This window comes from Streptomyces sp. NRRL S-920 (genome assembly GCF_000717945.1).
GTDB lineage: Bacteria > Actinomycetota > Actinomycetes > Streptomycetales > Streptomycetaceae > Streptomyces > Streptomyces alboniger.
Genome location: NZ_JODF01000037.1, coordinates 1 through 57,671 on the forward strand (window position 1 = coordinate 1; position 57,671 = coordinate 57,671).

The window sequence follows — 57,671 nt, forward strand, 5'->3', positions numbered from 1 at the left end:
CGCACCGTTCGATCATGAACCGGATCCGGTGGGGGTTGTCGCATGTCGCGGTGACGGCCGAGGACCGGATGCTGTTGAGCACCACCGCCGGTTTCGACGCGTCGGTGCCGGAGTTGTTTGCTCTGTTGCAGGTGGGCGGGGCGGTGGTGGTGGCGCGGCCGGACGGGCGGCGGGATCCGGCGTATCTCGCGGAGTTGATCCGGCGGGAGGCGGTCACGGGCGCGTTCTTTGTGCCCTCGCTGTTGGAGGCGTTCGTGGCCGAGCCGGCGGCGGGGCAGTGCGACAGCCTGCGGTGGATCGAGGTCGCCGGTGAGGCGTTTCCTCCCGCGCTGGCCAACAGTGTCGTCGAGCTGCTGCCCGGGTGCGAGGTCCACAACCTCTACGGCCCCACCGAGGCAACGGTCGAGGTCACCGGTTCCCGGTATGTGCCGGGCGCGGACCGGCTGCCCATCGGCAGACCCATCTGGAACTGCCAGGTCTACGTCCTGGACGCGGCGCTGCGACCCGTCCCGCCCGGCGTCAACGGCGAGCTGTACCTGGCCGGTGCGTGCCTGGCGCGAGGGTACCTGGGACACCCCGAACTGACGGCGGACCGGTTCGTGGCCTGTCCCCACGGCGAGCCCGGCGGGCGCATGTACCGCACCGGGGACGTGGCGCGGTGGACCAAGGACGGCCAGGTCGAGTACATCGGGCGGACCGACTTCCAGGTCAAACTCCGCGGCCAGCGCATCGAGTTGAGCGAGATCGAACAGGTGCTGACCGGACCCGGGGCGCCGACCTCGACGCCGCCGAACTGCCCGCGTACGTACGGGAGAAGCTCCCGGACTACATGGCGCCGGCAGTGGTGGTCCCCCTGGCGGAACTCCCGCTGACCGCGGCCGGCAAACTCGACCGGAACGCGCTCCCCTCCGAGTACGAGACCCTCCCGGACAGCGGGGAGCCCCGCAACGCCCACGAGGAGAAGCTCTGCGCCCTCTTCGGCGAACTGCTGGGAGTGGAGAAGGTCGGCATCGACGACGACTTCTTCGTGCTCGGCGGGCACTCCCTCATGGCCACCCGGCTCAGCGCCCGCATCCGCAAGCAGTTCGGGGTCGACATGCCGGTGCGGACCATCGTCCGGTACCCCACCGTGGCCGAACTGGCCGCGCTCGTGCTCACCGGCGGCATCCCCGCCGAGGACGTCGATCCCTATGCGGTGGTGCTGCCATTGCACGACGACCCCGGGACCGGAAAGTCCCCGGTGTGGTTCGTGCACGGCGGTGGCGGCCTCGGCTGGGTGTTCTTCGCCTTCGCGCCGTACGTACGGGACCGGGCGGCCTACGCCCTCCAGTCCCGGGGGTGGAACGACACCGACCCGCTGGCCGGATCCGTTCAGGAAATGGTCGACGACTACCTGGCCCAGATACGCGCGACCCAGCCGGAGGGGCCCTACAACCTGATCGGCTGGTCCTTCGGCGGCCCGATCGTGCACGCCCTCGCGGAGGCCCTGGAGCGCGACGGGCACCAGGTCGCCCTCATGGCGGTCCTCGACGCCATGCCGTCGAGCGGCTTCAAGGAACTGTCCGGCATGGAGGAGAACGCCTTCCGCAAGGAAGTCGCGGAATTCCTCGGCGAGTTCATGAACACCGGAAACCTGGACCACCTGCTGGACACCATGGGGAAGGTGGGCGCCAACAACCGTGCCCTCATGAAGGACTACGACTCCCCGGTCTACGGCGGGGACATGCTCTACTTCCACGCGAAACTGGGCCGGGACTGGGGCTCGTACGCCCCCCACTGGAAACGGCACGTCCTCGGCTCGATCGAGGAATTCGACGTGGACGCCTCGCACGAGTACCTACACATGCCCAAGGCCGCCGGCCAGATCATGCGGGTCATCGCCGGCCGGCTCGACTGACGACGGGAGTGCTCGACGTGACGGAAAGTTCCGGAACGGCCGCCGCGGGCCAGCGCGGGACCGCGCTGGTGTGCGTGCCGTTCGCGGGGGCAGGGCCCTCGTTCTTCCACCCCTGGCGGGCCCTCGCCGGGCGCCGGTGGCACGTGGTCCCTGTCGAACTCCCCGGCAGGGAGCGCCGCATCCTGGAAGCGCCGCACCGGAACGTGTCCGAGGCGGCCGAGGACTGTCTCGCCGACGTCGTCACCGGCGTCGGCGACTGCGAACGGGTCGTCCTGTTCGGCCACAGCCTGGGAGCCGTACTCGCCTACGAGCTGGCCCATCTGCTGAAGGCCCGCCATGTCCCCGTCGAACGGCTGGTCGTCAGCGGTTCGCCGGGGCCGTGGACGCAGCGGGAGAGACGGGCGACGGGCCTGCCGCAGGACGAGTTCCTCGCCAGGGTCGAGGAGTTCGCGGGCTTCCGACACGAAGCCCTGGACCACCCCGAGATGCGCGAACTGATCCTTCCCACACTGCGGGCCGACTGCGAGATGCACGAGAACTACGTTCCGAGCAGCGACGAACTCCTGTCGATCCCGGTCTGCTCGCTGCGCGGAAGCTCCGACGGCCTCGTGGACGCCGACCAGGCGCAGGAGTGGCAGAAGGCGACCACGGGGGAGTTCGGCTACGCGGAGTTCCCGGGTGACCACATGTATCTGGTCGACAGGGCTGCGGAGATCCTCGAACTGATCGGGGCCCAAACCGCCGGCGGGCGCTGACCTCACCGCCCGCCCCACGAAAGGAAGTGGACGCATGACGGACTCCTGCCCGCACGCCCATGACAAGGGGGTGAGGGAAACGGACAAGCCGATCGTCAGCCTGCTGGCCCCCGAGTTCGAGGATGATCCCGTGGGGTCCCTGGCCCGCTTGCGGGAGCGCGCACCACTCGTACGCGTCGGATATCCCGGCGGGCAGCGGGTGTGGCTGATGACGCGCAGCGAGGAGATCAAGTCCGTGCTGAGCGACCCGCGCTTCGTCGTGGACGCCAGCAAGGTGCCCGGCCACGAAGGCCCCAGCATCACGGAACTGATGCTCTCCTCCCTCGACCTCTCGGACGAACTGCGCGACTCCTTCGGGGCGAATCTGGCCCTCGAGGACGGCAAGGACCACGCACGGCTGCGGCGCGTGCTCGCGCCGGCGTTCACCATGCGGCGCCTCAAGGCGCTGCGGCCGGGGATCGAGGAGATGTCCGCGGAACTGCTCGACGCGCTGGCCCGCAAGGGATCCGGTGATCTGCTCCACGAGTACGCCGCCCCCCTCACCAGCGGGGTCATCTGCGAACTCATCGGGATGGACAAGGCCGACCAGCCCCAGATCCGGAAGTGGATGGGCGAATACGCCAACGCCGACGCCGACTTCACCACCAGCCTCCAGGGCTTGTGCACGTACACCAAGGGGCTCATCGAGCGGCGCCGGGCCGAACCGGCGGACGACATGATCTCCACCCTGGTGAGCGCGGTGGACCAGGGCGGTGGCCTGCTCAGCGAGGCCGACATCACCTCCCTGGTGGTGAATCTGGTGAACGCCGGATATCACGCCATGAACGACTTCATCCTCAACGCGATCCTGCTGCTTCAGGACAACCCCGAACAACTGGCCCTGCTGCGTGCGCGACCCGAGCTTCTGCCCCACGCCATGGACGAACTGATGCGGGTGGTGCCCTCCATCCCGAACGCCGGCCCGCGGTACGCGACCGAGGACATGGAGGTCGGCGGCGTCCAGATCCGCAGGGGCGACGCCCTGACGGGCTCCCTCCACTCCGCCAACTTCGACCCGCGCCACTTCCCCCGGCCCGAACAGTGCGACGTGCGACGGGTCCCGAAACGGGGCGAGGGCCACCTCTCCTTCGGGTCGGGGCCCCACCGCTGCATCGGCGCGGCACTGTCCAACCTCGAGGGCGAGGTGGCCCTCGACCATCTGCTGCTCCGGCGTGACGGCCTGGAACTCGCCGTACGGCGCAGCGCGTTGCAGTACCGGGAGGTCATACCCGGCGGCGCCCGACTGCTCACCTCGTTCCCGGTGCGCCTGTAACGGTCACTTCGCCCCCGTACGACAACGTCGGCCTTCACGCCCCCGACCGGGGCGTGAAGGCCGACGTCGGCGCGGCGGGGGTCAGCTCTTGACGGTGCCTTCGCGCAGCCGGTCGATCATGTGCCGGGTGGACTCGATCGGGCTCTCCTCGGGAAGACTCCGGGCCGGGAGCGCCTCGTTGAGTGCGGCCACCTTCTGGTTCCACTCCTCCTGGCCGGCGAAGGGGATCGTCTCGCCCTTCTGATAGGCGGGAAACCTGCGGTAGCTGTTGAGGCCGGCGGTGTCCGTGCCGCGTACGAGCAGCGGATCGAGGTAGATCCCCTCGCTGTAGATGTGCGTGGCCGTCGAGATGTAACCGATGTCGAGTCCGCACCGCCGCTTGGCGGAGGTGTTCGCCTCCGAGCAGTGCAGCAGGTGCGGGTGGTGGATCGAGACGTCACCCGGCTGAAGTTCGATGTCGACGACTCCGCACTTGTCCGCCCACTCCCGCACCAGCTCCTCGTCGGAGGTGGAGAACAGCATGTTGGGCCTGTCGGTACGGGCCGACGGCTGGTGCAGCGGCAGTTGGTGGCTGCCGGGAATCATCCGCAGGCAGCCGTTCTCCGTGGTGCTCTCGTCGATGGCCAGCCACACCGTCAGCGCCTGCATCGGCTCGAGCGCCCAGTACGCGCCGTCCTGGTGCCACAGCACCGGCTGCCCGTCGTAGGGGGGCTTGCAGATGTAGTGGGCGGTGAAGCAGGCGAGGCCCGGGCCGAGGAAGAACTCCGCGATGTCCACCAGACGGCGGTCGGAGACCAGGCGGGCCCAGAAGGCGTCGTTGCGTATCAGGGGGTGGTGGAAGTGTTCGGGGCGCAGGTCGGGGTACTTCCGCGTCAGCCACTCGACGTGGGCCCGCGCCTCCTCCAGGACCTCCGGTGGCACCACGTCGCGGATGATCGAGAAGCCCTGTTCGTCGTACTCCGCCGCGGCCTTCTCCAAAACGCCTTCGCCAAGTCCAGTCATGCGCCAGCTCCTTCTTCTGTGCCAGGTGCTTGCCGTGCGAAACAATGTCGTGCGGCCGCCACGGCGCCCCGGCCCGCCGGCTTCTAGCGGCCTGCGCGGCGCACGAAAAGGGAACGGTGGACGCGGTGGGCCCGTGGGCTCATCACCACTCGAACGTCTCCCCTTGACGCCGCTTCTCGATGCAGTACGTGCGGAAAGCCTCGGCCTTCGCGACGACCTCGTCGTCCTTCGACCGCCGGGCCGCCTCCACGAACCAGTCGAAGACGGTGGCGGCGTGCGAGCGCCGCCGGAAGTGGAGGTCGGCGAAGCGGCGGAATCCCGACCGCATGTTCGCAGGGGTCAGGTCCCGGCAGGATTCCAGGAGTTCTTCGAGTTCGGCCGCCGTCGGTTCGGGCCGGTCGATGATGCGGATCGGCTCGGCCGGAGGAATGGCACCGCGGATCTCGACCGGCTCGTCCGCGCCCGCGAAGTCGAGGCAGAGAGACAGCCGGGCGATGTCGGAGGTACTGCCCGCCGAATGCGGGTCGGTGGTGTGTATTTTCCACACCTCGCCGCGCCTGAGGTGATAGACGGTCTCGTTCTCGGAATGCAGCGATTCCTCGGTCGTACGCAGCGGAATCTGCACCCGTGTGCCCGGCTCCTCGAACTCCAGGAAGTCGACGTGCGGAGCCATCGCGCCGTCACGAAGACTGAAGACGCGCACCCATTGCAGCCGGTCCAGGGAGAAGTGGTTGCTCACCACGGACATGATGTTCGGCAGCTGCCTGCCCAGCTCGGTGAGGGTGAGACGGTCACTGTGGGGCCGGAAGGCGATGTCGGACTTGACGCCGCTACCGTTGGCCAGAACATGGCACGACCACGCTCCGAAAGTGAGGGCGTCGTACTCGCCCTCGTATTCGTGGCGGTCCACCACGGACAGCTCGGAATCCAGGTCGTACGAGTTGATGGGCAGCACCGCGAGCCGTTGCGACTTCAGCAACGAAATCCCCTTCAACGGAATGATTGCTTACGCGCCCGCCAGCTGCCGGGCGTAGCTCTGAGCCGTCACGGTATTTCCGCGAAAGATTCCTTGGCAACGACATGGCCGCGCCCGCGTCCGGCGACGCGATAGGGCCCTCGCGCTCCGGGATCCGGTCGGTCCGGCCCATGACACCGGTGCGCCGGCCGGTGCAGGATCGGACGAGTCACACCTGTCCTGTCGGCGGGACAACCGACCCCCGGCAAGAGATCCGTGCTGCCCCGCTGGCGGGACAGCGCAAAAGGGAAGGCTGGCAATGGAATGGGGGCCGCAGGACCACCGGCGAGGTGGCCGGGACGAGGCGTCGAAATCACCGGCCGATCCTTCGGGCGCGTCGGAGGGCCTTGTTCAGGAGATCGCGCAGCTGTGGGGCGAATACCTCAACGGTGGCGAGATCGGAGCGGAGGACGACTTCTTCGCTCTCGGCGGCAATTCACTGATCGGAATCAAGATCATCGACCGGGTTTCCCAGGACTACGGCGTCCAACTGTCGGTGCGCGCCTTCTACCTGGCGCAGACGCCGGCCCGCGTTGCCGACCTTGTCGAGCAGGGAAGGGCGCACACGTGAGGTTGACGCCGGGCTCCTGTCCGGTCACCGGCCTCGACGGTGTGAACCTGTTCGACCTCGACCTCTACGAGACGGGCGACCCGCACCCGCTCTGGGACACGATGCGCGCCGAGGCGCCCCTGCACCACCAGCTCCTGCCCGACGGACGGGAGTTCTGGTCGGTGACCCGCTACGACGACGTCTGCCGTGTCCTTGGAGACCATCGTGAGTTCACCTCGGAGCGCGGCACCGTCGTCACCCACCTCGGGCAGGACGACGTGGCCGCCGGACTGCTGATGACGTCCACCGACCCGCCCCGACACACCCAGGTCCGCCGGGCGATCGGCAGCAGACTCACCGCACGTGCCGTGGCCTCCTGGGAGGAACGCATCCGGCGCGCGGTCGTCCGCTTCCTCGAACCGGCGCTCGCCGGGGACCCCTGGGACCTCGCCGAGCAGGCCCTGCGCCTCCCGGCGATCGTCACGGGCCCCCTGCTGGGGATACCGGAGCGGGACTGGGACGAACTCGTGCAGCTGACCGCGATGGTGACGGCCCCCTCGGACCCGCACTTCCGGCACGGAAGCGAAGCCGCGACGCTCGCCATCTCCCACCACGAGCTGCTCGCCTATGTCACCGACTGGGTCGGGCGACGGCGAGCGGCCGGAGGCGAGGACGGCAGCCTGCTCGACCACCTGATGAGCGTGCGGGCGGGCGATGCCCCGCTGACGGACGAGGAGATCGCCTACGACGGCTACAGCATCCTCCTCGGCGCCAACGTCACGACGCCGCACACCGTGGCGGGCACGGTACTCGCGCTCATCGGGCACCCCGAGCAGTTCGCGAAGGCGCAGGTCGACCCCTCACTGGTTCCCCAGCTGGTCGAGGAGGGACTGCGCTGGACCTCGCCCGCCTGCAACTTCATGCGGTACGCGACGGGGGAGACCCGGATCGGCGCGGGCACCGTCCCCGCGGGCGGCGCGGTCGTCGCCTGGATCGGGTCCGCGAACCGGGACGACGCCCACTTCCCCGACCCCCACCGGTTCGACGTCACACGGACCCCGAACCGCCACGTCGCCTTCGGGTTCGGGCCCCACTACTGCATCGGGGCGCCGCTCGCCCGGATGACCCTGCGGATCTTCTTCGAGGAACTGCTCGGCCGGTTCGCATCGATCGACCTCGCCGGCGAACCCCGGCACCTGCGGTCGTTTTTCATCGCGGGCATGACCCATCTCCCCATCGTCGCCCGGGAACGGACCACCGCATGACCCCTGGCCCCGCCACCGCCGCGTCACCGTGGTTCGCCCGGCCGCACTCCGCCGACCGGCTCGCCCGGATCTTCTGCTTCCCCTACTCCGGGAGCGGAGCCTCGGCCTTCAGCGCCTGGCCCGCGTCGATCGCCGACACCGAGATCTGCCCGCTCCAGTTACCCGGCCGTGAGAACCGGCTCGGCGAGCCCCACTACGGCACCTACGAGAAACTCGCGGCCGACTTGGCCGAGGCACTGCGGCCACGGCTCGACCGGCCATACGCGCTCTTCGGACACTGCGCGGGCGCGCTGCACGCGCTGGAGACCGCCGCCCTGCTCCCCGGACTCGGGCTGCCGCGGCCGGACTGTTTCGTCGTATCGGGCCAGGCGCCGCCGCACGACGGCCCCCGTGACCGGATGCTGAGCATGACCGAGGCAGAACTGCGCGACGAGCTGGAAGCGGTCGTCCGCAGCCGGGGCATCGACCCGCGGCCGGACATCGTCGACGTGGGGCTGGCCGTACTCAAGAAGGACCTCGCCGCCGCGCGGGCGTACCGGCGGACGGAACCGGTCCCGCTGGGCTGTCCCCTCGTCGTCCTGCACTGGCGCGACGACCCGGAAGTGAACCTCGACCAGCTCCAGGGCTGGCGGCAGTACTCGGACACCGTGCGGTTCCACGTCATCGACGGTGGCCACCACGACTTCATGAACGCCCCGCGCGCACTACAGGAGTTGGTGACCTGCTGGCGGTGAGTGCCGGGGAACAGGCATCAGCCGAAGAAGCCGGAAAGGGGCAGCATGAGGAGCACAGCCGCTGACATCGCGGTGGTCGGGATGGCGTGCCGTTTTCCCGGCGTGCGGAACCTGGAGGAGTTCTGGCGGCTCCTGCTCGACGGGAAGTCGACCGTCGGCGTCTTTCCCGAGCAGCGGGCCGTCGACGTGCGGCCCCCGTCCCACCCGGACGCGGCCACGGTGAACGCGGGTTCGTTCTTCGACTCCGTCGACCTGTTCGACGCGGACTTCTTCGGCATCCCGCCGGCGGAGGCCGTCGCCATGGACCCCGTCCAGCGACTGGGCCTCGAACTCGCCTGGGAGGCCGTCGAGGACGCCCGCGTGCCGGCGGCCGCGCTCGCGGGCCGCGGGGTCGACGTAATGGTCGCCGGCGCACCCTCCGGGTACGAACTGCTGCGCAAGCTGTCCGGCAGCGACCGGGACGACCACTACTCCGCGCTCGGATCGAGCGGAGCGCTGATCGCGAACCGGATCTCGCACCTGTTCGACATCCGCGGCATGAGCTTCTGCGCGGACTCCGGCCAGTCCTCCTCGCTCGTCGCCCTGGCGCTGGCCTGCGACCGCATCAGGAGCGGTGCGGTCGACATGGCGATCGCGGGCGGCGTGCACCTCATCGCCGACCCGGAATCCGGACTCGGCCTGGCGAACCTGGGAGTCCTCTCGCCCGACGGGCGCTGCTTCACCTTCGACGAACGGGCCAACGGGTTCGTCCGCGGGGAGGGCGGAGCCTTCGTCGTCCTCAAACGCCGTGACCTCGCGGTCGCCGATCACGACCGCATCCACGCCCTGGTGCGCGGCTGGGGCATCGGCAGCGGCGGCGCCGCCTTCCGGATGCCCGACCCCAGCCCCGAGGCACAGGCGGCGACCGTGCTGGCCGCACTGGAGAGCACCGACGTGCCGTTCGACGGAGTCGAATACGTCGAGGCCCATGGCACCGGCACCCGGCGCGGCGATCCCGCCGAGCTGTCCGGCCTGCGCACGGTGTCCCGGCGGACCGGCAGGAGCCGCCCCCTGGTGGTCGGTTCGGTGAAGACGAACGTCGGCCACCTGGAGCCCGCGGCGGGCATCGTCGGCCTGGTGAAGGCGGCGCTTTGCGTGGCGCACGGCCGGCTGGTCCCGAGCCTGAACCACCGGACGCCCCACCCCTCGGTCCCGGACTTCCACGAGGACTTCGAGGTACCGCGAGCGGCGCGGCCCTGGTCGAGCACGCCCGGCCGGCCGAGACGGGCCGGGGTGTCGTCCTTCGGCATGGGCGGCACCTACGCGCATGTGATCCTCGAACAGGCCCCGGAGGAGCAGGCGGCTCCCGGCGCCGCGCACGGTCGAGGGGCCGCCGCGGGCGCGGGAGTACTGCCGTGGGTGCTGTCGGCGCGGTCCGCGCCCGCGCTGCGGGAACAGGCGGCGCGGCTACGGGACCACCTGACCGCCCACACCGCCCTTTCCGCCGCCGACGTGGGACATTCGCTGCTGACCACACGGACACACTTCGCGCACCGCGCGGTGGTCCTGGGCGACGGCCGGGCCGAGTCCCTGGCCGCACTCGACGCCCTCGCGGCAGGCGGGGAAGCGGCGCGGTCGGTACGAGGGACGGTCGCGGAGCACACCGGTCCGGTCGTCTTCGTGTTCCCCGGGCAGGGATCCCAATGGGTGGGCATGGGACGGCAGTTGTACGCACAGTCCGAGGGATTCGCCCAGCGGATCGACGAGTGCGCCCGGGCGCTGGCGCCCTGGACGGACTGGTCGCTGATCGACGTCGTGACCGGCGCGGAACCGGCCGCCTCGCTGGACCGGGTGGACGTGGTGCAGCCGGCGCTGTTCGCCGTGATGGTGTCGCTGGCGCAGGTGTGGCGGTCGTTGGGCGTGGTGCCCGACGCGGTGGTGGGGCACTCGCAGGGCGAGATCGCCGCGGCGTGCGTATCGGGCGGCCTCACCCTCCAGGACGCGGCGAAGATCGTCGCCCTGCGCAGCAGGGCACTGACCGAACTGACCGGTCTCGGCGGGGGAATGAGCGCGGTGTCCGCGTCCGCCGACTGGGTGCGCGACCGACTGCCGCGGTGGTCCGGGAGGCTGTCCACGGCCGCGGTCAACGGGCCGGGCTCCGTGGTGATCTCCGGGGACGGCGCGGCCCTCGACGAGTTCGCGGCGATGGCCGCCGGTGAGGGGGTGCGGGTGCGCCGGGTCAAGGTGGACTACGCCTCCCACTCCCGCCACGTCGAGCGGGTCCGTGAGCGCCTGCTGGACGCCGTCGCGGACATCGCGCCGCGAAGCTCGTCCGTGGCGTTCCACTCCACGGTCACCGGGGCACCCCTCGACACTCGCGCGCTCGATGCCTCGTACTGGTACGAGAACCTGAGCCGCACCGTGCTCTTCGGCACCGTGGTGGAAGACCTGATGCGCGGCGGCGGTGTGTTCGTCGAGGTCGGCCCGCACCCGGTGCTCGAAGTGGCGGTGGCGCAGACGGCCGACTCGCTGGCGGTGAGCCCGCCGGTGGTGGGCACCCTGCACAAGGGCGACGGAGGGCTGCGTGACGTCCTGCTGTCGGCCGCGGAACTCCACGTGCGCGGCGTGCCGGTCGACTGGCAGCCGTTGTTCACCGCCCACCAGCCGCGCAGCATCGGACTTCCCACCTACGCGTTCCAGCGGCAGCGGTACTGGCTGACGGAGCCCGACACCGACGGCACGGCCACCGCGGCCACCGGTCTGGACTCCGAACGCGCCGTCCTGAGTCTGGTGAGCGCCGAGGCGGCGGCCGTACTGAGCCGGTCCGCGGATCTGCCGGACCGGGGCGTCCGGCCGGACCCGGACGTCTCCTTCAAGGACCTCGGCCTCGACTCGTCGATGGCCGTACGCCTTCGAAACCGCCTCGCCGCGGCGGTGGGCATGCGGCTGCCGGCCACCGTCGCGTTCTCCCATCCCACCGTGCGCAAGCTCAGCCGGCACCTCTTCTCCCTGCTCGCACCGGAGCCCGCCGATCCCCAGGCTCTCCCGCAAACGCCAACCCAATCCGGCGCCGAAGGCCACAGCGACGACGAACTGTTCGAACTGATCGACCGCGGATACGCCTAGGCCCGCGCAGCAGCACGTACTCGCCCGTCAGGTCCGTCCGTCAGATCGTTCAGGGAGGCATGAGTGGAGGACGTCGGCAAGCTCCGGTCCTACCTGCGACGCGCCGTCAGCGATGCGCAGGCTCTGCGGGAACGGGTGCGCGAGCTGGAGGAATCCGCTCACGAGCCCGTCGCGATCGTGGGCGTGGCGTGCCGCTTCCCCGGGGGCGCGACATCCCCCGAAGGACTCTGGACCGTGGTGTCCGACGAGGTGGACGCCCTCGGGGACTTCCCAGGGGATCGCGGATGGGACGTGGCGAAGATCCACGACCCGGACCCCTTGGCGCGCGGCAAGTCCTACCTCCGCACGGGCGGGTTCCTGCCCGGGCTCGCCGACTTCGACGCGGCATTCTTCGGGATCAGTCCGCGCGAGGCGCTGGCCATGGACCCGCAGCAGCGGCTGATGCTGGAGATCTCGTGGGAAGCGCTGGAGCGGGCGGGAATCGCGCCTGACGGACTGCACGGTTCGGCGACCGGCGTGTTCACGGGGATCTACGGGGTCGACTACGGCCCGCGGCTGGGCGAGGAGGCGGCCGCCGAGGTGGAGGGCCTGCGGATCACCGGCACGTATCCCAGCGTGGCCTCGGGCAGGGTGGCGTACGTGCTGGGCCTGCACGGGCCGGCCGTCTCGTTCGACACCGCGTGCTCCTCGTCGCTGGTGGCCGTCCACCAGGCCGTGCGGTCCCTGCGGTCGGGGGAGTGCACACTGGCGCTCGCCGGCGGGGTGTCGGTGCTGCCCACCCCCGGTCTGTTCGTGGAGGGCTCGCGGCAGCGCGGCCTGGCCGCCGACGGACGGTGCAAGTCGTTCGCCGAGGCCGCCGACGGCACCGGCTGGGGCGAGGGGGCCGGCGTGCTGGTGCTGGAGCGCCTGTCCGACGCGCGGCGTCACGGGCGGCGGATCTGGGCGGTGATCCGGGGCTCCGCGGTCAACCAGGACGGGGCGTCCAACGGGCTGACCGCGCCGAGCGAACCGGCGCAGCGGCGCGTGATCCGGGCCGCCCTGGCCGACGCCCGGCTCTCGCCCGGTGACGTGGACGCGGTGGAGGCGCACGGCACCGGCACACGGCTGGGCGACCCCATCGAGGCGGAGGCCCTGCTCGCCGCCTACGGGCAGGACCGGGCCATGGACGATCCGTTGTGGCTCGGTTCGCTGAAGTCGAACATCGGCCACACCCAGGCAGCGGCGGGCGTCGGCGGAATGATCAAGATGATCATGGCCATGCGGCACGGAGCGCTGCCCAGAACGCTTCACGTGGACCGGCCGACACCGCACGTCGACTGGTCCTCCGGAGCCGTACGGCTGCTGACCGAGGCCAGGGACTGGCCCGGCGTGCCGGGGCGTCCCCGTCGCGCGGGAGTGTCGTCCTTCGGCGTCAGCGGCACGAACGCGCACCTCATCCTTGAGCAGGCACCGGAACAGAGACCCGAGCAGGCACCCGAGGAGGAGTCCGCCTCGGTCCGCCCGGCAGAGGACCCCGCCGCGGGGGCGGTGCCCTGGGTGCTGTCCGCCCGGTCGCCCAAGGCTCTGCGTCAGCAGGCCCGGCGGCTGCGGGACCACGTCGCCGCGCACCCCGGCCTGACGGCCCCTCAGATCGGCCGCTCGCTGATCGGGACGCGCTCGCTGTTCGAGCACCGGCACGTGGTGACCGGGGCGGACCGCGAGGAACTGCTGACCGGCCTCACCGCCGTGGCCGAGGGCCGGGGACACCCCGCCGGTGCGGTCCAGGGCGTCGCGAAGCCGGTCGGCAGGACGGTCTTCGTGTTCCCGGGCCAGGGGGCTCAATGGGCGGGAATGGGCGCGGAGTTGTGGCAGACGTGCCCGGTGTTCGCCGAGCAGATGCGGGCCTGCGCCGAGGCCCTGGACCCCTGGGTGTCCTGGTCGCTGACCGACACCGTGCGCGGCGGCCCGAAGGCGGCGGACCTGGACCGCATCGACGTGGTCCAGCCGACGCTGTTCGCCGTGATGGTGTCGCTGGCGCGGGTGTGGCGGTCGTTGGGAGTGGTGCCGGACGCCGTGATCGGACACTCCCAGGGCGAGATCGCCGCGGCGTACGTCGCGGGCGCCCTGACGCTGCCCGACGCGGCCAGGATCGTGGCCCTGCGGTCGCGCCTGCTGGCCACGACGGCCGAGGAGGGCGGCACGGCCGGGATCGTGGCGGCCGAACACCGAGTGCGTCAACTGCTGGACCGGCTCGGGTCCCGGGCCGTGATCGCAGCCGTCAACGGACCCTTCTCGACCGCGGTCTCGGGTGACACGGCAGCGCTCCAGGAACTGCTCGCCGCGTGCGAGGCGGAGGGGGTACGCGCCCGCTGGATCCCGGCGAGTGTGCCTGGACACTCACCGCTGCTGGACAGGTTCGAGGCCCGGCTCACCGAGGACCTCGCCCCGATCACGCCCGTCTCCTCACAGGTGGCGTTCCACTCGACGGTGACCGGCGGCCTGCTCGACACGGCGGAGCTGGACGCGGCCTACTGGTTCCGGAACCTGAGAGAGCCGGTCCGGTTCGAGGACACCCTGAAGGGCCTGCTCGGCCAGGAGCGCAACGTGTTCGTCGAGGTCAGCGCGCACCCGCTGCTCACCGTCAACATCCAGGAGATGCTCGACGGCGACGAGGACGCCGACGGCGTGGTGGTGGGCTCACTGCGCCGCGGCGACGGCGGCCTCGCGCGGCTGTACCGAGGTGCGGGCGAGGCATTCGCCTCGGGCCTCGACGTGTCGTGGGAGGCGGCGTTCCCGCACACGGACGGCCGATGGGTGGAGCTGCCGACGTACACCTTCCAACGGGAGCGGTACTGGTTCGACGCCCCGCACGGCACCGGCACCACCACGGACCCCTCGGTCGTCGACGCCGTGACGGCAGTGCCCGGCGAAGAGCAGGGCGACGCGGTGGCGGACAGCGGACGGCTGTCGCTGCTGCACCGGGTGGAGTGGGAGCCGTACCCCGTTGCCGTCGCCGCGGCCGAGGCGCGGTACGCGGTGATGGGAGCCCCCTTTGAGATCGCCGCATCCCTGGGGCACGACGTTACCGTCGTCACCGGCCTCGACGAACTCGCGGACTGCGGCCGGACGGTCCCCCCGATCGTCCTGGCCTTCGTCGACCGGCCGGAAGCCGGTGACGACCCCTGCGCCACCACGGAGCGCAACCTCCACCAGGTACTGCGATGGACCCAGGCCTGGCTCCGCGACCCGCGGTTCTCCGGCGCACGCCTGGTCATCGTGACCCGTGACGCGGCCCACGACGACACGCACCGGCCCGACCCCGCCGCGGCGGCGGTCCAGGGCTTCGTCCGCAGCGCGCAGACAGAGAACCCGGGCCGGTTCGTGCTCGTGGACACCGACGACCGAAACGCCTCCTGGGCATGCCTTCCGGCCGCCGCCGGGACGGGAGAACCCGAGCTGAGGGTCCGGGACGGAGCGGTGTCCACCCCGCGGCTGACGCCGGTCCACGGGTCCGCACCGGCCGGGGCCGCTCCCCGCCTCGACGCCGGAACGGTACTGATCACGGGAGGCACCGGCGGACTGGGCGCCCTGCTGGCCCGTCACCTCGTGCACCGCCACGGGGTCCGCCGACTGGTGCTGACCAGCAGGCGCGGACCGGCGGCACCCGCGGCGGCCGGGCTCCGCGACGAACTGGCCGCCGCGGGCGCGCACGTGGAGACGGTCGCCTGCGACGTCACCGACCGCGCGGCCGTCGCCGCCCTGATCGCGTCGGTGCCGCAGGAGCATCCCCTCACCGCCGTGGTCCACTGCGCGGCCGCACTGGACGACGGAGTCCTGGCGGCGCAGACCGCGGACCGCGTCGACGCGGTGCTCGCCCCGAAGGCCCGCGGCGCCTGGCACCTGCACGAGCTGACCAGGCATCTGGGCCTGTCCGCGTTCGTGCTGTTCTCCTCGGTCGCGAGCGTGCTGGGCACAGCCGGGCAGACCGGCTACGCGGCTGCCAACGCGTTCCTCAACGGGCTGGCGGAGCGTAGGCGCGTCGAGGGCCTGGTCGCCGACGCGCTGTGCTGGGGCTACTGGGAACACCCCAGCGAACTCGGCGCCGGACTGCGGAAAGCGGACATCGCCCGCCTTCGGAGGCAGGGCGTGCGACCGATGCCGCCGCACGAAGGCCTGGCGCTCTTCGACACGGCGATCTCATGCGAGGAGCCGGTACTGGTACCGGCGCGCCTGGACCGTTCCGCGCTCGGTGCGCTGCGCGGCGGCCGCACCGGCTCCCCGCCCCCGAGCGGCGCCGAACCGGGTCGTGCGGAGCAGCGCGACACCGCCGCCCCGGACCTCGCCCGGCAGATCAGGTCCCTGCCGCGGGCCGGCGCCGAGGCGGTGTTGGTCGAGGCCGTGCGAGCGGAGACCGCACGCGTCCTCGGCCACGACGGGGCCGTGCCCGTCGAACCCACCGCGGCGTTCCGGGACCTCGGCCTGGATTCGCTGATGGCGGTCGAACTGCGGAACAGGCTCGCCGCGGAGACCGAGCTGAGACTGCCCGTCACGCTCGCCTTCGACCACCCCAATCCGCGGGCCCTCGCGGAGTACCTGACGGCGTGCGTCGACCCGGGCGCACCCACCGTCCGGGAGTCCTCGGCCCAGCGTCTGACGAGCGAGATCGCGGCGTTGGGCAACCGGCTGGAGGAAGCCCTGCCGGACCTCGCGGGCGACGACCGGGCCGCCGTGTCCAAGCTTCTCGGCGAACTCCAGGGCCGGATCCGTCCGATGTCGGACGACGCGGCGGCCGGAGGGGTCGCCGACCGGATCAGCGCGGCCTCGGCCCAAGAGCTTCTCTCGCTGCTGGACGAAGAACTCGGTTAGCCCATACGACCGCGAGACGCGCGGTCCGGCAGGCACCGCACGACCGACCGACCGAACGAAAGACACTCCCAGGGAAGAGCGATGACTGACGACGACAACGCTCATCTTCTCGACTACCTCAAGCGGACCTCGCTCGAGCTGATCGAAACACGCCGGCAGCTGAAGGAGGCGACGGAGGCCGCCGCCGAGCCGATCGCCATCGTGGGTGCCGCGTGCCGCTACCCGGGGGAAGTGGCCTCACCGGACACCCTCTGGGGCCTCGTGCACGGCGGCCAGAACGCCGTCTCGGACTTCCCGGCGGACCGCGGCTGGGATCTGGAGCGTCTCCACGACCCGGATCCCGACCGCCCGGGGACGTGCTCCACGCGGTCGGGCGGGTTCCTGCCGGACGCCGGTGACTTCGACGCCGACTTCTTCGGGATCAGCCCGCGCGAGGCGCTGGCCGCCGACCCCCAGCACCGGCTGCTGCTGGAGACCTCCTGGGAATCGCTGGAACGGGCCGGCATCGTCCCGTCGACCCTGCGCGGCAGTGCCACCGGAGTCTTCTCGGGCCTCGCGTACTTCGGCTATGGAAACCACCACGTCACCCCCGAGGCCATCTCGGGCTACGGACAGACCGGCGCGCTGCTGAGCGTGGCGTCCGGGCGGGTGTCCTATGCGCTGGGCCTGGAAGGACCGGCCCTGTCGATCGACACCGCCTGCTCGTCGTCGCTGGTCGCGGTCCACCAGGCCGTACGGTCCCTGCGCCAGGGCGAGTGCTCGCTCGCCCTGGCCGGAGGCGCCACGGTCATGGCGACGTCCCAGGTGTTCCGGGAGATGTCGACGCAGGGCGGCCTGGCGGCGGACGGCCGCTGCAAGGCCTTCGCCGACGCGGCCGACGGCACCGGCTTCTCCGAGGGCGCGGGCGTACTGGTACTGGAGCGGCTGTCCGACGCGCGGCGTCACGGCCGACGGATCTGGGCGCTGATCCGGGGGTCGGCCATCAACCAGGACGGCGCGTCGAACGGCATGACCGCGCCCAACGGCCCGGCCCAGCAGCGGGTGATCCGGGCGGCCCTGGCGGACGCCCGGGTACGGGCGAGCGATGTGGACATCGTGGAGGCACACGGGACCGGCACGACCCTGGGCGACCCCGTGGAGGCACAGGCCGTCCTGGCCACCTACGGACAGGAGAGGGACCCCCACCGGCCGCTGCGGATCGGCTCGTTGAAGTCGAACATCGGCCACACCCAGGCAGCCGCGGGCGTCGGCGGAATCATCAAGATGATCATGGCGATGCGGCACAGGGTCATGCCCAGGACGTTGCACGTGGACCGCCCGACACGCCACGTGGACTGGTCGGCCGGGGCGGTGGAGCTGCTGACCGGCGCCACGCAGTGGCCGCAGACCGAGGGGCGCCCCCGGCGCGCGGCCGTCTCTGCCTTCGGTGCCAGCGGCACGAACGCGCACCTGATCCTGGAGGAAGCCCCCGAAGAGGCCCCGGTTCCTGCCGCCGCTCCCCTCCCCGGCGGCACGGGAAGCCTGGTGCCGTGGGTCGTGTCGGCACGCTCGCGGGAGGCGCTGCGGGCCCAGGCGGAGAAGCTGCGCGCCTTCGCCGCCGCCGGCCAGGGCCCCGACCTCGCGGATGTCGGGTCGTCACTCGTGTCGTGCCGGTCGAGCTTCGATCACCGGGCGGTCGTACTGGGCAGGGACCGGGACGAACTGCTGAGCGCTCTGGCCTCGCTGAGCGACGGCACGGAGACCGCGAGCGTGGTCCAGGGCGTCGTGGCCACCGGCCGGGGCGGCACGGTCTTCATGTTCCCCGGCCAGGGATCGCCGTGGGCGGGCGTGGCCGGGCAGCTCTACGCGGACTTCCCCGTCTTCGCCCGGAGCCTGGACGAGGTCTGCGAGCGTCTCGACCGCCGACTGCCCTTCGCGCTGAAGCCGCTGCTCCTGGCCGACACGAGAGAGCAGGGCCGGCAGGACGCACAGCGCACCGACATCGCGCAGCCCGCGCTCTTCGCCCTCCAGGTGGCTCTCTACCGGCTCGTCACGCACTACTGCGGGCAGCCCGACCGCCTGCTCGGGCACTCGGTCGGGGAGATAGCCGCAGCACATGTCTGCGGTGCCCTCGACCTCGACAGCGCGGCCGGGCTCGTGGCCGCGCGGGGCCGGATCATGCAGGAGCTGGCCGACCGCGGCGCCATGCTGGCGGTGCGTGCCTCGGAAGCCGAACTGACCCCGCTGCTCGGCGAGTTCGGCCGGGTCGGCGTCGCCGCCGTCAACGGCCCGGACTCGGTGGTGGTCTCGGGCGACCGTGACGAGATCGCCGTGCTGCGGGAGCGGTTGAAGGCCCGCGGCACCTCCGCGAAACCGCTCGACGTCGACCACGCCTTCCACTCCCCGCTCATGGACACGGTCCTGGACGAGTTCGCGGCGGCGATCGACGGGATCCCGGCGGGAAGCATGGCGATCCCCGTGATCTCCACGCTGTCCGGCCGCGAGGCCACCGCCGAGCAACTGACGTCCGTCGCGCACTGGGTGGACCACATACGCCGGCCCGTGCGCTTCTTCGCGGCCGTGGAGTGCGCCCGCGCGGCCGGTACGAGCGTCTTCCTGGAGGTCGGGCCGGGTGCCGGTCTCACCGGGATCACCAAAGAGGCGTTCGCCGCCGTGGAAGCGGACGACGCGACGGCCTTGTCCGTGTCGCGGCGGGGCCGTGGGGCCGTCGACACGCTGATCCGCGCGCTGGCCCAACTGCACGTCGTGGGGCGGCCCGTCGACTGGGACGCCCTGTTCGGAGCGCGTCGCCGCGTGGATCTCCCGACGTACGCCTTCCAGCGTCGGCGCTATTGGCTGGACTTCCTGGCCGCGACGGGCACGACGGGCACGACGGAGGTGTCCGACGCCGGTCTGACCGATCCGCGCCACCCAATGCTGGGTGCCGTGGTGGACCACCCCGGCACCGACGACACGGTCTTCACGGGCCTGTGGTCGCTGCGCACCCACGCGTGGCTGACCGACCACGCCGTGTTCGGCGCCGCCGTGGTACCGGCCACGGCCTTCTTGGACCTCGCGCTGTCGGCGGGCGGGTTCGTCGGCTGTACGACGGTCGAGGAACTCTCCCTGGAAGTACCCCTGGTGGTTCCCGCGTCGGGCGACGTGCAGGTACGGATCGTCGTCGAGCCGGAGGACGGAACGGGGCGCCGCTCGCTGAGCGTGTACGCGCGCCCGGCCGCGCAGGGCAGCCCGGCCGGCCCCTGGACCCGCCACGCGACAGGCGGCCTGACACCCACCCTTGCGAGCACCGGGACGACACCCGCGCTCCTCGCTTGGCCGCCCGCCGGAGCGGAACAAGTCGATATCAGCAATCTGTACGACACCTTCGCCGACGTGGGCTTCGACTACGGGCCCGTGTTCCGCGGCCTGCGCGAGGTGTGGCGGCGCGGCGACGAACTCTTCGCCGCGGCCACGCTGCCCCCGGCGGCCGACGACTCCACCGGCCCCGGATTCACCCTGCACCCGGCCCTGATGGATGCCGCGCTGCACGCCGTGGTCGCCGGCGGAGTCCTCACGTTCGCGCCGGGCCGGGGGTGGCTGCCCTTCTCGTGGTCCGGAGCGGTCCCGGCCGGGAAGTGCGGCTCGACCGTGCGGCTGCGGATCTCGCCGGTCGACGACGGCGTCGTGACCGTGACGGCCGCCGACGAGAACGGCCGCCGGCTCGCTCGTATCGATGCGCTGGCGTTCCGGCCGACGAGCGCCGAACAGCTGCGCACGGCGGGCGGTGACCCCACACCGACCCTCTACGAGCTGGAGTGGGCGCCGGTCCGGCCCCGGGCGGGCGACGTCCCCCATGAGCCGTTGGCCGTCCTCGGTACGGGCGACGGCCTGGCCGGCGAACTCCGCGCGGCCGACGGCATCGAGGTCCGCCCGCACCCGTCCATGGACTCGGTCGTCGCCGGGGAACCACCCCGGCACATCATCCTGTGCCCCGACGACTTCGCCGATGCCGATGCCGATGCCGATGTCCATGCCGATGCCGGTCTGCTGGGCTCGGTCAGCGCGGCGGACGCCCGAGCCCTCGGCTGGACGCAGCGCTTCCTCGCCGAGGCGTCGCTCGCGCGATCAACGCTGGTCGTCCTCACCCGCCTGGCTCTCGACACCGGCCGGGGCGAGAGCGTCGAGAGCCTGCCCGGCGCCTCCGTATGGGGGCTGATCCGCTCCGCGCAGTCCGAGCATCCCGGCCGGATCCGGCTGGTGGACACCGACGGCGAGACCACCTCCTGGGCCCAGCTCCACCACGCGCTCACCCTCGACGAGGACCAACTGGCCGTCCGTGACGGGACGTTGCTCACCCCCCGTCTGGCGCCCGCCCCGCCCGCGAGCCACCGCGCAGAGCCACCGGCGACCGGCGCCCACCGTCTGGGCATCGTGGACAAGGGGACCCTGGAAAACCTCACCTTCGTCCCCTGCCCCGAGGTGGAGGCCCCCCTCACCAGCGGTCAGGTCCGGATCTCCGTACAGGCCGCGGGACTCAACTTCCGCGACGTCACGATCGCGCTGGGGCTGGTGAAAGGCACGACCTTCGATGCCGGGATCGGCAGCGAGGGCGCCGGAACCGTACTGGAGGTGGCGGACGACGTCACCGGTCTCGCCCCCGGCGACCGTGTGATGGGCATGTTCCCCGGCGCGTTCGGCCGCGTAGCGGTGGCGGACCACCGCCTGCTCATGCCCGTCCCCGACGCGTGGAGTCACGCCGAGGCGGCCTCCGTACCGGGAGCGTTCCTCACCGCCTACTACGCCCTCTTCCAGGTGGCGCGGCTGGAGAAGGGGCAGCGGATCCTCATCCACGCCGCCGCCGGCGGGGTGGGCATGGCCGCCGTCCAACTGGCGCAGCACATCGGCGCCGAGGTCTACGCGACCGCGAGCCCGGCGAAGTGGCCCGCCCTGCGCGAGATGGGACTGGACGACGCCCACCTGGCGTCGTCACGGGACCTTCAGTTCGCCGACGCGTTCCTCGCCGCCACCGGCGGCCGAGGCGTGGACGTGGTGCTCAACTCCCTGGCGCGCGAATTCGTCGACGCCTCCCTGCGTCTGCTCCCAAAGGGCGGCGGTTTCGTCGAGATGGGCAAGACCGACATCCGCGATCCCCGGCAGGTCGCCGCGGAGCACCCCGGCGTCGGCTACCGGGCCTTCGACCTCTACGAAGCGGGACCGGCGGCGATCCACGTGATGTTCCGGGCGGTCATGGAGCTGTTCACCGCCGGGCAGGTGCGGCCGATCCCGGTCTCGGTCCGCGACATCAGTGACGCGGCCAAGACGTTCCGCGAGATGAGCCAGGGCCGTCACACCGGAAAGCTGGTCCTCGACATCGGCGGCGGTCTCGGCGGCGGAACCGTACTGGTCACCGGCGGGACCGGGGGAGTGGGCTCACACGTGGCCCGCCACCTCGTCGCCGCGCACGGGGTCCGCAGCCTGGTGCTCGCGAGCCGTCGCGGCAGCACGGCGTCCGGGGCGCCCGAACTGGTCGCGGACCTGGAGAAGGCGGGCGCGCTCGTCAGCGTCGTGGAATGCGATGTGTCGGATCGCGCGGCCGTGGCAGATCTGCTTGCACGCATGCCCGCCGGACATCCGCTGACGGCGGTGGTGCACGCGGCGGGCGAGCTGGCGGACAAGACCTTCGCGTCCCTGACCGCGCGGGACCTCGACGACGCGCTGCGGGCCAAGGCGGGCGGCGCGGTCCATCTGCACGAACTCACCCAGGGCCGGCCGCTCTCCGCGTTCATCGTCTTCTCCGCGCTGGCAGGCACGCTCGGCACACCGGGGCAGGCGAACTACGCCGCCGCCAACGGCTTCCTGGACGGCCTGGCGGCCCACCGCGCGGCCGCCGGCTTGCCCGGCATGTCCCTGTGCTGGGGATGGTGGGAGCAGACCAGCGGCATGACCGAGGACCTGGACGAGACGGACCTCGCGCGCGTCCGGCGCCTGGGCGTCGCCCCGATGCCGACACCGGAGGCGCTGGCCGCCTTCGACGCCGCACGGACGCTCGGCACGGCCGTCGTGATCCCGGCCCGGCTGAACCTGCCGGCGCTGCGCGACACGGCCGGTGACGAGCTGCCGCTCCTCCTGCGCGGCCTCGTCGACGGCGGCCGCGCACGCCCCGCGAGGGACGGCGCCGCCGGCGTCCGCGGCCTGCCCGCCGCCTTGGCCACGCTGCCGCCGGAGCAGGCGGAACCGGTTGTGCTGGACTGGGTCCGTGACCAAGTGGCCGTCGTGCTCGGCCATCCCACCGGCGCCGACATCGACGCGGATTCGTCGTTCACCCACCTCGGCTTCGACTCGCTGACCTCCGTCGAACTGTGCAACCGCCTGGCCTCCCGGACCGGACTGCGTCTGGCGACCACCCTCGTCTTCAGTTATCCGACCCCCCGCGAGCTGGGCGGGCACCTCCTCGGCCTGCTCCGCCCGGCGCCACGCGCGCATCCGGCCGGGGACGAGGAGATCCGGGACGTGCTGCGGACCGTCCCCATCGGCAGACTGCGCGACTCGGGAATCCTCGAACAGCTCCTGGCCTGCGCGGACCCGACGGAACCAGACACGGCCGAGCAGGCCGAGGAACCAGTCACCGACGCGGCCGCACTGGCGGCCATGGACCTGGACGCGCTGGTCGACCTGGCCCTGGACGAGCTGAACGAGCTGAACGAGCCGGACGAGCCGGACGAGAGGGGCAACTGACGTGAACCACCCCCTGGATCGCCGCGCGGACGGCTCGGACCGGGTCCAGCAGGCACTGCGCACCCTGCTGGAGGAACGAGACCGCCTCCGGCGGGAGAACGACGCCCTTAAGGCCGGTCGCGGGGAGCCGGTCGCCGTGGTCGCGATGGCGTGCCGCTACCCCGGCGGCGTCGCGACGCCCGAGGACCTCTGGGACCTGGTCCGCGAAGGCCGGGACGCGGTGGGGGAGTTCCCCGCGGACCGCGGATGGCGCGACGTCTACGACCCCGACCCCGACGCGGTGGGCCGCTCCTACGTGCGCCACGGAGGATTCCTGGCCGACGCCGCCGACTTCGACGCCGACTTCTTCGGCATCAGCCCGCGCGAGGCGCTCGCCGTCGACCCGCAGCAGCGCATGCTCTTGCAGACGTCCTGGGAGGCCTTCGAACGGGCGGGCATCGTCCCCGCGTCGGTACGCGGCTCGGACGTCGGCGTCTTCTCCGGCGTCAGCTCCTCCGAATACGGGTCGCGTTTCCTGGAGGCAGGCGGGGGCGACCTGGAGGGCTATCTGATGCACGGCAGCGCGCCGAGCGTCGCCTCCGGCCGGGTGGCGTACGAACTCGGGCTGACCGGACCGGCGGTAACGGTGGACACGGCGTGCTCCTCGTCCCTGGTGGCCCTGCACCTGGCGGTGCGGTCGCTGCGCGCGGGGGAGTGCTCGCTGGCTCTGGCGGGTGGCGCGTCGGTGATGTCGACACCGGCGATCTTCCTGGAGTTCTCCCGCCAGCGCGGCCTGTCGGCCGACGGGCGGTGCCGGTCGTTCGCGGACGGCGCCGACGGAACCGGATGGGCGGAAGGAGTGGGGGTGCTCCTGCTGGAGCGGCTGTCCGACGCACGCGCCAACGGCCACCCCGTGCTCGCCGTGATCCGCGGTTCCGCGGTCAACCAGGACGGTGCCAGCAACGGCCTCACCGCCCCCAACGGTCTGGCCCAGGAGAAGGTGATCCGGCGGGCACTGGCGAACGCGGGCGTCACGGCCCGCGAGGTGGACGCGGTCGAGGCGCATGGCACCGGCACCGCGCTCGGGGACCCCATCGAGGCGGGCGCCCTGCTGGCCGCCTACGGGCACGACCGCGCCGCGGGCCGGCCGCTGTGGCTCGGGTCCCTGAAGTCGAACATCGGTCATGCCCAGGCCGCCGCCGCGGTGGCTGGGGTGATCAAGATGGTGATGGCCATGCGGAACGGCTTCCTGCCGAAGACGCTGCACGCACATGTGCCCTCACGGCACGTCGACTGGTCGTCCGGAGCGGTCGAACTGCTGGTGGACGGACGGGAGTGGGTCCGTGGGGAGGGCCCGCGCCGGGCCGGGGTGTCCTCCTTCGGAGTCAGCGGCACCAACGCGCACGTGATCCTGGAGGAGGAACCGGGGCCGCGCCCGGACCGCGCCCCCCAGGCGGCTCCGGGCGTTCCCGTGCCGTGGGTCCTGTCGGCCAAGGACGCAGCGGCCGTGCGGCGGCAGGCCGAGAAGCTGCGCGCGTTCGCCATGGCCGAGCCGGACCTGGATGTCGCTGCCGTCGGGTGCTCACTGGTCTCCAGCCGGTCACGGTTCACGCACCGCGCGGTGGTGGTGGGCCGGGACCGGGACGAACTGCTGAGCGGCCTGGCCCTGCTGCGCGACGGCGCGGAGTCCGCGGGAGTCTTCCGCGGCGTGGCCGGTGACCCAGGTGGCGCCGTCTTCATGTTCCCGGGGCAGGGCTCGCAGTGGGCCGGGATGGGGCGGCAGCTCTACGCCGACTTCCCGGTCTTCGCCCGGTCCCTCGACGACTGCGCGGCCGCCCTGGCCGAGTGGGTCGACTGGTCCCTGCTCGACGTGCTGCACGGCGCACAGGGCGCGCCGGGCCTGGAGCGGGTCGATGTCGTCCAGCCGGCGCTGTTCTCCGTCATGGTGTCCCTGGCCGCCCTGTGGCGGTCCTGGGGCGTGGAACCGGCCGCGGTGGTAGGGCACAGCCAGGGCGAGATGGCGGCCGCGTACGTCTGCGGTGCGCTGTCCCTGCGGGATGCCGCCCGGATCGTGGCGCTGCGCAGCAAGGCGCTCAAGCGGCTCGTCGGTCACGGCGGGATGGCTTCGGTCTCCGCGTCCGCCGCGTACGTCACGGAAGGCATGGCTCCGTGGCAGGACCGGCTGAGCCTCGCGGTCGTCAACGGGCCCCGCTCGGTGGTGGTCTCGGGGGAACCGGCCGCCCTCGACGAGTTCGTCGCGAAGATGACGGCCGAGGGAACCCAGGCACGGCGGATCCCGGTCGACTACGCCTCCCATTCACCGCAGGTGTCGCGTGTCCGGGACGAGGTGACGGAAGCGCTGGCCGACGTGCTGCCGCTCGGCGCGAAGCTGCCCTTCTACTCCACGCTGCACGGCCGCAGGATCGACCCCGCGGAGCTGACGGCGGAGTACTGGTACCGCAATCTGCGCGAGAAGGTCCTCTTCGAGTCCTCCGCACGGCGGCTGGTCGACGACGGATTCCGGCTGTTCATCGAGATGAGCCCGCACCCTGTACTGACCGTACCCGTGCAGGAGATCCTCGAGGCCAGGGACGACGCGATGGTCCTGTCGTCGTCGCGTCGCGACCGGGGCGAGACGCAGGCACTGGTCGAATCGCTGGCCCGACTCCACGTGCGGGGCGGGGACGTGGACTGGCAGGCCCTCATCGGGCGGCGCCCGCGCGTGGACCTTCCGACCTACGCCTTCCGCCGCCGACGGTACTGGCTGGAATCCTCGCCCGCCGAGGCCGCAACGCCCCTCGCCCCGACGGAGCAGCCGCCGGAGGCCGACGAGCCGCCCGACTCCCTGCCGGAGCGGCTCGCGGCGCTCACCGGCGGCGACGCCGCGCGCCTCGTACTGGACCACGTCCTGGAGAAGGTCGCCGCCGTCCTCGGACACCGCTCCGGTGAGAGCGTCGACCCCGACCAGGGCTTCAAGGACATCGGATTCGACTCGCTGCTCTCGGTGGACCTCACCAAACGCCTCGCCGCCTCGACGGGACTCAGGCTGCGCCCGAACCTGGTGCTGCTGCATCCGTCCCCGCGGCTGATCGCCGAGCACCTCACGACCGCCATGACGAACCGCGCCACCGTCCCGCCGACGGGACAGTCTTGACCACCTTTTTCACGTCGGTGAAAGTGGGAAAGAACCGCGAAATTCCAGTTTCCGCGCACGTTTGGCTGAGAGGTTGATCCGTGTGGGTTCGTTCGACGTGTCGGCTGCACACAAGGGAATGTGGCTGGCGCAGAAAATATCCCCCGAAAGACTCAACCACGCGCTCACCATCTGGGACGTGAACGGCGCGCTGGACGAGGCGGCGATGGAATCCGCCTTCCTGCATGTCATGGGCGAGGCCGAGGTGCTGCGCGTCAATTTCGTCGACGACGGCAGCGGTCTGCGTCTCGTCCCCCGGGAGTTGGGGGACTGGCAGCCGTTCTTCCTGGACGTCAGCGCCGAGGCGGACGCCGAGCACGAGGCGCGCGAGGCGCTGGCCGAGATGCTGCGGCATCCGTTCGACCTGGAGCACGACCTGCTGTTCCGGCTGGGCGTCGTCAGGATCGCGGCGGACCGCTCCCTCGTGGCGATCGCCTACCACCACCTCATATCGGACGGCTTCGGCGCGGGCGGCCTGCTGTCACGGCGCCTCGCCGAGGTCTACACGGCGATCCGGAAAGGCGCGGACGTCCCGGAACCGCCACAGCCCTGGGACGCGGCGTCCTACGCGGACGTGGCGACGCGGTACCTCGACTCACCGGAGTTCGCCGAGGACACGCGGTTCTGGCGCGACTACCTCGCGGACGCGCCCCCGCCCGCGCAGATCCCGCGCATCGTCATGTCCGACGAGCTGCGGGCCGAACTCTCGCAGCCCGTGAGCAGAGCCGACCGCTGGTCCCAACTGAGCGCGTCCATCGGCATGGTGAGCCGCACACTGACCGTTCCGCACACCGAGGCCGCGGCATGGACCGAGGCGGCCACGTCGCTCGGCGTGTGGATGTCGGCCATGGTGACCGCGGCCGCGGCCACGTACTTCCGCCACCGCTGCGACGAACCCGAGTTCCTCCTCTCGCTGGCCGTGGGGAACCGCACCGGGACGCTGCGCGGAACGCCGGGACTTGCGGTGAACGTGGTCCCCGTGCGCGCGAGAGTCCCGCTCGGCGCGAGCTTCGCGCAGACGGCCGAGGCGATCGTCGACGAGACCTACGAGATCATCGGCCACACCACCTGCCACTACTCGGAGATACAGCGGGCGAGCGGAACCGACGCGAGCGGCCGCGGCAGTTTCGGCGCCGTCGTCAACGTCGTCGAGTTCGCCGAGGAACTGGACTTCGACGGCTCTCCCGCGCGCCACCTCGGCGCGACGACCGGCACCTTCGACGAACTGTCGATCGGCGTCTACACGGACGGCGGCGCGGACAGCGACCTGTTCCTGCGGCTCGACGCCCCGGCGGGCATGTACTCCGGAGCGGAACTGCGCTTCATCGGCACGGAACTGATCGCCTCCGTCCGCGCACTGCTGGCGGACGTCTCAGCGCCCGTCGGAGCGCTGGACCTGACAAATGCGGTACGGGACGACGGGCCGCCAGCGCGCCAGGGCAGCGGTGAACCGCTGCCGGATCTGTCGGTGCCGGACCTGTTCGCCCAGCAGGTGAAGGCGGCTCTCGACGCGACGGCACTGGTCGGCAAAGGCTCCCGGCTCACCTACCGGGAACTGGACGAACAGGCGACCCGGATCGCCGGGGCACTGCGACGCCGGGGTGTCGGACCGGAGACGGTCGTGGCCGTGGACCTGCCGCGATCCGTCGAACTCGCCGTCGCCCTACTGGGTGTCGCGAAGGCGGGCGGGGCGTACGTGCCGGTCGGCCCGGAGCTGTCCGCGGAACGGAGCAGAGCGCTGGTGCACGACGCCGCGGCGCACATCGTGCTCACCGACCCGGAGACGGCCGCGACCCGCGGGGTCGAACACGACGTCCCCACCGTCGTGTTCGGCGACCTCCTGTCCGAGCCGGCCGACGAGGGCATGCGGCCGACGCCCGGCACACCGCGCCCGGACAACGTACTGGCCGTCATGTACGACCGCGGAGCGGCCCCAGGGGTCGCCCTGACGCACCGGAACCTGCACCGCCTCGTCCGGGACGCCAACTGGCGGAAGGGCGGCCGCGGCCCCGTGCGGTGGCAGTCACCGCACGGCTCGGACGCGCTCGCCCTCGAACTGTGGACGCCCTTGCTGAACGGCGGCCGGGTGGTCGTGGCCCCGGAAGCCCAGGACGCCGACCTGCCGGCCGCCCCGGGACCGGCGCACGAGGCAATCACGATCCGCCTCTCGACCGACCGGTTCGCACAGATCGCGGCGGAGCGCCCCGAGGACCTCGCCGGGGTGCGCGAGGTGTGGGTCAGCGGCGACCGGCTCCCCGCCGCCGCGGTCCGCCGGGTGCGGACAGCGGCTCCTGAACTCGCCGTCGTCCAGGGATACGGTGCGCCGGAATCACCCCTGTTCGCCGTGGGCCGCCAGGAACCGGACGGCGACGACACGGTGGGCTCTACGGCGGCACTCGGCCACCCTGCGGACGGCACCGCCCTGTACGTACTGGGCCCGGGCCTGGCACCCGTACCCGCCGGCGTGGTCGGAGAGCTGTACGTGGCGGGACCCGGCCTGGCGCGTGGATACGCTGGCCGCCCCCGGCGGACCGTCGAGCAGTTCGTGGCCTGCCCCTTCGGCCCGGCGGGCGGTCTGATGTACCGGACGGGCGAGCGGGTCCGCCGTGACGCCCGTGGCCGGGTCGACCACGTGGGCCAGGTCGGCGCCCTGACGTATGTGCAGGGAGCCCGCGTCGAACCGGCCGAGGTCGAAGACGTGCTGTGCGAACACCCGGAGGTGCTCCGGGCAGTGGTCGCCGGGGCGCCGGACCCCTCGGGGCAGCGGCGTCTCGTGGCCTACGTCGTGCCGGTGGGCCGCCGGACCTCCGACGGGAGCGCGGCCGCCGGTGAAGGAGGCGACGCCCTGGACGACCGGCTGCGCCGTTTCGTCGCCGAGCGTCTGCCGGACTTCATGGTTCCGTCGCTGTTCATGGTGGTGGAACGCCTGCCGGTGACCACGGACGGGAGGGTGGACCGGGTGTCGCTGCCGGCGCCCCGGTTCGAGGACACGAAGTACCGGGCGCCGCGCAACCGTACGGAACAGGTGCTGGCCGAGGCGTTCGCCGACGTGCTCGAAGTGGACCGCGTGGGAATCGACGACGACTTCTTCGATCTCGGCGGCAACTCACTGCGGGCCATCAGGCTGGTCGGACTGATCCGGGCGGAGCTGGGCCTGGAGGTCTCGATCCGCACGCTGTTCGCGGCACGGAGCATTTCCGGGCTCGTGGCCGTGGCGGAGCAGCTTTCCCATTCCAATCGGCCGGCTCTGCGCAGAAGGACGCGCGACGGGCACGTTCTCTGAGTTGTCCCCTGTGAGTTGTCCACTCTTTCGCCGCCGGGGCATCGCTCCGGACCCCCCTTTTTTTTCACACATCCACGCCGGAAGAAGATTTCTCGATGAGTGATCGTGAACGCGATATCTACGACGTGGTCGGCGTTGGATTCGGTCCGGCCAACCTGTCCCTCGCCATCGCGCTGGAAGAGTCCCGGGCCCAGGGCGGGGACAGGGGTGACATCAGCAGCCTCTTCCTGGAGCGTCAGGCCTCCTTCGGATGGCATCGCAACATGCTGTTGCCGTCGGCGACCATGCAGATCTCCTTCCTCAAGGACCTGGTCACCTTCCGCAATCCCACGTCGAGCTTCAGCTTCATCTCGTACCTGCACGCCTCGGGCCGGCTCCCGCAGTTCGTGAACAACCAGGACTTCTTCCCCACGCGCCAGGAGTTCCACAAGTACCTGGAGTGGGCGCAGTCGAGGGTGGCCGACCACATCGTCTACGGCTCGGAGGTGCGGTCCATCCGTCCGGCGTCCCCCGTCGCTCCGGAGCGCTCCGAACTCCTGCGGATCGAGGTGACGGACACCGCGGGCGGCGACAGCCGGACCGTCAGGGCGCGCAACGTCGTGATCTCCACCGGCCTGGTCCCCAGCATGCCCGAGGGCGCCGAGCGCGACGACCGGGTCTGGCACAGCTCGGAGTTCCTTGCGAAGTACCGCAGGATGAACCCCCGCGACCTGCGCAGGGTCGCGGTCGCCGGGGCCGGCCAGAGCGCCGCCGAGATCGTCAGGTTCCTCTACGACGAGCTTCCGCAGGCCCAGGTGTGCGCCGTCGTCCCGTCCTACGGCTACTCCATCGCCGACGACTCGCCCTTCGCCAACCAGGTCTTCGACCCGAGCGCCGTGGACGACTACTACTTCGGCTCCCCCGAAACACGGAACGCCTTCTGGCGTTACCACCGCAACACCAACTACGCCGTCGTGGACGACGACGTGATCCGGGGGCTCTACCGCAGGTCCTACGACGACGAGGTGCGGGGAGACAGACGGCTGGAGTTCCTGAACCTCACGCGGGTCACCGGAGTCAAGCGCGTCGGCACCGAGACCCGGCTGTCGCTGCGGCGTGGCCCCGACGCCGAGGTGCGCGAACTCGACGTCGACGTCCTCGTCTGCGCCACCGGCTACGACGCGATGGAGCCGACCGGCCTGCTCGGCGATCTCGACGGCCTCTGCCTGCGCGACGAGGCCGGCCGCTACCGCGTGGAGCGTGACTACCGCATCGTGACCGAACCGGAGATGCGGTGCGGCATCTACCTCCAGGGCGGCACCGAGCACACCCACGGGCTCACGTCCTCGCTGCTGTCGAACCTGGCGCTCCGCAGCGGCGACATCGTCGACTCGATCGCCGCCCGACGGACGGCGTATGACGCGGGGGCCGTGGCCGTCACCACCGAGACTGGAGGTGACATCAGTGCAGGAGCAGTGGGTACGGCGCTACAGGGATGACGACAAATGCGCGACGAAGCTGATCTGCTTCCCGCCGGCCGGCGCCGGGGCGAGCACCTTCCGCACATGGGCCCAGGGACTCCCGACGGACATCGGGGTGCTCGGCATCCGCTACCCGGGCAGGGAGGACCGGCTGAACGAGCCGGTGCCCACCCGGCTGGAGGACCTCGCGGACGACATCGCCGACGCGCTGGGCGACCTGACGGGGCATCGGCTCGTCCTGTTCGGCCACAGCATGGGCGCCTCCGTGGCCCACGAGGTGGCGCTGCGGTTCCAGGAGCGAGGGCATCCACCGGCCGCCCTGTGCGTGTCGGGCAGGCGGCCGACGCACGCACTGGCCGGCCGCCCCATGATCTTCGGGACCGACGAGGAGATCATCGCGCACGTCGTGAGCTTCGACGCGAGCCGTGCGGAGATCTTCGCGGACGAGGGCCTGCGGGAGATCGTGCTCCCCGCGCTCCGCGCGGACTACCACTTGGTGGACGAGTACGACGGCGGCCCCCGGCCGCTGCTCGACTGCCCGGTGTACGGCTACACCGGTGAGGAGGACACCCAGGTCACCCCGGAGCAGATGCGCCGCTGGGGGGAACTGACCCGCGGTGACTTCCGGCTCCGGGTGTTCCCCGGGGGCCACTTCTACCTCCGCGCCGAAGAAGCCCCGCTGCTGGCGGACATAACCCGTGTCCTCACCGCGGACACGTCCCCCTCGGCGACCGCTCCATGACGAGAACGACGTTCGGGGTCACATGTCCCAGGTGGCCATGAGGCTCTTGACTCCGTGGATGTCGGCCGCCTCGGGGCGCAGGGGGACCTGGTCGGCCGGGACGGCCAGGCGCAGGGTGGGGAAGCGTTCGAAGAGCGCGGTGAAGGCGACGCGGAGTTCGATGCGGGCGAGTTGGCTGCCCAGGCACATGTGCACGCCGTGGCCGAAGGCCAGGTTTCCGCCGTCGTTCCTGCGCAGGTCGAGCGTGTGCGGGTCGGCGAAGCGCTCGGGGTCACGGTTCGCGGTGTTGTACGACAGGATCACCGTGGTACCGGCCTTGACCGTCCGGCCGCCCAGCTCGACGTCCTCCAGCGCCGTCCGCTGGAAGTTCTTGGCGACACTCACGTAGCGCAGCAGTTCCTCCACCGCCGAGTCGGCGATCCCGGGATCGGCGCGCCAGGCGGCCAGCTGCGCGGGGTGGCGCAGGAGCGACCAGGTGCCGAGCGACAGGACGTTCGCGGTGGTGTCGAAACCCGCCGCCAGCAGGGTGAGCGCCATCCCCTTCAGTTCCTCGTCGGTGAGATCGCCCTCGGTGAGGTCGCTGAGTACGTCGTCGGTGGGGTCGGCTCGCTTGGCCGCCACCAGCTCCGCGAGGTACTGCTGCATCAGGGCGTAGGCGGTGATGAGGTCGTCGTCGCTGGTCTCCCCGCTGACGATCGAGTCGATGTGTCCCTGGAAGCGGGTCCGGTCCTCGTCCCGCACCCCCAGCAGCTCGCAGATCACGATGGCGGGAATGGGCTTGGCGAACGCGGTCACCAGATCCACCGGAGGCCCGGCCTTCTCCATGGCGTCCAAGTGGTCCGCGGTGATCCGCTCGATGTGCTCGGTGAGCTTCCGTATCCGCCGCACGGTGAACTTCCCCGCCAGCGGTTTGCGGTAGCGGCTGTGCTGAGGCCTGTCCGTGAGGAGGAACTCGCCGGGCGGCGACGGGGAGACCTCGATGCCCGTGACATCGACCGTCGGGTGCAGCATGAGTTCCCGGCGCGAGCTGAACCGCGGGTCGGCCAGGACCCGTCTGACCAGGTCGTAACCGGTGACCAGCCAACCGAGCTGGCCGCCGGGGAACGTGTATCGGCTCATCGGTCCCCGCCGGCGGGCGTCGAGCAATTCCTTCGGTGGATCGAAGGGACACCCGGGCCGTCGTGCCCTCGGCATTTCCGTCACGGTGTGTACGTCTTCACCCATGCCCGTTCCTCGCCTGCATAAATAGGTTCCTTCGGCGACGCTTTTATTGCCGCCGACCGGAAAAAAACATTTCCCTCTTCATCGGCGGGCGTCGGCGTCCCACCGCTCGTGCGGCGACACCGAAACAACACCGTCCCACGGAACGCCGCACCACACCATGAGCATGCGACAGCTCCCCTCAACAGCCGAAGAAGTGCCTACTGGATTTCCGGTTCGTCGTGCTAGGTTCCAGGCCGTTCGGACTTCTCCATAAGAGAACCGCACGCGGCCAGGAGACGCGGGGTGTCGGATTCCCCTTCCGTGCGACTTCCGCGGCGGCGCGACATTCGGCACATGTGTCTCGTCGGCGGGACAGGCGCGGCGTTGTCCAGCAGCAGAGGACGGTCGGCCTCAACGCTCCCGCCGAGGCGGTGTGGAAGATACGGTGACCGGGGGTTCAGCCATGCGATACGAGATCATGGGGCCGCTTCGTGTCATGGACACAGAAGGTCCGTCGGCCATCAAAGCACAGAAGGTCGAAATACTGCTCGCTGTTCTCCTGGTGCGTTCCGACCAGGTAGTCGCCCTGGATCAATTGATCACGGAGATCTGGGGAGACGATCCGCCACGTCGTGCGGTCGCTGCTCTGTACGTCTACGTCTCACAGGTACGCAAGTTCCTCTCGCGCCCGGGACGGGAAGACGGCCCGGTCCTCACGAAACCGCCCGGATACATGCTCGAACTCGGGACCGACGGACTCGACGTCCGCAGTTTCGACGAAGCCGTATGGAAGGGGCGGGAGCATTTCCGCACACGGAACTTCGAGGTCGCGACACGGAGTTTCGAGAGCGCTCTTGAACTCTGCCGGGGACCGGTGCTCGACGGCGTGTTCCGGGGGCCGATTCTCCAGGGATTCCAGACCTGGTTCAACGAGGCGAGGCTGGAATGCATCGAAATGCTGATGGACGCGCGCCTCGCCCTCGGCAGGCACCGCGAGCTGATCAGCGACCTGTACCGGCTCGGCACGGAACATCCCCTGCGAGAGCCCTTCCACCGTCAGCTGATGCTGGCGCTGCACCGCAGCGACCGTCAGGCGGACGCGTTGCAGGTGTATCAGCGAGCCCGCCGCACGCTCAACGACGAGCTGGGGCTGGAACCCGGCCGCGCGCTCCAGGAGATGCAGCACGCGATCCTCGCCGCGGACCACCGCCCGGTGCTGCCGGAACACGCGGGCCGGCCGTGAACCGCGTACGGCGACGGAGCGACGACGTCGGCGGGCAGCGGCCCGCCGGCTTGCACAAGTGACGTAACGGCCGAGCCACGGCGGGCGACTGCGCGCGCACCGCCGACAGTCCCGAGGGGTGAAACGCTTGCGAGTCCTGTTTGTGACAGGTCCCTGGAACTCCCATCTGTACCAGATGGTGCCGCTCGCCTGGGCCCTGCAATCGGCGGGCCACGAGGTGCGGGTGGCCAGTGAACCGGAATTTGTGGACAGCATCACCGAGGCCGGACTGACGGCGGTCTCCGTCGGCCCGGACGAGACGTTGCAGCAGCGCCTCCTGCGGGTCCGCGGGGAGAGCGCCCCGACCATGGCGCCCGAGGTGCCGCCCTTCCTCACCGACACCCTGTACGAGATGGGCTACGAGGAGCGCGACAGGCTGCCGTGGGAGCAGATCGCCTGGCTCCTGGACACCGTCGTAGTGCCGGGCATGTGGCTGGTGAACGACGAGATGGTCGACGACCTCGTGACCTTCTGCCGTGCCTGGGAACCCGATCTCGTACTGTGCGACGTGATCGTGCACGCCGGCGCGGTGGCCGCGGACGTGGTCGGGGCGGCGCACGCGCGAATGGTGTGCTGGCTCGACCTGTTCCTGCGCATCCGCCACGACTTCCTGCGCGCCCAGCAGGAGAACCCGGCCCTGGAGGGGCGGGACCTGGTGCGCGACTGGTACGAGGGGTGGGCGACGAAGTTCGGGCGCGAGTTCAGCGAGGAACTGGTGACGGGCCAGTTCGCGGTCAACGTCATGCCCGAGCGATGGCGGCTCGAACCCCACGAGCGGACGCTGTCCATGCGCTACATCCCCTACAACGGCCGTTCCGTGGTGCCGTCCTGGCTCTACGGCCCGCCGCGGGCCCCGCGCGTAGTGATGACGTTCGGCATCTCCAAGGTGCCGTGGATCGACATGCCGGGCATGTCGGTCGAGCACCTTCAAGAGGCGCTGGACGCGGTGGCCGATCTCGACATCGAGCTGATCATCACGCTGCCGGCCGAGGAACGGGACCAGCTCCGCAGGATCCCGCACAACACGAGGATCGTGGAATTCGTCCCGCTCAACGTCGTCCTGCCCACCTGCACCGCCGTGATCCATCACGGCGGAGCGGGCTGCTTCAACGGCGCGATGGTGCATGGGATTCCCCAGCTCATCGTCGAGGGCTCGGTCGACGCGGTGGCCAAGCGAGGTGTGCTGCGCGAGACCGGAGCCGGACTGTCGCTCGCGCTGAGCGAACTCACCGGGCCGCGAGTGCGGGAATGCCTGACGCGGCTGATCGAGGAGGACGGGTTTCGCGAAGGGGCCGAGCGGCTGCGGCAGGAAGGCCTGGCGCAGCCCGCCCCCACCGAGTTCGTCGCGGCCCTGGAGGAGATCACCGCCGAGTTCCGCTCACGGCGTGCCGACGGCTGACGAACCGCGGCCGGCACCCAGAGGCCCGCCCCGCCCTGTGCTGATCATGGCGGGGCGGGCCGGTCGGCGTCCGCTCAACCGACGCCGCCCCCCACGCCTTTGCCTGCCTCCCTGAGGGGCTCCCACCACTGCCGGTTGTCCCGGTACCACGCGAAGGTCGCGGCCAGCCCGGACGTGAAGTCGTGCCGGGGGCGGTAGCCGAGTTCCGTGCGGGCCCTGCTGTCGTCGACCGAGTAGCGCCGGTCGTGCCCCTTGCGGTCCGCGACGTACCGCACCCGGCTCCAGTCCGCGCCGCAGGCCGCGAGGAGTCGGCCCGTCAGCTCGCGGTTGCTCAGCTCGACGCCCCCGCTGATGTTGTAGACGCGGCCCGGCGCCCCGGCGGTGCGGACCAGCTCGACCGCGGCGCAGTGGTCCTCGACGTGCAGCCAGTCGCGACGGTGCAGTCCGTCGCCGTAGAGCGGGACGTCATGGCCGTCGAAGAGGCTGGTGAGGAACAAGGGAATGATCTTCTCGGGGAACTGGCGCGGCCCGTAGTTGTTGCAGCAGCGGGTGACGCGCACGTCCAGCCCGTGGGTGCGGTGGTAGGACAGCGCGAGGAGGTCCGACGCCGCCTTGGAGGCGGCATAGGGGGAGTTGGGGTCGAGCGCGTCCTGCTCGGTGCTGGATCCGCTCTCCACCGATCCGTACACCTCGTCCGTGGACACGTGCACGAAGCGCTCGACCCCGTGCCGCAGCGCCGCGTCCAGCAGTGTCTGAGTACCCGTCACATTGGTGCGGACGAACGCGTCGGCGGACGCGATCGAGCGGTCCACGTGCGACTCCGCGGCGAAGTGCACGATCTGGCCGGCCTGTCCGACCAGCCGGTCGACGAGGGGAGCGTCGCAGATGTCACCCCGGACGAACGTCAGCCGCGGATCGCTCAGGTCCAGGTTGTCCAGGCTGCCGGCGTAGGTCAGCTTGTCGAGCACCGTGACCCGCGAGACATCGGTCCCGCGCGCCGCTCCCGCCGCGAGCAGCATCCGCACGTAGGCGGAGCCGATGAACCCGGCTGCGCCGGTGACCAGGATGTTCACAGGTCCTCCGAGAGGGCGGTGGGCGGCATGCCCCTGCTGAAGGAGCGGGCTCGGTCCATGACGTACTGACCGTACGGCGAGCCGCTCATCTCCGCGCCGAGCGTGTGGCAGTCATCGGGCGTGATGTAGCCCATGTACATGGCGATCTCTTCGATGCAGGCCAGTCGGGTGCCCTGCCGGCGCTGCACCTCCCGCACGAACGTGCTCGCCTCGAGCAGCGTCTCGTGGGTGCCGGTGTCCAGCCAGGTGACACCTCTGCCCAGCCACACCAGCTCGGCGGTGCCCTGGTCGAGATAGCTCTGTAGCACGTCGGTGATCTCCAACTCGCCCCGCGCGGAAGGCACCAGGTTCTTCGTGATGTCGGTGACCTGGGTGTCGAAGAAGTACATCCCCGGGATGGCGAGGTTGGAACGGGGACATGAGGGCTTCTCCTCGATGGACACCAGTCTGCCGCGCGCGTCGACCTCGGCCACACCGAACCGCTGCGGGTCGGCGACCTCGTGTCCGAACAGCACACAACCGCTCATCTTGAGCGCGGTGCGGCGCAGCAGAGACGGCAGGTTCGCACCGTGGAAGAGATTGTCGCCGAGCATGAGCGCGCACTGCTCGCCGCGGATGTGGTCCGCCCCGACGCGGAACGCGTCGGCGATGCCGCGCGGCTCGTCCTGCTCGGCGTAGTCGATGCACAGCCCCAGGTGCCGGCCATCTCCGAACAGCGTCTGGAAGAGCGCGAGTTCGGTGGGGCGGGTGATGATGAGGATGTCCCGGACGCCCGCCAGCATGAGCATGGACAGCGGGTAGTAGATCATGGGCTTGTCGTAGACCGGGGCGAGTTGTTTGGAGCCCACGAAGGTGAGGGGCTGTAGCCGTGTCCCGTTGCCGCCCGCGAGAATGATGCCTTTCATCCTCTTCGCTCGCCCCCTCAAGGCCGGTGTTCCTGCATCTTCCGGCGGCGGTCCAAAGCCGGTCTAACGCGCGTCTCAGGCGCTCGCGTCACCGGCCGCAAGATCCGCTTAAGGCATGTCGTCGAGGATGGGCCCGTGACGACGCAGACGCGACTCAGCCATGGCCCACCACCTCCCCGCGTCCTGCGGAGCCGACAGGACACGCTCCGGGTCCCGCTTCCGCGCAGCCCGGAGCCGGAGCCCCTGCGCCACCACTTCCAGCGGCTGGAGGACGTGTTCAGCCGGGAGGAACCCCGCCGCCACGCCTACAAGTACGTGTGCTGGCTGCTCTCCCGGCGTGTGCCGCCGGGCGGTGAGGACGGCCGCAACCGGCTCCTGACCACGGCCCGGTGGGACGAGAACCAGGTGCGGGACCGGGTGCGCGACCTGGTGGCCGGGCAGCTGGCGTCCCGGGGCACCTCACTGGTCGTCGCCGAGGAGGGCTTCGTCAAGAAGGGCAGCAGCTCGGCCGGCGTGAGTCGCCAGTACTGCGCGGCGTCCCGCCGTGTCGACAACTGCCAGATCGGGGTGTTCCTGCTGAGCAGGGACGCGCTGGGGAACACCATGGCGATCGACCGGGAACTGCTGATACCGCCCCGGTGGGGGGACGGTCCCGTCGCGCGCCGGCACGCCGACGTCCCCGACACATCCCACGGTGTCTCCCGCGAGGAGGTCGCCCTCGCCATGATCGGCCGGGCGCTCGACAGCGGGATGCCCGCACGCCGGGTGGTGGCCGACGCCCCCTTCTACGGCGACAGCGCGGCGTTCCGCCGCGCCCTGGAACGCCGGCGCGTGCCCTATGTGCTGGCGAGTAGCCGCAGCGGGCCCCTGGTGTCGCAGCGGACCGCCCCCGACGGGTACGTCCACTGGCAGTTCGCGCGCCGCGAAGGAGGCTCGTACCTGTGTTACGTACCGGCGCACACCGATCTCGGTGACTGTGCCCGGGTGGCGGCCGCCACCGACCTCTGCGTCCGCTCCCACTTCGCCTCCGCGCGGCAGGAGGCGGGACTCGACCGCTATTCGGCCCGCAAGTGGCGGGCCTGGTACCGGCACATGACCCTCGCGATGTTCGCGCACGCCGTGCTGCGCATCGACGCCGCCCGCCCCCTGTCCCCCTGCTGATCCGAGGAGAGCATGTGCGTTCCCGCCCGCTGAACGTGGAAGGTGTCGTCGAGTTCACCCCGGAGGTCCATCGGGATCAGCGGGGATCCTTCGTCTCCCCCTTCACCGCACAGTCGCTCGCCGCGTACGCGGGACGGGAGTCCTTCGCCGCCGCACAGCTCAGCTACAGCACCTCGCGGCGTGGCACGGTGCGAGGCGTCCACTTCACGCGGTGCCCTCCCGGCATGGCCAAGTACGTGTGCTGCCTGGCGGGTGAGATCCAGGACTTCGTCGTGGACCTGCGCAAGGGATCCCCCACCTTCGGCCACTGGGACACCACCCGGCTGGACGGGGCGACGATGCGGGCGCTCTACATCCCGGCCGGGGTGGGCCATGCCTTCGCCGTGCTCCGCGACGACACCGTCATGTCGTACATGATGTCCGGCCCCTACCGGCCCGCCCTCGAACTCGCGCTGTCCCCGCTCGATCCGGACATCGCGCTGCCGCTCCCGGACGACTTGGACCTGGTGCTGTCGGAGCGGGACCGCGCCGCGCCCACCCTGAAGGAACTCGACGAGCGCGGTCTGCTTCCCGTCTCCGTGTCCGGTCAGCCTTCCCAGCGCATGTAGCCGATGGGGGCCTCCCGGCCGGGTACGTCCAGCCAGCGCAGATCCGCGCGGTCCAGACCCAGCGTCTCCTGCAACGCGACGGTCTCGCCCGGCCACTTGGGGTGCGCCAGCTCGTCGAACGCGATGATGCTGCCCCGCACCAGATGGGGCCGGATCATCTGAAGCACATCGCGTGTCGGTTCGTAGAGGTCCAGGTCGAAGTAGGCCAGCGACACGATGGTCTGGGGGTTGTCCGTCAGGTACTCCGGAACGGTGTCGCGCACGTCGCCGGGCACGACGAAGGTGCGCTGGACGTGGCCGTGCGGCTCCAGGGCCTCATGGCAGGCGAGCACCTCACGCAGGTGCTCCACGAACCCCTCCTCGGTGGCGAACCGCCCCAGGACGGCGCTCGGGCTGACCCGGTCCACCTCCCCGATGTCGGGGAACCCGGTGAACGTGTCGAAGCCCACGATGCGCCGTGTCGCGTTGTACGGCTCGTGGATGCCGCGCAGCGCGGTGAGCGCGGCCAGGTGCCGGCCGTGCAGGACGCCGAACTCCATCATCACGCCCGGCACGTCACGGGCCAGGCGGTAGAGCGCGTCCATGGACAGCAGGTCCGCCACTTGGTGGCGGCGCAGGTAGATGCCGAGATGGTCGATCAGATACACGGCCGGGATGGGAGTGTCGGACATCAGCTCGGTGAGCCGTTCCCGCGCGGACCTCTCCTGCTCCGACTCGTGCGGCAGAACGCGCGGGTCCTTGTGCTGGGTCGGGGTCATGGTCATGTGGGTTCTCCTCCAGCTTTCGATGTGTCTGCGGGGGTACGCGCGCTCACGTGAGCCAGGCGTCCGGGGCCGCTCCGCCGTGGCCGACCGGCGGGAACAGTTCCTCGAGGCGGGCGGTCTCCTCGTCCGACAGCGGTGAGTTCAGCGCCTTGAGCGCGTCCTTGACGTGGGCGGTGGTGCGCGGGCCGATGACCGTGGACGTCACCCCGGGCCGGGACGTCACCCAGGCGAGGCCCACCTCCGCCGGGTCACGTCCGAACTGCGCGCACAGCTCCTCGTACCGCTCGATCGTGTCGCGCATCGTCTCCAGCGCGACGGCGGCCCGCCCCTGCCCCGACTTGACCGCACGGCCCTCGGCGGTCTTGCGCAGGACTCCGCCGAGCAGACCGCCGTGCAGGGGGGACCAGGGCAGCACGGCCACCCCGTACGCGCGCGCCGCGGGCAGCAGTTCCAGCTCCGGATAGCGCACCGCGAGGTTGTACAGGCACTGTTCGGACACCACGCCCAAAAAGTGCCGTGCCCGCGCGGCCTCCTGGGCCGCCGCGAGATCCCAGCCGGCGAAGTTGGACGAGCCGACATAGCGGACCTTGCCCTGCTGGACCAGGATCTCCATGGCCTGCCAGACCTCGTCCCAGCCGGCGTCCCGGTCCACGTGATGCATCTGGTAGAGGTCGATCCAGTCGGTGCCCAGCCGGCGCAGCGACGCCTCGCAGGCGGCGATGATGTGCCGCGCGGACAGCCCCTGTTCGTTGGGGCCCTCACTCATGGGGTTGCCCACCTTGGTGGCCAGCACCACCTGGTCGCGGAGCGCCGGGCGGGACGTCAGCCACCGGCCGATGACCTCTTCGGTGTAGCCCTTGTACTCGCGCCAGCCGTACATGTTCGCGGTGTCCACGAAGTTGATGCCGTTGTCGAGCGCGTGGTCCATCAGCTCCCGGGCCTCGGGCTCCGCCACGCGCCCACCGAAGTTCACCGTGCCGAGACAGACGCGGCTCACCCTCAACGCCGTACGACCCAGCCGCACATGAAGACCGCCGTCGCCGGTGGCAGCGCTCATCGAAGCCCTCCGTGGGACAGGGACCGCAGACAGGCCAGCGCGCTGCGGGCCTGCATGTTCAGGTAGTTGCTGTGCAAGGTCAGCTCCTCCAGCTGCCGAAGCGTGAGCCAGCGATAGCCGGGTGGCTCCGGCAAGCACTCGGTCTCGACCACGAGGTGTCTGTTCCGGGTGTGGTAGAACCGCCCGCCTTCGTCGGACAGCGTGGTGTCGAACCGGACGGCGTCGGCAGGGGCGTTCTGGAGCAGGTCCAGGAAGGGCGGGCGTTCCTCGGGGGGGAGCCGCGCCGCGTCGTCGGGAGCGCACTGGACGGTGGGCGCCAACTCCGCGGCGTCCCCGAGACCAGGCTCGGCCCGGACCTGCATCAGCACATGGAGCTGTCCCTGTATCCGGTTGACGGCCAGGGCCAGCAGCCCGAGGGAGCTGTCCCGGAACATGGGCTGGCACCACCGCCCGACCTCCCGGCCGACGGCTTCCACGCGGACGCCGATCACCTCGAACTGGCCACCGGTCAGGTGACGGAGGCGGCCGCGGGAGAACTCCCACTCGGCGAGTTCGTCGAGACGGGAGGTGCGCACCCGCATCTCATGGCGGGTCCTCGCCTCGGTGATCCAGCTCAGGACGTCCACCAACGGGTGCAGCGCGAGGCGGTCCCGGTCGGTGGGGGAGTCCATGCCGTCGGCGCCGCTCCCGTCGTCCTCCAGGGGAAGGCAGGCGAGCACGGACCGGGTGTCCATGTTCACCAGGTCCTCGACCGCCAGTAACCGGTTCAGCTGGCCGAGGGTGAGCCATACGAATCCGTCCCGTGCCTCCACGGGTTCAACGGTTTCCACGATCATGTTGCGGTTGCGTTTGCGCAGAAACCTCGCGCCCTGCTCGGACTGGCGCACGTCGGCGATGACCTGTCGTGGCGCCTGCCCCTGGAAGAACTCCAGATACGGCACCCGCCGACCGCCGTGCACTCCCGTGTAGTTGCTTCGGGTCGCCTGGACGGTGGGGGATATCTGTAGGCCGTTCCGGTTGCCCGGCTCCGCCTTGAGCTGGGCGAGGAAGTGCGGGATCCCGTCGATCTCCCGTACCAGGAAACCCAGGACTCCGGTTTCCGGCTGGTTGATAATGGGCTGTCCCCACTGCCCGCCGGAACCGGACGGCGTCACCTGAAGACCCTCGACGGAGAAGAATCCGCCGCTTTCGTGGACGATGAAACCCGAATTTCTGTCGAAATGCCAGCCGTCCAGCCGGTCCAGGGGCACGGTCTCGGTGGCGGTGAAAACACGTTCGCCCGTGTCCTTGAGAGTCTGCTCGAGTCCCGCCAAATCCGGCACCGTGCGCGCCGTTTCGGCGATCCTGCGTGCCATCGTCCGGCGGTTGTGTGCTGTGTTGTGTGCCGTCTTGTGTGGCATGGGGACGGTGGCGGCCTGCGCAGCAGGCGACGTGCTCATCGGTCCTCCTGTCTCGGCCCTGGAACGGGCCGGTCACACCACGAGTGGGGGTCTTTCGGGGACGCGAAGCGCTGATCATGTTGGCAGCCGGTCAACCCGCCGTCAATTCACCTGTCGTCCGCGGGCCCGCAACTGCGGAAAAAGCTTCTCCTTCCGCTGTGCGGGCCATAGTTCCGCACCTGAGGGCGGATACCGCAACCGACGTACTGCGGATATCCACTGAGCGGGCGAGAGGTCTATGGTGACGGGGTGGAAATATCCAAACCGTCGGACGAGGCACGCCTTTTCGCGGTCAGTGATCTGCACTCCTCGGTCGGCGACAACGCCTTTATGCTCGACCGAATCCAGCCGCGGACCGCCGATGACTGGCTGATCGTCGCCGGAGACGTCGCGGAGCACCTGGCCGACATCGCGCGTACGCTGCGCGCCCTGGCCGACCGCTTCGCCAAGGTCATCTGGACACCCGGGAACCACGAGCTGTGGACCCACCCCGGGGACCCCGTACAGCTGCGCGGAGTCGCCCGCTACCAGCGGCTCGTCGAGGTCTGCCGGGCAGCCGGCGTAGTCACCCCCGAGGACGAGTACCCGGTGTGGACCGGGCCGGGCGGTCCGCTCCGCATCGCGCCGCTGTTCGTGCTGTACGACTACTCGTTCCTTCCGGACGGCGCGGACGACCCGGCCCGGGCCCGTGCCGACGCGCTCGCCACCGACATCTACTTCGTCGACGAGTACCTGCTCGATCCCGACCCCTACCCCACCCGGGAGGCGTGGTGCGCCGCGCGGTTGACGGTGAGTGAGCAACGCCTGGCCACAGCCGACGACCCGGCGGTGCCGCTGGTGCTGGTCAACCACTTCCCGCTGGTCCAGGAGCCGACCCGGGCGCTGTGGCACCGGCATCTCTCCCTGTGGTGCGGCACGCTCGGCACGGCCGACTGGCACCGCCGCTTCAACGTGGCGCAGGTCGTCTACGGTCACCTGCACATCCCCCGGGTCACCTGGCACGACGGGGTTCCGCATCACGAGGTCTCCATCGGCTACCCACGGGAGTGGCGACGCCACGGCCATCCGCACGGGCTGCTGCGCCGCATCGCCCCACGCCGGCTCTCCCTGTCCGGGAGCACCGGATGATCCCGACCCGTCACAGGGAACGCACCACGGTGCGCCCCCTCGCACGGCAGGCCAAGGAGGCGGTCTACAAGACCTGGTATCCCGCGGCCGCGACCGTCACACGGAGTCCGGCATGATCCCGCGTTCAGCCGTCGTGATGGGGGGCACCGGCTCCTTGGGCCGGCACATCTGCGCAGCCCTGCTGCGCACCGGCGACTACCGAGTGACGGCCGTGGCCCGACATGACGGCCCCGTTCCCCCTGGCGTCCCGCTGTTCCTCGCCGACCTGCTCGGCAACGACGAACAGGCGCTGAGCGAGCTGGTGGCCGGCAGCGATGTCGTGGTCAACGCGGCGGGCGCCGGCTGGGGCGGCACGCCGGACCAGATGGCCGCCGCGCACGCGGTCCTGGTCGAACGGCTCCTGCGCCTGGTGCCGCCACGGACCCGGCTGGTGCACCTGGGGTCCGTCCACGAGTACGGGGCGATCCGCCCCCAGCAGGCCGCGGACGAAGACCACCCGGAACAGCCGACGACGGTCTACGGCCGGACCAAGCTGGTCGGTACCCGGTCCATCCTCGCGGCAGCGGCCGAGGGCCGCAGCGACGCCGTGATTCTCCGCGTCACGAATGTATGCGGGCCGGGTGCTCCGGCCACCAGCTTCCTCGGCTCTCTCATCCGGCGTCTCAGGGAACTGCCCTCGGGCACCCCGCTGGATCTGCGACTCACACCGGACCTCCGTGACTTCGTCGATATCCGAGATGTCGCCGACGCCGTGGTGCGGGCTGTCACCGCACCGGTCTCCGGCCTCGTGATCAATATCGGCCGAGGTCACGCACACGAAGTGCCCGCCGTGGCCGAGCTGATGATCAAAACCGCTGGCTTTCCCCGCCACCGAGTGCGGATCGGGGCGACAGCCGCGGCGGGAAGCACGGGGGGCCACGGTTCCTGGACGAAGGTGGACGTCGCCCGCGCCCGGGCTCTGCTGAGCTGGTCGCACTCGATGAGCCTCGAGGACTCTCTGCGCGACCAATGGGCTGCCGCCGTGCCGTCGAGCGACGCGGTGCCCGGCACCGGGACGACCTGAAGGCAAGGCCCTTTCGGTCCTTGGGCGTGCGTCAAGAAAGCGTTAAGGCGCACGCTCCGCCAAACCGCCGAGGAGCGCGTGGATCCGGCTGCGCGCGAAGTCGATCGCTGCACTATGGGCGGTCTGTCTTGTCGACAGGACACGCCGGGAAAGCGTTTTCGATCTGGTTCTCGCTCTTGACCGGCTGAACAGCCTGCGAGAGCGTGAAGTTGCTTGTGTTACGGGAGTGAGCGCCGGGTCACCTGAGGGCAACGGAGTCAGACCGTGGATCGCAACGTGGGTGCGGCCGGACCAGGTCAGTCGTCGACAGTGGCGGGAAGGAAGCCGAACTGTGGATCTATCCCGATCTGGAACGAAGATGGCAAGTCTGTCCGGACTGCGGCTCATCATGGAAGACATCGCCACCACCGTCGGATCGGCAACGGGGAAGAAGTGGACCAATCTCGGCATAGGAAATCCCGCGGCCATCCCAGAGGTCCAGGACACCTGGCGGCGCATGACCACCCGAGCCCTCAACTCCTCCTTCAGTGAGGTCAGTTGCGGATACGGATCGTCGCGGGGACTCCCGGATCTCATCGACGCGATCGCCGAGTACTTCAACGGCCGCTACGGCTGGGACGTGACCCCGCGCAACATCGTGGTGGGCCCCGGCAGCCAGATGCTGTGCTTCGCCGCGGCGGCACTGTTCACCGGGCCGGGAGCGGACCGGGACACCCGACTCGTCCTGCCCATGACCCCGGACTACACGGGTTATCAAGGCCTTTCCCTGGTGCCGGGCGGAGTCGGCGGAATCGCCCCCGTCGTACAGCCGGTGGGTGAGCGGTCCTTCCGCTACCTGTTCGACGAGCCGGCGCTCGATGAACTGACGGACGTCGGGCTCCTGCTCCTGTCCAGCCCGAGCAACCCCGCCGGCCGCAGCGTCTCGCCCGACGAGACCGAACTCCTCCTCGCCGCCGCCGGACGGCATGACGTACCGCTCGTGATCGACAATGCCTACGGTGCCCCGTTCCCCGCCATCGGTGGGTTGGCCTCGGCTCCCGTGCGGGACGAGCGCGCCGTCAATGTCTTCTCCATCTCGAAGGCCGGACTTCCGGGCGAGCGCCTGGGCTTCGCCGTCGCCGATGAGCGGCTGACCGAGCCGATCGTCTCCTTCATGGCCAACTCGACGCTCCACGCTCCCCAGTTGGTTCAGTCCGCACTGGCTCACGCTTTACGCACCGACGCCCTCGACACGCTGGTCGCATCGGTCATCACCCCCTTCTACGCCGAGCGCAGGAAGTACGCCGAGACCCTCCTGGCGGAGACCCTGCCCGAGGACATCGCCTGGCGCCTGTATGCGTCGGACGGAGGCATGTTCTGCTGGGTGTGGGTGGACGAGGAGTGGTTCGACGACCTGCGTCTGTACGAGACCCTCAAGGGCAGGGGCGTCTTCGTCGTACCGGGGCGGTACTTCTTCGTCGACACCCCGGACGGCGGGGGCCGGGAACGTCACTCCCGACAGTGCTTCCGCGTCAGCATCACCGCCGAGCGGGACGCGATCGCCGCCGGTGTCGAGGTGATTTCCGCCGTGCTGCGGGACATGCGAGCCGAGAGCGGCCAGCCGACACGATAGCCGGTCACATTCCATCAGGCGCAGCCCGTGCTGACCGCTGACATTGTCGTGTCTGGAATACGCATATGGTTTTCCCTTTGTTTTTGCTCTACTTATTGCGCTTAGTGGCGGTCGTGTTAGGTTGAACTAGTTCTCTTTACAGGTTCCCCCCACGTAACCCGCTTACTACCTAAGGAGACTGCATGCTTGGGGACGCGTCACTCCGTGCTAATCCGGCCTTAGCGAAAGGAGGAACTCATCCGCGAACACAATCCGACGCCTCGGCCCTGGTCACCAGGCGGGGATTGCTTCTCCCTAAGCGGATGGCATTCGAAAAGTGGGTCGGAGTTGGCAGCTACCTGTCCAACATAATGTCGGCCTCGTCCTGGTGCCTGGGAGACTGGCTGGTCTATGGCGAGGCCTCGTTCAATGGCAGGTACCGCGATGCGATCGAGCTGACGTCACTGGACTATCAAACGCTGAGGAATCATGCGTGGGTAGCGAGATGCTATCCAATGTCTCGGCGAAGAGAAAAGCTGAGCTTCACCCATCACGCGGAGGTGGCGTCTCTTTCCGGCCCCGAGCAGGACTTCTGGTTGGGCAAGGCGGAAGAGCACGGGTGGTCTGCGAAGAAGCTCCGTCGCGAGGTCAAGGACAGTCTTGCGGAGCGCGGGGGCCGTAAGAACGAGAAGCGCCAGAGCGGCCGAGAGCTGAACGAGGGGCAGAAATCCGGAGAAGAGACAGCAGCTTCGACCGACGGGGCCGTGTCGCTCAAGGTATCGGTTCCGGCTGACCGTCTTGAATTCTGCCGGGCGACAGCAAAAAGACTGGGACTCGATCTGGAGGCGTGGGCCGCGCAAACTCTTATGGCAGCCGCGGAGGCATCGGTCAGGAGCGAAGTGCCGCAGCAGCGCCAAGCGGAGCTGGTGCCCAGTCGTCATAGGGTCGACCGCAGCATCGTTCTCCGGGGAATTCCCTGCGAAGTGTCGGACGATGCCGCTTCTCGAACAGAAATTTCGGGAAACTCTTCCTTTGTGTCGGGTCAGACCGTCCGCACAGCATGAATGGTGCAATCAAAAATGCGGCATGGTTCTGGTGCGCGCAGGCCTTCAATGACGAGGTGAGAAACTGATGGTCGAACCTATGCACACCGTGACGGAAATGCCGATGGCGCGACGGCCCGGGTGCCCCTTCGATCCACCGGAGGAAATGCTCGAGGCCCGTCGGCACGGCCCGATGAGCCGCTACACCTTCCCCGGCGGACAACCCGGCTGGCTCATCACCGGGTACGACCTGATCAGAACCGTCCTGGAGGACTCGAGATTCAGCGCACGCAAGGATCTCCTCCTCCATCCGACCATCGACATCACCGGGATGGAGATACCGCCGGCGGCGCCCGGCGAGTTCCTGCTCACGGACGACCCGGAGCACAGCCGCTACCGGAAACTGCTGGCGGGGAAGTTCACCGTACGGCGGATGCGCATGATCACCGAGCGGATCGAGCAGATCACCGCCGAGCAGTTGGACTTCATGGAGAAGGTCGGGCCACCGGTGGATCTGGTGAGCGTCTTCGCCAAGCCCATCCCCGCCATCGTGATCTGTGAACTGTTGGGGGTCCCCTACGAGGATCGGGCTCGTTTCCAGGAGCACATCGGTCTGTTCCTCAGCGGTGAGACCAGCGACGAAGACATGATCGTGGCGGTGACGGCGGTCCATGAGTTCGTTGCGGAGGTGGTGGCCGCCAAGCGCGCAAATCCCGGCAACGACGTGCTCAGCGATCTCCTCGACACAGACCTGACGGACGAGGAGTTGCGGGGGATCGGCCTGGTCCTGCTCTCGGCCGGACTCGACAGCGCGACAAACGTGCTGGGTCTCGGCACATGGGCGCTGCTGGAGAATCCCGAACAGGCCGCCGCCCTGCGCGCCGACCCCGAAATCGCCGACTCGGCGGTGGAGGAACTCCTGCGCTACGTGAGTGTCGGCAAGACCTTCATGCGGACGGCGCTGGAGGACGTGGAACTCGGCGGTCAGACGGTCAAGGCCGGTACCACGGTGGTCCTGTCGTACAACACCGCGAACCGTGACCCCGAGCGCTTCGCTGACCCGCACGCGCTCGACCTGCGCAGGAACGACGGCAGCAGCCTGGCCTTCGGCCACGGTGTCCACATGTGCCTGGGCAGCCAACTCGCCCGCATCGAACTGCGCGTCGCCTTCACCGCGCTCTTCAAACGCTTCCCCACCTTGCGCCTGGCCGTCCCGCCCGACCAGGTCCCCCTGCGTCCGGAGACCGCAGACGTGCATGGGGTCAAGACCCTCATGGCCACCTGGGACGTGTAACCGGCCCGGGACCCTACGACGGAACAAGTCCGCGTCCTGTCCCTACGGATGACTGACCCGTGGGGACAGGACGCTTGACGTGCCCGACGTGCCCGACGTGCCCGACGTGGCCGACGTGCCCGACGTGCCCGACGTGATCGGGCCGAGGGCTCGGACTGGCCTGCCGATCGTCGCCCTGCCCAACTCCAACGACGCGCAGGCCGCCCACCCCGCCGTGGCCCGGCACGTCGACTTCCTGCGCGACGCCGGAGTCACTGTGCTGCTCGGCGAGGAAGGCTTCACCCCGCACAAGCCCAAACAGGGCGACCTGAACGCCCACCCATGCCAGGCCGCCCTCGGCGCTCAGCCCGCTGAGGGCTTGGTCCTCGCAGCGGTGGAGCGGCACGTCGACCGCCGGGCGCTCGCGGGTGAGGGCCGGTGACGGCCGGCTCCCCGGCGGGGCGCCACGCCCACGTACGAATGCGATGAGGGTGCTCGGTGGGGGCTGAAGTGCCCGCCGAGCACCCTCGGTGGTGACTACCCGGTCTGCTGGCGCAGTGGCCGGGTGTGGAGCGGGATTTACCAGTCGGACCCGCTGCCGCTGCCTCCGCTGCCACTGTCGTTCTCGTCGCTGCCGCCTTCGCCGTCGACGCTGGCGGTGGTCAGGACGTCCACCTCCATCTTGAACTTGTGGACGTTGTTCGGGTCCCAGGGCTTCAGGAGCACCATGACCTGGACTTCGGCCTTGCTGCCGTGGACATCGTGGACGCGGGTCCGCAGGATCTTCTCGCAGGCGGGAAAGTCGTGCTTGTTGCCGTTGGCGTCGAGGTAGAGCATGCGGAAGCCCTGGATCGCGCACTGGATGATTGGGTCTCCCTGCTTGGTGCGGGAGATCGGCCCGGGGAGTGTGATCTCCCGGGACATGGTGACCGTGTTCCTGGCCGGGGCCGGCTCGTTCATCTGGAAGCGGGTGACCTCGAACGCGATGTTGCGGGGCGCCGCGACGGGCTGGTTGTTGTTGTTCACGGGACGCTGCTGAGGCATGTCGGTTCCTTTTCTGGTTGGTGCATCCGCGGGTGCGGGTGCGGTGTCCGGTGACCGGTCGGGGTCACCAGGTCTGGGTGGGGTCGTCCCACACGGACGACAGGTGCAGGACGTTGCCGAACTTGTTGCCCAGGCGCAGAGAGGCCCGCAGGCCGCCCTTGTCGGTCAGGGCGGTGTAGTCGTAGTAGCGGGGGCCGCCCTGGCCGGAGCCGGTGGCGGTCACCTGGACGTCGGCCACCCGCCAGTCGTCCTGGTCGTCCTTCGGCTTGAACCGGAGGTAGGCCGGGAAGGCGTCGAGGTCGTCGGTCGTCAGCTGCGGGGACCGTGGGTCGTTGTCGCGGGGGTTTTCGACGTTGCTGCCCTCACCGAATACGAAACTCTCCGGAGTTCCGTCCGGTGAGGGTTCGTGTGTGTCGTTGGGCTTGTCGAGAACGAATTCACGCCCGCCGATCCCGAGGTATACGTAACCGTCGGGGGGCGGTTCTTGCTGGGGTCATCAGGCGAAGGCCGTGCGATTCAGTTCCGCGATGCTCTCGCGGCGCCGGTCATCGAGGGTACGGCCCCATTTGGCGCTGGAGTAGTGCACGGATCGTCCGGTGGTGGGCTCACGGAAGTCGATGTTGCATCCGATGTCTGCGTGGGTGTGGTCGCACAGGCAGGTGCAGCGTTTGTGCGCGACTTCCCAGCCGAGGCCAGTGGGGCCGTGGCACAGGAGCCGGATGAGGTCGGGGCAGGGCGGGCCGTCGGTGGTCTCCAGCCGTACGTTGCCGCCTACAGCATGCCAGGCATCAGTGCCGTTGATCGGGCCTGGCCCGGCGGTCGCCCGGATGCGGCGGAGCAGGGGTGAGTAGATCGAGGGTGGATCGCAGGGCGAGGCGGTGGCTGCGGCGTAGGCGGCGCGTTCCTCGGCTGTCCACTCCGGCTTGGGCTGCAAGCAGGTCGTAGTCGGGGGCGAGGCGATTGACGACGCGATCCCACCAGCGGGGGTTGAAGCCGGTGAGCAGGATGCTGGCCGGCATGCCGGGGCGGTACAGGCAGATGTCGCCCCTCTCCCTGCGGTACCGGAGGCCGGGCACACGATAATCCAGTCCTGGGGACTTGAGAATTCGTCGTAGTGGCTTCAGCCGGGGGAGGAGGAACTCGGTCCAGTAGTAAGCCACATATCGCTCGTTAGCGAGTCGGAGGCCAAGCTGGTCCTCATCTGGCCGGACCTGGACGATGCCCAGAGGATGCTCGCAGACACCCGCCGATCTTGCAGCAGGCGAGGAAGACCTCGGTCTCCAGCAGCGCCTGTTCGGGACGGCGGGCTGCGGGTACGGGAAGCGGCTGGCCGTCGTCCTGGAGGAGTGCGCTGAAGGCTTGGTGGGATTCGCCGGTGCAGCGGCGGCGGTCTTCGGTGAGGGCCAGCTGGTCATGCTTGTTGAGGCGAATAGTGCGACACGGTATGTCCAGGTCATGACCGACCGTCGTGCGTATCCGAATGATCTGTCTGATGCGCGCTGGGAGTTGATCGAACCGTGCTGGCGGTTTGGCGCTACGAACCATGGCCGGGCCCTGGGTTTCGGTCGGCCGCCCGAACACGATCTGCGCGAGATCATGAACGCGATCCTGTACGTGGATCGACCGGGGTTCAGTGGCGCTACTGCCGCACGACCTCCGCCCTGGGAGACGATCTACGGCTGCTTTGCCAAGTGGCAGAAGGACGGCATCTTCGCCCGGTTCAACGGCCTGTTGCGGGAGTTGGTGCGACAGCAGGAAGGCCGGATCGCGAAGCCCTCGGCGTGCGTGATCGACGCACAGAGCGTGAAAACCTCCACCAGCGCCCCCTCCTCGAGTCAGGGCACGGACAACCCAAGAAGATCGTGGGGCGGAAGCGGAGCATCGTGACTGATGCGCCCGGCCTCTTGCTCGCGGTGCTGGTCACCGCGGCCGGCGTCCAGGACTCTGTGGCCGGCACCCCGTTGCTCGGCCAGGTCGCCACCGAACCGCCCGGCCTGCGCAAGGTCTGGATCGACGGCGGTCGCTACCTGCTCGCCGAAGCCCGCCGCCACCTCGCCCTCGTCCTGCGCGGCCACCACCGCGACCCTGGCCTGGACGACAAACTCGTGGCCGCCGCCATCTCCACCCTCTGCCTGCACATCAGCGAGCCGAAGACCGTACGCGGCTGGAGGCCGACTACCGCCTCAACACCGCCCGGTGGACCCTGGCCGACCTTCCCACCCACCGCTGCCCACCCGCTGCCGCGCCCGACCCGGACCGGCCCCCCAGCCGATCCCGGCGAGCCAGCTGCACCCCGACCTTGCCAGACCGAATTCGCATCACGGGATGAAACACCAGGAGAAAGCGACCTCTCAGCATCCCCGGTACGCCCGCTTCCAGCCGGGGCCGTCGAGGCATATGTCCGACAGCACCTGCGCAACCGTGAAGGCGAGTACGCCCTTTGTCACGACCCGCACGCGCTGCGCCTCCAGCGCCCGGCCGACCCCCTAAAGGCAACCGCTGGCCCGGGCAGGGCGGCCGTGCGGGGTCAGGGGGTGTGGCAGGGTGCCTTCTTCCTGTGCATCGTGGATGCAGGCCATGGCCGCGGCCGTCATTCCGAGTCGGCCGAGTACCTGGGTGGAGTTGAGCAGGATCCGGGTGTCGGCATCGGCCATGGCATTGCTGCAGCGGTCATGTTCGGCTGCCTCTTTGGCGGTCGTTGCGGTGCGTAGCTCTATGACGCGATCGGCCAGCACGTCGCGGGAAGACTCCATGGTGGCGATGCGGCGCACCGCACGGACGATGTCTTCATCGGTCATGTCGTCCATGTCCCCCCGCAGGCGGTGCCCGTCTGCCTCTCGTCACACCGCGGCCCCTGCCTGTGAGGCAGAACACGGCGCGCCACCCGTGCTTCTCGGCGGCGGGAAGGATGGACGGCCCCGCCACCGGGGGGAGGGTGGCGGGACCGTCGTGCTCGGAACGGGGGGAGCCGAGCTGCTGTGCCCTGGAACCGGGGCGGTATGCCTGATGCGGCGTCTTCGACTGTGTGCCGTAGTCCTCAGGCGGGTGGTGGCGACAGTCGTGCTCAGGTCCTCGGCGAGAGCGGTGTCGTTGGGTGCCGTGGCCGCCCAGGTGGTCGTCCGGGCGGACGAGGTCGGCGCAAACGCTGGCGAAGCCGGAAACCGGGTGGTGATATGGACGCGCAGCCCGGCGTGGGGGTGCCCGGCGAGGCGGCCGCCGCCGGTGAGGTCCACCAGGAGGTGGCCGTCGGTGCAGAGCGAACAGGGGGTGTCGCCGAGGGTGAGGCCACCGGGCGCGGGTGCGCGATGGCGTGCTGACGAAGTCTCCCGAAGAGGAAAGGTCCCGGAGGCTTCCTGGCGCCCGCTCTCACCGCTGCCGCTGTGCGCCGTGTACTGAACCGCGCTTCGCATGGTGCGCCGCCCACTCGCGGCCCTCGGTACCGGTGTATCGAGAAACGCGTACGTCACCGTAACCGTCCCCTGTTTCCATGGAGGCACGGACCACGGAGGGCCGTGCCGAGGGGGTGGAGCTTCGGCTTCGGGAAGGTCACGAAGGGGCATATGCCGTGTTACATGGGAACGCTCGTCGGAGGCTGAGGAACGCCGTGCTGGCCGCTGGTGTCGCCATGCTGATGGTGGCCCATGCCGGGTCCGCCACCGCCACCGCCGTCCCGGCGCAAAGTGGTGGGAACGTGCAGAAGGCGATGGAGGAGCTGGCCCAGATTCCCGGGGTTGTCGGAGTCGTGGGAGGGGCCTACGCCAACGGGAAGTCCCTCGGTCTGGGCAGTGCAGGCTCCCGGCTGCTGGACGGGGAGGGCGGCAGGATCCCCGCGAACGCCCGCTTCCGGATCTGGTCACAGACCAAGCAGATGGTGGCCACCGTGGTGCTGAAACTCGTCGAAAAGGGCGAGTTGGGGGTGGATGACAAGCTCAGTGACCTGCTGCCGGAGGTGGTGGAGAAGGACCTGGTGACGCGGGCCGATGAGATCACGGTACGGCAGATGATCCGGCACACCTCCGGCATTCCCGACTGGTACGCCGAGAAGCCGAACCCGGACGGGAGCGAGGGAGACCCCTCGTTCGACGTGTTCGACTTTACGACCCCCTACCGGCCGCTGGATCTGGTGCGGTGGAGCCGTGATCGGCCCCGGACCGGGGAGCCGGGCGAGAAGCGGGCCTACTCCAACACCAATTACACCCTTCTCGGCATGATCATCGAGAGGGTCACCGGTCATGATCTGGCCACCGAGCTGCGCACGCGCCTCTTCGAGCCGCTCGGGATGACCAGGAGCTACTTGATGGTCAAGCCGCCGGACGGCGTCAAGGGGCCGCACGGCCACGGCTACTACCCCGGCACCGATGGCAGGCCGCGCGACGTGGACCGGTACAACGCCGGCCTCGCGGGGGCAGGGGCCGGCGGGGTCGTCTCCACCGCGCACGACGTGAGCGCCTTCAACCGGGCGTTCTCCCAGGGCAAGCTGCTGCCGCCGGAACTGGAGCGAATCCTGACCGACCGGCCGACCGCCGCACACCTCCGAGGCAACAACAGCAACAGCAGTTGCAGCGATGACTTATTCATCACGGGCGGGTCGGCCCCAGGCTCCGTGGCCATGACCTTCTACTCGGCGGACGGACGTCGCCAGCTCGCGTTGTCGTTCACCCTGAGCGTCAAGCCCAACGCCGTGCAGCTCGACGTGGGCAAGGCCGTGGAGAGCATCTTCTGCCCGTCCTCCTGAGCGGCGGCTCCGCGCTCCTCGGCGGCGTCGCCTCAGGCGTGCGTCACGGCTGGGAAGAGCCGATGGTAGGCGATACCCCCGACGAAGCAGCCGCAGCCCTGTACGCGTACGTCGCTTCCACGCGAAATGACGGACAGGCTTCCCTTCTGACCACCTCAGAAGGGAAGCCCGCCACCGATGAGAGCATCGAGCAGGTGCTGGCGGAGATCGCCCCATACGCACGGGCCAACGCCCTGGACCTCAGCACGCCGGACTCCGGGGAGGGGCGGCCGTTGACAGTGATGTCCTCCAGCACGGGGCGAGGACGTCGATCCTCGCGCGCTGGTCGGCCGCCGTACGCGCGGACGGCCGTCGATCGCGGCGTGCCGCAGCGGCCGCTCAGAGATGGCCGTCCAGGACCTTCCGTACCTCGGTGATGGTCATAGGCCCTGTGCCGTGCGCCACCGCCTCTCCCTCCTTCAGCAGGACGTAGGACGGGGCTCCGGTGATCCCGTATCGCTCGGTTGCGGCCGGACAGCGCGTGATGTCGGCGCGGACGGCCGTCAGGCGGCCCGTGTAGGCGTCGGCGATGTCACTCACGACGCGGTCCATCACCTGGCAGGACTCGATTGCCTTGGGCCATGTCCCGGTGAAGTATGCGAGGACCGGAACTCCGCTCATCCCGAGGATGAAATCGAACTCCGCGTCCTCACGGGGGCGGTGAACCCGCTTCGACATGGAAGCTCCTGACCTTTCGTTCCGTCATTTCCTCCCCATCATCCCCCGCGCGGTGTGCCAGGCCGGCCCGGTCGGTCGCCCCGTTGATCTTTCGGAGGAGAGGCACGGGCCCGGCCGCCGGTCACCCAGACACCGTGAAAGCCTGATACCGCTCTTCTCTGGGCCGCATGAGCCAGCTGACGGCACCGCGCACCCGAGAGCCAGGCACGATTCCTGGACCGCTCGCGGACGCGCGGTCGTGGACGGTCGAAGTACGCGTCAGCCGACCCGAAGACCGACCGCCAGCGTCAGTTCAAGGACCCGGTGTGGCGACGTGAGATCCGGAAACAGCTCCCGCAACTGCGACATCCGGTAACGGACCGTCTGGGGATGGACGAACAACGCCGCCGCCACTTCGTCCCGTCTGCCCTGGTGCAGCAGCCACGTCCGCAAGGTTTCCTCCAGCCGCCGTGCGGTGGCGGCAGGCAAGGTCCGCAAGGGTGCGAGGGCTCGGGCACGCAGGTCTGCGAGCGCGTCCACGTCGGCGCTCAGCACCAGCTCGGGCAGGTGGTCCTCGGTGTCGCGGATATCAGAGGAGAGGGAGCGCGCGCGTACGGCTCGTGCGTACGAGGCGGACGCACGAGCCCATGGCCGGGCCGGGCCGACCACTGCGGTGCGGTCGGTCAGCTGCCGCAAGAGATGTGATCGGTCGGCATCGGCGACGAGCAGCACACCGGTGGCGTCCGGCAGATCGTCGAGGACGAGGGTGCTCGGGTCGAGCGCGCGGTAGGCAGGCCGGGCCTGATCCGCGGGCAGCAGGACCGCAGTCAGCGAAACCGGAGGCTGCCACCCAGCCCGTTGAGCAGAGGCCATCAGCACATCCGGGTTCGCGCCGGCGAGGAGGTCGCGGGCCAGCTGTTCCAGGTGGCGCTCGTGGGCCCTGCCTCGGGCGGCCAGTTCGTCGGCATGGCCCGCCGCGCTCGCGGCGGAGAGCTCGTCGATGTAGGCGAAGGTCAGCTCGGCGAACTTGGCGACCTCGGCGGCGGGCAGACCCGCGGGTACGGCACCTGCTGCCAGGCATCGCCAGGCCACGCGGGCGCCGACGCGGTAGGCGCTGAGCAGGGCGTCCATCGAACGGCCGTCGCGCACCTCGCCGCGGCCCAGCTCGTAAGCCGCGTCGTCGGCGTCACCGCCCGTGGTGTTCCCGCTCGCGAGGTCCAGGTAGTGGCCCAGGGCGGTGCGGACGGAGCGGCGGATGGTGGCGCCCATGCGGCCCGAAAGGGCGTTGGCGTAGGAGGGGACCTCGTCGATGATCGCTTGGACGACCTCGTCGGCGGTGGTCTTCAGTGCGGCCCGAAGTGCGGTGACCGTCGTCTCATCCAGGGCCAGTTCGCTGGCCCTCCGGATTGCATGGCTCACGTTTTTGTTCCCTGCGAACAATTCAGTCGACCAGATTTACGTCCTGCGGTCAGGACTTTACGCCTTGAGGCGCAGCAAGCTGGAGTCATGATGAGTGCAGCCCTCCGCAGCAGGGCGTGGAAACTGCTGGAAACGGTCACGACACCACTGCTGCCGTCGGACTACCTCGACCTGGTCAGCCCGCTGCGCGCGGGCGGTGACCTGCGTGGACGCATCGAGGCCGTGCACCCCGAGACGGGTGACGCCACGACGATCGTGATCAGGCCGGGGCGGGGCTGGCGTGGCCACACAGCCGGTCAGTACGTGCGGATCGGAGTCGACGTCGACGGGGTGCGCCTGTGGCGTGCCTACTCCATCACCTCGCCGACAAACCGCCGGGACGGCCGCGTCACGATCACCGTGAAGGCGATCCCGGACGGCAAGGTCAGCAACCACCTGGTGCGCAGGGCGAAACCGGGCACGCTGATCCAGCTCGATCAGCCGACCGGTGACTTCGTGCTGCCGCAGGCCAAGCCCGCCAAGGTGCTCTACCTGACGGCCGGCAGCGGCATCACGCCCGTGATGGGCATGCTGCGCGACATCGAATTCGACGACGTCGTCATGGTCCACTGCGCCCCGCAGCCGCAAGACGTGATCTTCCGCAGCGAACTGCACGACCTGGTCGCGGACAAGAAGCTGCGGCTCACCGAGGTGCACACCGAAACAGACGGCATCCTCGACATTGCCCGTCTCGACGAACTCGTGCCCGACTGGGCCGAGCGTGAGACCTGGGCGTGTGGGCCCGCAGGCCTGCTCGACGCCGCCGAAGAGCACTGGATGGAGCACGGCGTCCAGGAGCGCCTGCACACCGAACGCTTCCGCCCCAGCATCCTCGTCGCCGGCGACGGTGGCGAGGTCACGTTCAGCGCCACCGGCAAGACCGTCGACGCGGACGGCG

At 70.0% G+C, this 57,671-nt stretch carries 41 protein-coding genes and 2 pseudogenes (1 of these 43 running past the window's edge); 29 read left to right on the forward strand and 14 right to left on the reverse strand.

Translation table 11 applies throughout. The features are described from left to right. From IG54_RS43050 to IG54_RS0124385, 4 genes are all read left to right on the forward strand, one after another. The coding region (locus IG54_RS43050; protein ID WP_234336326.1) for an AMP-binding protein at window positions 1–872 on the forward strand (872 nt) is incomplete at its 5' end. Continuing rightward, entirely contained in the window at window positions 830–1,897 is a 1,068-nt protein-coding gene (locus IG54_RS43055) for an alpha/beta fold hydrolase (protein WP_234336327.1), read from the forward strand. The genes IG54_RS43050 and IG54_RS43055, both read left to right, overlap by 43 nt. 17 nt (window positions 1,898–1,914) lie before the next feature. Then, window positions 1,915–2,652 (forward strand): thioesterase II family protein, encoded by a 738-nt coding sequence (locus IG54_RS0124380; protein ID WP_051819899.1) that lies wholly within the window; start codon window positions 1,915–1,917, stop codon window positions 2,650–2,652. Between the two features lie 34 nt (window positions 2,653–2,686). After that, entirely contained in the window at window positions 2,687–3,964 is a 1,278-nt protein-coding gene (locus IG54_RS0124385; RefSeq protein ID WP_051819881.1) for a cytochrome P450 family protein, read from the forward strand. A gap of 81 nt (window positions 3,965–4,045) precedes the next feature. Here the strand turns inward: IG54_RS0124385 and IG54_RS0124390 are convergent, their stop codons facing one another. Both IG54_RS0124390 and IG54_RS0124395 read right to left on the reverse strand, forming a co-directional pair. Next, on the reverse strand, window positions 4,046–4,966 hold the full coding sequence (locus IG54_RS0124390; protein ID WP_030788363.1) for a phytanoyl-CoA dioxygenase family protein: 921 nt from the start codon (window positions 4,964–4,966) through the stop codon (window positions 4,046–4,048). Window positions 4,967–5,108: 142 nt separating this feature from the next. Beyond that, on the reverse strand, window positions 5,109–5,945 hold the full coding sequence (locus tag IG54_RS0124395; protein ID WP_030788366.1) for a putative nonproteinogenic amino acid hydroxylase: 837 nt from the start codon (window positions 5,943–5,945) through the stop codon (window positions 5,109–5,111). Window positions 5,946–6,240: 295 nt separating this feature from the next. Between IG54_RS0124395 and IG54_RS0124400 the strand changes: the two genes are divergently transcribed. From IG54_RS0124400 to IG54_RS0124445, 10 genes and pseudogenes are all read left to right on the forward strand, one after another. Beyond that, window positions 6,241–6,552, forward strand: a complete 312-nt coding sequence (locus IG54_RS0124400; RefSeq protein ID WP_030788369.1) for a phosphopantetheine-binding protein — start codon at window positions 6,241–6,243, stop codon at window positions 6,550–6,552. Further along, entirely contained in the window at window positions 6,549–7,796 is a 1,248-nt protein-coding gene (locus IG54_RS0124405) for a cytochrome P450 (RefSeq protein WP_030788371.1), read from the forward strand. Before IG54_RS0124400 ends, IG54_RS0124405 begins: the two co-directional genes overlap by 4 nt. Continuing rightward, window positions 7,793–8,530, forward strand: coding sequence for a thioesterase II family protein (locus IG54_RS0124410; RefSeq protein ID WP_030788375.1), 738 nt, complete (start codon window positions 7,793–7,795; stop codon window positions 8,528–8,530). Before IG54_RS0124405 ends, IG54_RS0124410 begins: the two co-directional genes overlap by 4 nt. A 45-nt stretch (window positions 8,531–8,575) precedes the next feature. After that, window positions 8,576–11,635, forward strand: coding sequence for a type I polyketide synthase (locus IG54_RS0124415; RefSeq protein WP_078594442.1), 3,060 nt, complete (start codon window positions 8,576–8,578; stop codon window positions 11,633–11,635). 78 nt (window positions 11,636–11,713) lie between these two features. Continuing rightward, window positions 11,714–16,198, forward strand: a pseudogene (locus tag IG54_RS0124420) (type I polyketide synthase); the annotation flags it as partial. 363 nt (window positions 16,199–16,561) lie between these two features. After that, complete coding sequence (locus IG54_RS0124425; RefSeq protein WP_051819883.1) at window positions 16,562–23,194, forward strand: type I polyketide synthase; 6,633 nt, start codon at window positions 16,562–16,564, stop codon at window positions 23,192–23,194. 1 nt (window position 23,195) lies between these two features. Further along, the gene (locus IG54_RS0124430) at window positions 23,196–26,327 is read left to right on the forward strand and encodes a type I polyketide synthase (protein ID WP_030788388.1); all 3,132 of its coding nucleotides are present in this window, start codon (window positions 23,196–23,198) and stop codon (window positions 26,325–26,327) included. Between the two features lie 82 nt (window positions 26,328–26,409). Next, window positions 26,410–29,649 carry an AMP-binding protein gene (locus IG54_RS0124435; RefSeq protein WP_234336328.1) on the forward strand — a complete coding sequence of 1,080 codons (3,240 nt, stop codon included), beginning with the start codon at window positions 26,410–26,412 and terminating at the stop codon, window positions 29,647–29,649. Window positions 29,650–29,744: 95 nt separating this feature from the next. Beyond that, on the forward strand, window positions 29,745–31,127 hold the full coding sequence (locus IG54_RS0124440; protein WP_051819885.1) for a lysine N(6)-hydroxylase/L-ornithine N(5)-oxygenase family protein: 1,383 nt from the start codon (window positions 29,745–29,747) through the stop codon (window positions 31,125–31,127). After that, window positions 31,093–31,851, forward strand: a complete 759-nt coding sequence (locus IG54_RS0124445; protein WP_199809584.1) for a thioesterase II family protein — start codon at window positions 31,093–31,095, stop codon at window positions 31,849–31,851. Before IG54_RS0124440 ends, IG54_RS0124445 begins: the two co-directional genes overlap by 35 nt. An 18-nt stretch (window positions 31,852–31,869) precedes the next feature. On the opposite strand, the gene IG54_RS0124450 is transcribed toward IG54_RS0124445, so the two are convergent. Further along, entirely contained in the window at window positions 31,870–33,075 is a 1,206-nt protein-coding gene (locus IG54_RS0124450; RefSeq protein WP_030788398.1) for a cytochrome P450, read from the reverse strand. A gap of 442 nt (window positions 33,076–33,517) precedes the next feature. Here IG54_RS0124450 and IG54_RS0124455 point away from each other — a divergent pair, with 442 nt between their 5' ends. Both IG54_RS0124455 and IG54_RS0124460 read left to right on the forward strand, forming a co-directional pair. Then, complete coding sequence (locus IG54_RS0124455; RefSeq protein ID WP_030788401.1) at window positions 33,518–34,297, forward strand: AfsR/SARP family transcriptional regulator; 780 nt, start codon at window positions 33,518–33,520, stop codon at window positions 34,295–34,297. 118 nt (window positions 34,298–34,415) lie between these two features. Further along, window positions 34,416–35,735, forward strand: coding sequence for an activator-dependent family glycosyltransferase (locus tag IG54_RS0124460; RefSeq protein ID WP_267883663.1), 1,320 nt, complete (start codon window positions 34,416–34,418; stop codon window positions 35,733–35,735). A 74-nt stretch (window positions 35,736–35,809) separates the two neighbouring features. Here IG54_RS0124460 and rfbB read toward each other — a convergent pair whose 3' ends face one another. Both rfbB and rfbA read right to left on the reverse strand, forming a co-directional pair. Beyond that, window positions 35,810–36,808 carry a dTDP-glucose 4,6-dehydratase gene (rfbB, locus tag IG54_RS0124465; RefSeq protein ID WP_030788407.1) on the reverse strand — a complete coding sequence of 333 codons (999 nt, stop codon included), beginning with the start codon at window positions 36,806–36,808 and terminating at the stop codon, window positions 35,810–35,812. Beyond that, window positions 36,805–37,713, reverse strand: coding sequence for a glucose-1-phosphate thymidylyltransferase RfbA (gene rfbA, locus IG54_RS0124470; RefSeq protein ID WP_030788410.1), 909 nt, complete (start codon window positions 37,711–37,713; stop codon window positions 36,805–36,807). The genes rfbB and rfbA overlap by 4 nt, the downstream gene beginning before the upstream one ends. A gap of 135 nt (window positions 37,714–37,848) precedes the next feature. Here rfbA and IG54_RS0124480 point away from each other — a divergent pair, with 135 nt between their 5' ends. Both IG54_RS0124480 and IG54_RS0124485 read left to right on the forward strand, forming a co-directional pair. Then, window positions 37,849–38,874: a transposase gene (locus IG54_RS0124480; protein WP_106977076.1), complete on the forward strand. Its 1,026-nt coding sequence runs from the start codon at window positions 37,849–37,851 to the stop codon at window positions 38,872–38,874. A gap of 14 nt (window positions 38,875–38,888) precedes the next feature. Beyond that, a complete protein-coding gene (locus IG54_RS0124485) occupies window positions 38,889–39,482 on the forward strand; it encodes a dTDP-4-dehydrorhamnose 3,5-epimerase family protein (RefSeq protein WP_051819890.1) in 594 nt (197 codons plus the stop codon). Here IG54_RS0124485 and IG54_RS0124490 read toward each other — a convergent pair. Genes IG54_RS0124490 through IG54_RS0124500 form a run of 3 tightly spaced genes read right to left on the reverse strand, consistent with a single transcriptional unit; the run spans window position 39,461 to window position 42,742 of the window. Continuing rightward, the gene (locus IG54_RS0124490) at window positions 39,461–40,240 is read right to left on the reverse strand and encodes a TylF/MycF/NovP-related O-methyltransferase (protein ID WP_030788419.1); all 780 of its coding nucleotides are present in this window, start codon (window positions 40,238–40,240) and stop codon (window positions 39,461–39,463) included. The genes IG54_RS0124485 and IG54_RS0124490 overlap by 22 nt on opposite strands. A 52-nt stretch (window positions 40,241–40,292) precedes the next feature. Continuing rightward, the gene (locus IG54_RS0124495) at window positions 40,293–41,303 is read right to left on the reverse strand and encodes an aldo/keto reductase (RefSeq protein WP_030788422.1); all 1,011 of its coding nucleotides are present in this window, start codon (window positions 41,301–41,303) and stop codon (window positions 40,293–40,295) included. Beyond that, window positions 41,300–42,742, reverse strand: coding sequence for an NDP-hexose 2,3-dehydratase family protein (locus tag IG54_RS0124500; protein ID WP_234336330.1), 1,443 nt, complete (start codon window positions 42,740–42,742; stop codon window positions 41,300–41,302). The genes IG54_RS0124495 and IG54_RS0124500 overlap by 4 nt, the downstream gene beginning before the upstream one ends. Before the next feature lie 255 nt (window positions 42,743–42,997). Here IG54_RS0124500 and IG54_RS0124505 point away from each other — a divergent pair, with 255 nt between their 5' ends. From IG54_RS0124505 to IG54_RS42570, 6 genes are all read left to right on the forward strand, one after another. Then, window positions 42,998–43,870: a metallophosphoesterase family protein gene (locus IG54_RS0124505; protein ID WP_030788427.1), complete on the forward strand. Its 873-nt coding sequence runs from the start codon at window positions 42,998–43,000 to the stop codon at window positions 43,868–43,870. Between the two features lie 112 nt (window positions 43,871–43,982). Continuing rightward, window positions 43,983–44,933, forward strand: coding sequence for an NAD-dependent epimerase/dehydratase family protein (locus IG54_RS0124515; RefSeq protein WP_030788429.1), 951 nt, complete (start codon window positions 43,983–43,985; stop codon window positions 44,931–44,933). 358 nt (window positions 44,934–45,291) lie between these two features. Continuing rightward, entirely contained in the window at window positions 45,292–46,545 is a 1,254-nt protein-coding gene (locus IG54_RS0124520) for an aminotransferase class I/II-fold pyridoxal phosphate-dependent enzyme (RefSeq protein WP_030788431.1), read from the forward strand. Between the two features lie 182 nt (window positions 46,546–46,727). Next, window positions 46,728–47,588, forward strand: coding sequence for an LmbU family transcriptional regulator (locus IG54_RS42140; protein ID WP_267883664.1), 861 nt, complete (start codon window positions 46,728–46,730; stop codon window positions 47,586–47,588). 67 nt (window positions 47,589–47,655) lie between these two features. Further along, complete coding sequence (locus IG54_RS0124525) at window positions 47,656–48,861, forward strand: cytochrome P450 (protein ID WP_030788432.1); 1,206 nt, start codon at window positions 47,656–47,658, stop codon at window positions 48,859–48,861. A 79-nt stretch (window positions 48,862–48,940) separates the two neighbouring features. Continuing rightward, complete coding sequence (locus tag IG54_RS42570; RefSeq protein WP_030788434.1) at window positions 48,941–49,282, forward strand: hypothetical protein; 342 nt, start codon at window positions 48,941–48,943, stop codon at window positions 49,280–49,282. A gap of 137 nt (window positions 49,283–49,419) precedes the next feature. Here IG54_RS42570 and IG54_RS0124535 read toward each other — a convergent pair whose 3' ends face one another. From IG54_RS0124535 to IG54_RS0124545, 3 genes are all read right to left on the reverse strand, one after another. Next, the gene (locus tag IG54_RS0124535) at window positions 49,420–49,884 is read right to left on the reverse strand and encodes a hypothetical protein (protein ID WP_030788435.1); all 465 of its coding nucleotides are present in this window, start codon (window positions 49,882–49,884) and stop codon (window positions 49,420–49,422) included. Between the two features lie 64 nt (window positions 49,885–49,948). Next, complete coding sequence (locus tag IG54_RS42145) at window positions 49,949–50,122, reverse strand: hypothetical protein (RefSeq protein ID WP_158708916.1); 174 nt, start codon at window positions 50,120–50,122, stop codon at window positions 49,949–49,951. A 258-nt stretch (window positions 50,123–50,380) separates the two neighbouring features. After that, a complete protein-coding gene (locus IG54_RS0124545; protein ID WP_030788437.1) occupies window positions 50,381–50,818 on the reverse strand; it encodes a hypothetical protein in 438 nt (145 codons plus the stop codon). Window positions 50,819–51,102: 284 nt separating this feature from the next. Between IG54_RS0124545 and IG54_RS43825 the strand changes: the two genes are divergently transcribed. Continuing rightward, window positions 51,103–51,771, forward strand: coding sequence for a transposase (locus IG54_RS43825; protein WP_234336332.1), 669 nt, complete (start codon window positions 51,103–51,105; stop codon window positions 51,769–51,771). Then, a pseudogene (locus IG54_RS43830) lies at window positions 51,768–51,881 on the forward strand (IS5/IS1182 family transposase); the annotation flags it as partial. The gene IG54_RS43825 and the pseudogene IG54_RS43830, both read left to right, overlap by 4 nt. A 489-nt stretch (window positions 51,882–52,370) precedes the next feature. Here IG54_RS43830 and IG54_RS42575 read toward each other — a convergent pair. Continuing rightward, entirely contained in the window at window positions 52,371–52,691 is a 321-nt protein-coding gene (locus IG54_RS42575; protein ID WP_030788441.1) for a hypothetical protein, read from the reverse strand. A gap of 366 nt (window positions 52,692–53,057) precedes the next feature. On the opposite strand from IG54_RS42575, the gene IG54_RS42150 reads away from it, so the two are divergent. Beyond that, window positions 53,058–53,201: a hypothetical protein gene (locus IG54_RS42150; RefSeq protein WP_158708917.1), complete on the forward strand. Its 144-nt coding sequence runs from the start codon at window positions 53,058–53,060 to the stop codon at window positions 53,199–53,201. 287 nt (window positions 53,202–53,488) lie between these two features. Beyond that, on the forward strand, window positions 53,489–54,619 hold the full coding sequence (locus tag IG54_RS39365) for a serine hydrolase domain-containing protein (RefSeq protein WP_051819892.1): 1,131 nt from the start codon (window positions 53,489–53,491) through the stop codon (window positions 54,617–54,619). A gap of 378 nt (window positions 54,620–54,997) precedes the next feature. Here the strand turns inward: IG54_RS39365 and IG54_RS0124570 are convergent, their stop codons facing one another. Both IG54_RS0124570 and IG54_RS0124575 read right to left on the reverse strand, forming a co-directional pair. Next, on the reverse strand, window positions 54,998–55,336 hold the full coding sequence (locus IG54_RS0124570; protein ID WP_030788446.1) for a thioredoxin family protein: 339 nt from the start codon (window positions 55,334–55,336) through the stop codon (window positions 54,998–55,000). 258 nt (window positions 55,337–55,594) lie between these two features. Further along, on the reverse strand, window positions 55,595–56,734 hold the full coding sequence (locus tag IG54_RS0124575; RefSeq protein WP_030788449.1) for a PucR family transcriptional regulator: 1,140 nt from the start codon (window positions 56,732–56,734) through the stop codon (window positions 55,595–55,597). Window positions 56,735–56,821: 87 nt separating this feature from the next. Between IG54_RS0124575 and IG54_RS0124580 the strand changes: the two genes are divergently transcribed. After that, window positions 56,822–57,671, forward strand: the 5' portion of a protein-coding gene (locus IG54_RS0124580; RefSeq protein ID WP_030788452.1) for a ferredoxin reductase. 206 nt of this gene lie beyond the right edge of the window; the window shows 850 of its 1,056 coding nt (coding positions 1–850); it begins with the start codon at window positions 56,822–56,824; its stop codon lies beyond the right edge, outside the window.

What these genes read in the sequence shown, in the direction of transcription:
- IG54_RS42150 (WP_158708917.1), top strand. Translation starts at nt 53,058, where the DNA reads ATGGACGCGCAGCCCGGCGTGGGGGTGCCCGGCGAGGCGGCCGCCGCC.
- IG54_RS0124500 (WP_234336330.1), bottom strand. Translation starts at nt 42,742, where the DNA reads ATGAGCACGTCGCCTGCTGCGCAGGCCGCCACCGTCCCCATGCCACAC.
- IG54_RS0124400 (WP_030788369.1), top strand. Translation starts at nt 6,241, where the DNA reads ATGGAATGGGGGCCGCAGGACCACCGGCGAGGTGGCCGGGACGAGGCG.
- IG54_RS43825 (WP_234336332.1), top strand. Translation starts at nt 51,103, where the DNA reads ATGCCCAGAGGATGCTCGCAGACACCCGCCGATCTTGCAGCAGGCGAG.
- IG54_RS42575 (WP_030788441.1), bottom strand. Translation starts at nt 52,691, where the DNA reads ATGGACGACATGACCGATGAAGACATCGTCCGTGCGGTGCGCCGCATC.
- IG54_RS0124390 (WP_030788363.1), bottom strand. Translation starts at nt 4,966, where the DNA reads ATGACTGGACTTGGCGAAGGCGTTTTGGAGAAGGCCGCGGCGGAGTAC.
- IG54_RS0124525 (WP_030788432.1), top strand. Translation starts at nt 47,656, where the DNA reads ATGGTCGAACCTATGCACACCGTGACGGAAATGCCGATGGCGCGACGG.
- IG54_RS0124515 (WP_030788429.1), top strand. Translation starts at nt 43,983, where the DNA reads ATGATCCCGCGTTCAGCCGTCGTGATGGGGGGCACCGGCTCCTTGGGC.
- rfbA (WP_030788410.1), bottom strand. Translation starts at nt 37,713, where the DNA reads ATGAAAGGCATCATTCTCGCGGGCGGCAACGGGACACGGCTACAGCCC.
- IG54_RS0124495 (WP_030788422.1), bottom strand. Translation starts at nt 41,303, where the DNA reads ATGAGCGCTGCCACCGGCGACGGCGGTCTTCATGTGCGGCTGGGTCGT.
- IG54_RS42140 (WP_267883664.1), top strand. Translation starts at nt 46,728, where the DNA reads ATGCTTGGGGACGCGTCACTCCGTGCTAATCCGGCCTTAGCGAAAGGA.
- IG54_RS43055 (WP_234336327.1), top strand. Translation starts at nt 830, where the DNA reads ATGGCGCCGGCAGTGGTGGTCCCCCTGGCGGAACTCCCGCTGACCGCG.
- IG54_RS0124410 (WP_030788375.1), top strand. Translation starts at nt 7,793, where the DNA reads ATGACCCCTGGCCCCGCCACCGCCGCGTCACCGTGGTTCGCCCGGCCG.
- IG54_RS0124490 (WP_030788419.1), bottom strand. Translation starts at nt 40,240, where the DNA reads ATGACCCCGACCCAGCACAAGGACCCGCGCGTTCTGCCGCACGAGTCG.
- IG54_RS0124425 (WP_051819883.1), top strand. Translation starts at nt 16,562, where the DNA reads ATGACTGACGACGACAACGCTCATCTTCTCGACTACCTCAAGCGGACC.
- IG54_RS0124570 (WP_030788446.1), bottom strand. Translation starts at nt 55,336, where the DNA reads ATGTCGAAGCGGGTTCACCGCCCCCGTGAGGACGCGGAGTTCGATTTC.
- IG54_RS0124520 (WP_030788431.1), top strand. Translation starts at nt 45,292, where the DNA reads ATGGCAAGTCTGTCCGGACTGCGGCTCATCATGGAAGACATCGCCACC.
- IG54_RS0124415 (WP_078594442.1), top strand. Translation starts at nt 8,576, where the DNA reads ATGAGGAGCACAGCCGCTGACATCGCGGTGGTCGGGATGGCGTGCCGT.
- IG54_RS0124455 (WP_030788401.1), top strand. Translation starts at nt 33,518, where the DNA reads ATGCGATACGAGATCATGGGGCCGCTTCGTGTCATGGACACAGAAGGT.
- IG54_RS0124385 (WP_051819881.1), top strand. Translation starts at nt 2,687, where the DNA reads ATGACGGACTCCTGCCCGCACGCCCATGACAAGGGGGTGAGGGAAACG.
- IG54_RS0124535 (WP_030788435.1), bottom strand. Translation starts at nt 49,884, where the DNA reads ATGCCTCAGCAGCGTCCCGTGAACAACAACAACCAGCCCGTCGCGGCG.
- IG54_RS0124450 (WP_030788398.1), bottom strand. Translation starts at nt 33,075, where the DNA reads ATGGGTGAAGACGTACACACCGTGACGGAAATGCCGAGGGCACGACGG.
- IG54_RS0124440 (WP_051819885.1), top strand. Translation starts at nt 29,745, where the DNA reads ATGAGTGATCGTGAACGCGATATCTACGACGTGGTCGGCGTTGGATTC.